General features: G+C 47.0%; 55 protein-coding genes (1 of these 55 running past the window's edge). 31 read left to right on the forward strand and 24 right to left on the reverse strand.

Annotated elements, in window-relative coordinates; all coding sequences use genetic code 11:
• Nucleotides 1-136 precede the first annotated feature (136 nt).
• From JNN12_11595 to JNN12_11605, 3 genes are all read right to left on the reverse strand, one after another.
• Nucleotides 137-433: a flavodoxin family protein gene (locus JNN12_11595; GenBank protein MBL7978973.1), complete on the reverse strand. Its 297-nt coding sequence runs from the start codon at nt 431-433 to the stop codon at nt 137-139.
• A 336-nt stretch (nt 434-769) separates the two neighbouring features.
• Nucleotides 770-1279: an N-acetyltransferase gene (locus JNN12_11600; GenBank protein MBL7978974.1), complete on the reverse strand. Its 510-nt coding sequence runs from the start codon at nt 1277-1279 to the stop codon at nt 770-772.
• Nucleotides 1280-1285: 6 nt separating this feature from the next.
• Complete coding sequence (locus JNN12_11605) at nt 1286-2188, reverse strand: nuclear transport factor 2 family protein (GenBank protein ID MBL7978975.1); 903 nt, start codon at nt 2186-2188, stop codon at nt 1286-1288.
• A gap of 81 nt (nt 2189-2269) precedes the next feature.
• Between JNN12_11605 and JNN12_11610 the strand changes: the two genes are divergently transcribed.
• Nucleotides 2270-5050, forward strand: a complete 2781-nt coding sequence (locus tag JNN12_11610) for a PD40 domain-containing protein (protein ID MBL7978976.1) — start codon at nt 2270-2272, stop codon at nt 5048-5050.
• A gap of 59 nt (nt 5051-5109) precedes the next feature.
• Nucleotides 5110-6225 carry a hypothetical protein gene (locus tag JNN12_11615; protein MBL7978977.1) on the forward strand — a complete coding sequence of 372 codons (1116 nt, stop codon included), beginning with the start codon at nt 5110-5112 and terminating at the stop codon, nt 6223-6225.
• Here JNN12_11615 and JNN12_11620 read toward each other — a convergent pair.
• A complete protein-coding gene (locus JNN12_11620; protein MBL7978978.1) occupies nt 6197-8731 on the reverse strand; it encodes a T9SS type A sorting domain-containing protein in 2535 nt (844 codons plus the stop codon). The two genes, JNN12_11615 and JNN12_11620, sit on opposite strands and share 29 nt — an antisense overlap.
• A gap of 174 nt (nt 8732-8905) precedes the next feature.
• On the opposite strand from JNN12_11620, the gene nadD reads away from it, so the two are divergent.
• A complete protein-coding gene (gene nadD, locus JNN12_11625; GenBank protein ID MBL7978979.1) occupies nt 8906-9493 on the forward strand; it encodes a nicotinate (nicotinamide) nucleotide adenylyltransferase in 588 nt (195 codons plus the stop codon).
• 57 nt (nt 9494-9550) lie between these two features.
• Here nadD and nhaC read toward each other — a convergent pair whose 3' ends face one another.
• The 4 genes from nhaC to JNN12_11645 form a co-directional block, all read right to left on the reverse strand.
• Complete coding sequence (gene nhaC, locus JNN12_11630; GenBank protein MBL7978980.1) at nt 9551-11014, reverse strand: Na+/H+ antiporter NhaC; 1464 nt, start codon at nt 11012-11014, stop codon at nt 9551-9553.
• Between the two features lie 205 nt (nt 11015-11219).
• Complete coding sequence (locus tag JNN12_11635; protein MBL7978981.1) at nt 11220-11861, reverse strand: hemolysin III family protein; 642 nt, start codon at nt 11859-11861, stop codon at nt 11220-11222.
• A 42-nt stretch (nt 11862-11903) separates the two neighbouring features.
• Complete coding sequence (locus tag JNN12_11640) at nt 11904-12737, reverse strand: ROK family protein (protein ID MBL7978982.1); 834 nt, start codon at nt 12735-12737, stop codon at nt 11904-11906.
• A gap of 66 nt (nt 12738-12803) precedes the next feature.
• The gene (locus JNN12_11645; GenBank protein ID MBL7978983.1) at nt 12804-13241 is read right to left on the reverse strand and encodes a hypothetical protein; all 438 of its coding nucleotides are present in this window, start codon (nt 13239-13241) and stop codon (nt 12804-12806) included.
• A 79-nt stretch (nt 13242-13320) separates the two neighbouring features.
• Between JNN12_11645 and JNN12_11650 the strand changes: the two genes are divergently transcribed.
• Both JNN12_11650 and JNN12_11655 read left to right on the forward strand, forming a co-directional pair.
• The gene (locus tag JNN12_11650) at nt 13321-13728 is read left to right on the forward strand and encodes a TerB family tellurite resistance protein (GenBank protein MBL7978984.1); all 408 of its coding nucleotides are present in this window, start codon (nt 13321-13323) and stop codon (nt 13726-13728) included.
• Nucleotides 13729-14001: 273 nt separating this feature from the next.
• Nucleotides 14002-14775 (forward strand): hypothetical protein, encoded by a 774-nt coding sequence (locus JNN12_11655; protein MBL7978985.1) that lies wholly within the window; start codon nt 14002-14004, stop codon nt 14773-14775.
• Nucleotides 14776-14855: 80 nt separating this feature from the next.
• Here JNN12_11655 and JNN12_11660 read toward each other — a convergent pair whose 3' ends face one another.
• The 3 genes from JNN12_11660 to gap all read right to left on the reverse strand — a co-directional run bounded on the left by JNN12_11660 (nt 14856) and on the right by gap (nt 18310).
• The gene (locus tag JNN12_11660; protein MBL7978986.1) at nt 14856-16028 is read right to left on the reverse strand and encodes an MFS transporter; all 1173 of its coding nucleotides are present in this window, start codon (nt 16026-16028) and stop codon (nt 14856-14858) included.
• Complete coding sequence (locus JNN12_11665) at nt 16028-17212, reverse strand: phosphoglycerate kinase (GenBank protein ID MBL7978987.1); 1185 nt, start codon at nt 17210-17212, stop codon at nt 16028-16030. The genes JNN12_11660 and JNN12_11665 overlap by 1 nt, the downstream gene beginning before the upstream one ends.
• Before the next feature lie 96 nt (nt 17213-17308).
• Nucleotides 17309-18310, reverse strand: a complete 1002-nt coding sequence (gene gap / locus JNN12_11670; protein MBL7978988.1) for a type I glyceraldehyde-3-phosphate dehydrogenase — start codon at nt 18308-18310, stop codon at nt 17309-17311.
• Between the two features lie 256 nt (nt 18311-18566).
• Here gap and JNN12_11675 point away from each other — a divergent pair, with 256 nt between their 5' ends.
• From JNN12_11675 to JNN12_11700, 6 genes are all read left to right on the forward strand, one after another.
• On the forward strand, nt 18567-19256 hold the full coding sequence (locus JNN12_11675) for a tetratricopeptide repeat protein (protein MBL7978989.1): 690 nt from the start codon (nt 18567-18569) through the stop codon (nt 19254-19256).
• A 101-nt stretch (nt 19257-19357) separates the two neighbouring features.
• Nucleotides 19358-20743: a sigma-54-dependent Fis family transcriptional regulator gene (locus JNN12_11680; protein MBL7978990.1), complete on the forward strand. Its 1386-nt coding sequence runs from the start codon at nt 19358-19360 to the stop codon at nt 20741-20743.
• A gap of 11 nt (nt 20744-20754) precedes the next feature.
• Nucleotides 20755-21459 (forward strand): ABC transporter ATP-binding protein, encoded by a 705-nt coding sequence (locus tag JNN12_11685; GenBank protein MBL7978991.1) that lies wholly within the window; start codon nt 20755-20757, stop codon nt 21457-21459.
• The gene (locus JNN12_11690) at nt 21443-21691 is read left to right on the forward strand and encodes a hypothetical protein (protein MBL7978992.1); all 249 of its coding nucleotides are present in this window, start codon (nt 21443-21445) and stop codon (nt 21689-21691) included. Before JNN12_11685 ends, JNN12_11690 begins: the two co-directional genes overlap by 17 nt.
• A 74-nt stretch (nt 21692-21765) precedes the next feature.
• Entirely contained in the window at nt 21766-22758 is a 993-nt protein-coding gene (gene nadA / locus JNN12_11695) for a quinolinate synthase NadA (protein ID MBL7978993.1), read from the forward strand.
• Between the two features lie 175 nt (nt 22759-22933).
• Nucleotides 22934-25141, forward strand: coding sequence for a hypothetical protein (locus JNN12_11700; GenBank protein MBL7978994.1), 2208 nt, complete (start codon nt 22934-22936; stop codon nt 25139-25141).
• A gap of 35 nt (nt 25142-25176) precedes the next feature.
• On the opposite strand, the gene JNN12_11705 is transcribed toward JNN12_11700, so the two are convergent.
• The gene (locus JNN12_11705) at nt 25177-26442 is read right to left on the reverse strand and encodes a hypothetical protein (protein MBL7978995.1); all 1266 of its coding nucleotides are present in this window, start codon (nt 26440-26442) and stop codon (nt 25177-25179) included.
• A gap of 204 nt (nt 26443-26646) precedes the next feature.
• Between JNN12_11705 and panB the strand changes: the two genes are divergently transcribed.
• From panB to JNN12_11725, 4 genes are read left to right on the forward strand one after another with little or no spacing between them, the layout of a single operon-like run.
• Nucleotides 26647-27480 carry a 3-methyl-2-oxobutanoate hydroxymethyltransferase gene (panB, locus tag JNN12_11710; protein ID MBL7978996.1) on the forward strand — a complete coding sequence of 278 codons (834 nt, stop codon included), beginning with the start codon at nt 26647-26649 and terminating at the stop codon, nt 27478-27480.
• A gap of 12 nt (nt 27481-27492) precedes the next feature.
• On the forward strand, nt 27493-28260 hold the full coding sequence (gene surE / locus JNN12_11715) for a 5'/3'-nucleotidase SurE (protein ID MBL7978997.1): 768 nt from the start codon (nt 27493-27495) through the stop codon (nt 28258-28260).
• Between the two features lie 25 nt (nt 28261-28285).
• Entirely contained in the window at nt 28286-29092 is an 807-nt protein-coding gene (locus tag JNN12_11720; GenBank protein MBL7978998.1) for a DUF547 domain-containing protein, read from the forward strand.
• 1 nt (nt 29093) lies between these two features.
• Nucleotides 29094-29567 carry a peroxiredoxin gene (locus tag JNN12_11725; GenBank protein ID MBL7978999.1) on the forward strand — a complete coding sequence of 158 codons (474 nt, stop codon included), beginning with the start codon at nt 29094-29096 and terminating at the stop codon, nt 29565-29567.
• A gap of 78 nt (nt 29568-29645) precedes the next feature.
• Here JNN12_11725 and JNN12_11730 read toward each other — a convergent pair whose 3' ends face one another.
• Nucleotides 29646-29819 carry a hypothetical protein gene (locus JNN12_11730; protein ID MBL7979000.1) on the reverse strand — a complete coding sequence of 58 codons (174 nt, stop codon included), beginning with the start codon at nt 29817-29819 and terminating at the stop codon, nt 29646-29648.
• Between the two features lie 342 nt (nt 29820-30161).
• Here JNN12_11730 and JNN12_11735 point away from each other — a divergent pair, with 342 nt between their 5' ends.
• The 4 genes from JNN12_11735 (at nt 30162) to JNN12_11750 (ending at nt 33479) form a co-directional block, all read left to right on the forward strand.
• Complete coding sequence (locus JNN12_11735) at nt 30162-31496, forward strand: HAMP domain-containing histidine kinase (GenBank protein ID MBL7979001.1); 1335 nt, start codon at nt 30162-30164, stop codon at nt 31494-31496.
• A 112-nt stretch (nt 31497-31608) separates the two neighbouring features.
• Nucleotides 31609-32166: a hypothetical protein gene (locus JNN12_11740; protein ID MBL7979002.1), complete on the forward strand. Its 558-nt coding sequence runs from the start codon at nt 31609-31611 to the stop codon at nt 32164-32166.
• Between the two features lie 173 nt (nt 32167-32339).
• Complete coding sequence (locus tag JNN12_11745) at nt 32340-33248, forward strand: TIR domain-containing protein (protein ID MBL7979003.1); 909 nt, start codon at nt 32340-32342, stop codon at nt 33246-33248.
• Nucleotides 33249-33266: 18 nt separating this feature from the next.
• Nucleotides 33267-33479 (forward strand): hypothetical protein, encoded by a 213-nt coding sequence (locus tag JNN12_11750; GenBank protein MBL7979004.1) that lies wholly within the window; start codon nt 33267-33269, stop codon nt 33477-33479.
• Between the two features lie 106 nt (nt 33480-33585).
• Here JNN12_11750 and JNN12_11755 read toward each other — a convergent pair whose 3' ends face one another.
• The 10 genes from JNN12_11755 to JNN12_11800 all read right to left on the reverse strand — a co-directional run bounded on the left by JNN12_11755 (nt 33586) and on the right by JNN12_11800 (nt 45130).
• Nucleotides 33586-34536 (reverse strand): hypothetical protein, encoded by a 951-nt coding sequence (locus JNN12_11755; protein MBL7979005.1) that lies wholly within the window; start codon nt 34534-34536, stop codon nt 33586-33588.
• Nucleotides 34536-35366, reverse strand: a complete 831-nt coding sequence (locus JNN12_11760) for an SAM-dependent chlorinase/fluorinase (protein MBL7979006.1) — start codon at nt 35364-35366, stop codon at nt 34536-34538. The genes JNN12_11755 and JNN12_11760 overlap by 1 nt, the downstream gene beginning before the upstream one ends.
• A 219-nt stretch (nt 35367-35585) precedes the next feature.
• Nucleotides 35586-36125 (reverse strand): hypothetical protein, encoded by a 540-nt coding sequence (locus JNN12_11765; protein ID MBL7979007.1) that lies wholly within the window; start codon nt 36123-36125, stop codon nt 35586-35588.
• Nucleotides 36126-36222: 97 nt separating this feature from the next.
• Entirely contained in the window at nt 36223-37452 is a 1230-nt protein-coding gene (gene lysA / locus JNN12_11770) for a diaminopimelate decarboxylase (protein MBL7979008.1), read from the reverse strand.
• 143 nt (nt 37453-37595) lie between these two features.
• The gene (locus JNN12_11775; protein ID MBL7979009.1) at nt 37596-38624 is read right to left on the reverse strand and encodes an aminotransferase class I/II-fold pyridoxal phosphate-dependent enzyme; all 1029 of its coding nucleotides are present in this window, start codon (nt 38622-38624) and stop codon (nt 37596-37598) included.
• Between the two features lie 57 nt (nt 38625-38681).
• Nucleotides 38682-40073: a hypothetical protein gene (locus JNN12_11780; GenBank protein MBL7979010.1), complete on the reverse strand. Its 1392-nt coding sequence runs from the start codon at nt 40071-40073 to the stop codon at nt 38682-38684.
• 44 nt (nt 40074-40117) lie between these two features.
• Nucleotides 40118-40474 (reverse strand): DUF59 domain-containing protein, encoded by a 357-nt coding sequence (locus JNN12_11785; GenBank protein ID MBL7979011.1) that lies wholly within the window; start codon nt 40472-40474, stop codon nt 40118-40120.
• Between the two features lie 35 nt (nt 40475-40509).
• Nucleotides 40510-40947, reverse strand: coding sequence for a SufE family protein (locus JNN12_11790; protein ID MBL7979012.1), 438 nt, complete (start codon nt 40945-40947; stop codon nt 40510-40512).
• A 13-nt stretch (nt 40948-40960) separates the two neighbouring features.
• On the reverse strand, nt 40961-42196 hold the full coding sequence (locus JNN12_11795) for a cysteine desulfurase (GenBank protein ID MBL7979013.1): 1236 nt from the start codon (nt 42194-42196) through the stop codon (nt 40961-40963).
• Between the two features lie 99 nt (nt 42197-42295).
• Entirely contained in the window at nt 42296-45130 is a 2835-nt protein-coding gene (locus JNN12_11800; protein MBL7979014.1) for a glycosyl hydrolase, read from the reverse strand.
• A 185-nt stretch (nt 45131-45315) separates the two neighbouring features.
• Between JNN12_11800 and JNN12_11805 the strand changes: the two genes are divergently transcribed.
• The 9 genes from JNN12_11805 (at nt 45316) to JNN12_11845 (ending at nt 53231) form a co-directional block, all read left to right on the forward strand.
• Nucleotides 45316-46017, forward strand: a complete 702-nt coding sequence (locus tag JNN12_11805; GenBank protein MBL7979015.1) for a TIGR00730 family Rossman fold protein — start codon at nt 45316-45318, stop codon at nt 46015-46017.
• Nucleotides 46018-46081: 64 nt separating this feature from the next.
• Nucleotides 46082-47632: a D-alanyl-D-alanine carboxypeptidase/D-alanyl-D-alanine-endopeptidase gene (gene dacB, locus JNN12_11810; GenBank protein MBL7979016.1), complete on the forward strand. Its 1551-nt coding sequence runs from the start codon at nt 46082-46084 to the stop codon at nt 47630-47632.
• Nucleotides 47633-47649: 17 nt separating this feature from the next.
• Nucleotides 47650-48186 carry an ATP-dependent protease subunit HslV gene (hslV, locus tag JNN12_11815; protein MBL7979017.1) on the forward strand — a complete coding sequence of 179 codons (537 nt, stop codon included), beginning with the start codon at nt 47650-47652 and terminating at the stop codon, nt 48184-48186.
• A gap of 33 nt (nt 48187-48219) precedes the next feature.
• Nucleotides 48220-49647 (forward strand): ATP-dependent protease ATPase subunit HslU, encoded by a 1428-nt coding sequence (gene hslU, locus JNN12_11820; protein MBL7979018.1) that lies wholly within the window; start codon nt 48220-48222, stop codon nt 49645-49647.
• A 175-nt stretch (nt 49648-49822) separates the two neighbouring features.
• A complete protein-coding gene (locus JNN12_11825) occupies nt 49823-51109 on the forward strand; it encodes an aminotransferase class V-fold PLP-dependent enzyme (GenBank protein MBL7979019.1) in 1287 nt (428 codons plus the stop codon).
• Between the two features lie 31 nt (nt 51110-51140).
• Nucleotides 51141-51566 (forward strand): RidA family protein, encoded by a 426-nt coding sequence (locus tag JNN12_11830; protein MBL7979020.1) that lies wholly within the window; start codon nt 51141-51143, stop codon nt 51564-51566.
• A gap of 5 nt (nt 51567-51571) precedes the next feature.
• Nucleotides 51572-51970, forward strand: coding sequence for a VOC family protein (locus tag JNN12_11835; GenBank protein ID MBL7979021.1), 399 nt, complete (start codon nt 51572-51574; stop codon nt 51968-51970).
• A 299-nt stretch (nt 51971-52269) separates the two neighbouring features.
• Nucleotides 52270-52905, forward strand: a complete 636-nt coding sequence (locus JNN12_11840; GenBank protein ID MBL7979022.1) for a hypothetical protein — start codon at nt 52270-52272, stop codon at nt 52903-52905.
• A 32-nt stretch (nt 52906-52937) separates the two neighbouring features.
• Entirely contained in the window at nt 52938-53231 is a 294-nt protein-coding gene (locus JNN12_11845) for a transcriptional regulator (protein ID MBL7979023.1), read from the forward strand.
• Nucleotides 53232-53238: 7 nt separating this feature from the next.
• Here the strand turns inward: JNN12_11845 and ispE are convergent, their stop codons facing one another.
• A complete protein-coding gene (gene ispE, locus JNN12_11850) occupies nt 53239-54081 on the reverse strand; it encodes a 4-(cytidine 5'-diphospho)-2-C-methyl-D-erythritol kinase (GenBank protein MBL7979024.1) in 843 nt (280 codons plus the stop codon).
• Nucleotides 54082-54270: 189 nt separating this feature from the next.
• On the opposite strand from ispE, the gene JNN12_11855 reads away from it, so the two are divergent.
• From JNN12_11855 to JNN12_11865, 3 genes are all read left to right on the forward strand, one after another.
• Nucleotides 54271-56040, forward strand: coding sequence for an SLBB domain-containing protein (locus tag JNN12_11855; GenBank protein MBL7979025.1), 1770 nt, complete (start codon nt 54271-54273; stop codon nt 56038-56040).
• Between the two features lie 7 nt (nt 56041-56047).
• The gene (locus JNN12_11860) at nt 56048-57253 is read left to right on the forward strand and encodes a lipopolysaccharide biosynthesis protein (protein MBL7979026.1); all 1206 of its coding nucleotides are present in this window, start codon (nt 56048-56050) and stop codon (nt 57251-57253) included.
• 244 nt (nt 57254-57497) lie between these two features.
• Nucleotides 57498-57671 carry the 5' portion of an O-antigen ligase family protein gene (locus tag JNN12_11865; GenBank protein MBL7979027.1) on the forward strand. It continues 993 nt past the right edge of the window, so only the first 174 of its 1167 coding nucleotides appear in the window; its start codon is at nt 57498-57500; its stop codon lies off the right edge, out of view.

The raw sequence follows: 57671 nt of genomic DNA on the forward strand, positions 1-57671 counted from the left end.
ACGGAAATCTTCAATTACATAGCGTGCTACTACAACCCGAAAAGGAGGCATTCGGCACTGGGCTATCTTTGCCCCGACAACTTTGAGGAACGCTACTTTTCTAACTTAACGCTGTGTCCGTGAAAATGGGACCATGTCACTTTTCTATTTTAATACAATCAGTAAGTCTGTCAAAGAAAATTTTCATGATCCCGCTCATGGTGTACCAATAAATAGGGGTTGCAAAGATTAAAACCTCATATTTGTTAACTATTTCTTTTATCAGTGGCATAAAGTCATCGTTTTTATTCTTGAACTCATAATCAAAATGCCCAATTGATTTTGAATTTAGGTCAATTATTTGATAATTGGTTTTTTTGGAAATGTATTTCGATACCGTAAACGTATTTCCATTGCTATTTGAACTTCCTAAAATAATTATTCCTGTTTTCATGTGTGTTTGTCGTTTTTTAAGGTTTTGAAATAATCGCATCTTAGTACATTGATCTTTTAATCTTTTGATTCAATTTGCTATGCTTTGGTGTGTTAAAGGTGATTGCGAAAAGTGACAGCAGCAATTGAAATACATATGCGGAATTTAATATATGTCAGGATCATCACTTGCACTGATCCACTGTTAGAGCACACACAAGGACTTGTATCAGCGCTAAAACATATAATGATATAAAAGTACAAGGTCAGGAAAATCGCATGTATATTACTGTATATTGGTTGTTTATTTGGGATTTAGAAACCATTAAAAATATGATTATAGGTAAAAGATTTGGAATTAATCATTAGTTAGGATACACTGGAGGATGGCTACATCTTGCCATGAACCATTCATGAAACCGACCTGTTCCTGAATCCCAATAATCCGATAACCAAAGCGTTCGTGGAAGCGGATGCTACCCTCGTTGGTGCGCCAGATGCGCGCAATTAGGTGGTGATATCCCAACTGGCGACAAGTGTGAATGGTTTTTTCCTGCAAAAAATGCCCGATTCCTTTTCCTGTTACGGAGAAGTCCAAATAAATAGAAGTTTCTGCTGTAAAGCGATAGCCTACTTTGGGACTCCATAGCTTAATAGCGGACCATCCAAGGATTTCTTCGCGATTAGAGACCACGAAATAATCCTCTCGTTCTTGAAGGTTAGCCATCAAATTAGCAAAATAATCCATTGGCTTGGGCGCATCGTCCATTGTGGCATTTTGCGCGGCAATGGCTTGGTTATAAATTTCCACCATGCGCAAGGCATCATCTGGGATCGCCGCCCGAAAATGCGGTGGTTTTGAAGGCATATTTCCTTATTTACGCTTTTGTTTTTTTCCTGTAACGAGTTCTATAAAGCCATTTATTTTGTCGTTTGGGACGGTTACGGCCAAGTTGTAATGTTGGATTTTCCAGCCGTTGGAGGTGAGGACCAGCACACCAGAGCCTCGGCAAACACCCATCCACGTGTCCAATAACTCATCCCACCATGCCATGCGGCCATCCTGACTAATCATGATATGGCGATTTTTGGGTTTAAAATCCCACGCCGTTTCGCCCTGAAAATACTTCATTCCCCACGCCTCAAATTCCGGTCGGGTCCAGCGTTCGGTTTCATCGGTTCCCAGATACACGCCATCGGCGTTCATGCTGCCAAAAAATACATTTTCATCTGCGGTAGCTGCGGCGCGGTGCCAAGCATCAATAAAGGTATTCAGCGAGGCTTCCAACGTAGGAAGAAGGTTTTTGGGGTCGTCGCAGTTGTTTCGGGTACGTGTATCCAACAAGAAGAGGATTTTCCAGCCGCTTTCGGTTTCTACGAATTGCATAGAATTATGGCCGCAGTGGCTTAGTTTGTCGCCGATATAAAAGGTATAGGGCATCCAGGCCGTGGCAAGAGATCCATCCACGCGAATATCCACAACGCCAATGCGTTCATCCCAGATTTGTGGGTGTGGTTTCCCTACGGCCTCCAGGAAATTGCGCGGCGAATCCTCGATTTGGGCTTGTGGCTTGCCATTCCGATCCAAAAAAGTAGTTCCCATTTTTATTTTAGGGTGGAAGGCAGAACGCACCATCGTGCTATCCCCTTTCCTCATGCCATCAAAAAGGGTTTGCACGACCTGCATTACTGCGTCTTTCGCAGGTTTTTGTGCATGAAGATTAGGAGCAAAGCCCGTCGTAATAAGGAGAATGACAAAAAAATAAAAGGTACGCATAAGCTATGGGTTACTTGGGTTATCTTAGAAGGCTTTATTCGATTGTTATTGGTTCGCTCCTTCAAATTAAACGTTAGATTCATGATTGCCAAAACCTTGCGCTACTTTTTTCTCTTTCGTCCCTTTTGGGTATGGGTTTTATTGCTTCCGGTAGCGGTTCAGGCCCAATTCGGTGAACTGCTGTACCGCCCTGCAGGGCTTAAATACAAGGTGCTTAAAACAGATCATTTTGACCTCATCCATTATGAAGGTCAGGAGGAAACGGCACGCCAAGCGGCGACCATTCTCGAAAACAACCTTTCGGAAACCCAAAAATTGATTGGTAACCATGAACCGTTTCGACTTTCAGTGGTCTTAAATGGTTACAATGATGCCTCGAACGGGTTTGTAACGGTCTTTCCGTTCCGCTCGGAGATCGAAGTACCTGCTATACGTGGAAAGTACCTACATCCTGGTGCCGAAAATTGGCTGGAAGCAGTTTTGCCTCACGAGTTGGTTCATGCGGTAGAGATTGATCATTATAAACGCAATACGCTGACAAGGCTTTTTCCGGAATGGGCCCGTTTTACCAATGCTTTTCGTCCTTCTGGATTTTTGGAAGGGGTTGCCGTTTATCAAGAAAGCAAATTGCACGATGGCGAAGTAGGTAGGCTAAATCATCCATTTTTTACGATGCAGTATCGTGCGTCCATGGGCAGTCCATTCGGTTGGACATTGAGCCAGGCCATTACTCCCAATTATTACGGTATGCCCTCCGGAAGACACTATTTGGGCGGGTCATATCTGGTTCAGTTCTTGGCAGACGAATTTGGGGATGGGACGTACCAGCGATACAGCAAAGCCTTTGCCAAAAGACCTTATCTGGGAACCGCTTTTGCACTGTATAAAGCTACTGGAAAATGGCCCTATGAGCTGAACAAATTGTTTCGCGAGCAAGAAATTCAAGCCGAACGCCGACGGGTCGGAAAATTGGGTGCTATTACCAAGCCACAACTTTTGGGGAACCGTATCGGGGCTTTTCATAACAACCCTATCTGGACAGACGACAAAACGGTGCTTACATATGGTACAGGCTATCATGATCGTCCGGGATTTTATTTGACGGACGTTGAGTCTGGAACGACACGGATATTGGCACACGAACAAATCAACGAGGATCATGCATTCTCATTCGATCCGAACAACGGTGAAGTGTTGTGGGGAGACTACAATGATGTATTGAATACCCCTACACAGTTCATTTCGGACATCAATAAGTTGGCGTTAGACACCGGAAAAAAGGAAGAGTTGACCAATGGGAAGCGGGTATTTACACCAATCCGGAATGAAAATGGGACGCTTTGGGCAACCCAAAATCGAGGTGAATCTTCGGATTGGGTGGAGATACTGCCGAACGGGGAGACCAAAACCGTATGTGCATCGGGCTATGGCCGTCTTTTAGAAATTGCACCACGTCCGGGCACAGAAGAAGTTTATGTATTGCTCAACGTAAGAGGAGAACAAGGGATTTTTAAGGCGAAAATAGCCGATACGTGTACTTTTGAGCCTGTAGCACTGACTGGAAAAGGGTCTGTTTTTGATCCTTCTTGGAGCCGTGATGGTCGTTGGATGTTGTTCACCGCCGATTCGACAGGTGTTCCCAATGTTTATGCTTGGGATACAAAAACCAATCAGCACTTCCGCTTGACGAATGCGCCTTATGGTGCATACGAGGCTGCTTTCTCGCCCGATGGCAGCCAAGTGGCTGTTGTTTGGTATGGCCGCGAACAGGAAAGCATTGGGATTTTACCCTTCATTCCAGAAAAACTGAAAAAGGTGCCAGGATTTGCACAAAGCGGAAAAGACAAAAACTGGGCTGAAATGCTCACACAAGTACCCATTGCGCCATACGAAGGTGGGCTTTTGGCGCCATATAAACCCCTTGATCACTTGAAAAACTGGGTGGTCCCCGTATCTGCTCGGTTGGTAGATGAGGAAAAATCTGGCTTAGGACTGCAAATTATCATGATAGATGTCCTTCGGCGGTTTAAAACAACGGCTTCTGCGTTTTGGCTGGGAAAAAGGCCCTGGGGTGAAGTTTCTGTTGGGACGGCGCAGCTTCCTCTTAGGCCCACGTTTTCGGTCTTTAATCGTCCTACGTATAGATTGGGCGATATGGAAGAATTGGGAATGGGGCTGGCACTTACCAAACCACTCATTCGTCAAAGCGGTGTTTTTCCGATACAAGCCGATATTTCTCTTGCTGGCTTTCAGCGACGGATACGTCCGTATGATTTAGGAGGGGGATTTACGGCGAATACTGGTGTTTCTGGTGGATTTTTACTTTATCACAAAGCACAGGCCAATGTTCGCGATTTACGTCCTAATACCGGAACAATTCTTTCGGCAAATGGAAGTTGGGACAAATCAAAAGGGGAAGAAAAGGGCTTGTTGTCTTTTGATGTGGCCGCCGATCGCTACATAGGATATGGCAAAGCCCGCAACCGTAGTGGAAAGGTTTCGGTGGCCTATGCTACCTTTAATGAAGCCGACGAACATTTTTTATCTTCGCTTCGTATTCCGGGCTACCCCACAACCCCGCCTGGCCGTCATTTTCTACGGATTGGGGCGGATTACCTCACACCCGTTTGGTACATTGATCGCGGCATTATGACCCTGCCCGTTCATGCGGATGTGCTCTATGCCACGGTTTTTGGCAATTCGGTCATCAATACCACCCAAATAGAAAGTAGGCATACGGCTTTTGGCCTAGGCTTGGGGCTTCGTTTCCGTGTCTTCAGAAATATCGCATTGGATGTGCAGTACAACTTGGCCTATAAGGTACAGGATCAAAATTTTATGTCGGAGTTTTATAGCAACTAAGACCTGCCAGATTGATAATTGGTCAGGATTATGGCCTTGCATTTAAATTAGCTGCATGTATGGAAAATGACCCATCATCCATTCCAAAAGTTGAAGAAAAAACTTTTGAAGAACCTCACTGGATGGACTACCTTTTTGTTTACCTGTTGCCAGTGATTTGTTTTTTTATGTGGGAAGTCTATATAGACCCCACCTGGCAATCTGGTGATAAAACCTTTATAGGTCTTTTGATAGCGCCTACTTGGTCGTGGTATTTTTGGCCTTTACTCCTTTTTTCGGCTATTGCATTGACAATGGTTGGCAGAAAAATGGCGAACGTGCGTTATGGTGTCGTCCGGATTGGGCTTTATACCGGTATTTTATTGGGAATTCACTATAGTGTTTTAATGTCTTTATCCTTGTTCGATAGCCTTAATTTATTCTGGGTAGTTGGACTTGTATTGCAGTATGCGTTGTCTGCACTCTTGTATGGGTTGCTGATAAAGCGTCCAGTAGTTTTGGGATGGATGATTGTGGGGTATCTGTTGATTGGGGGATTGGTGGTCATAGGAGGATATTTTTTTAATAAAATGAACTCCTTGGGCAGTATTTTTGTACCCTTATTGTTTTTTCCGATTTTAGGTCCAGGGCTATACACCCTTGTGTTTATACGTAATTCAATCGAAGTTTGGAAACTACAACATCCCAATCAAGAGCTTTTGGTTTGGGCTTTAGGTTGGACGGGTTTATATGGCACCGCATGGTACTGTACTTGGCAAGCGGCGGTGAAATTTTATGCCCAATTGCCCGTTGAGCCACCCGATGATTGCTATGTTGCTTCTGCCGCTGCCAAAGGACATGGTAAATGGGTGAAGCAAAAAGTAGTTGTCCTGTCGAATGGGAAGCGATTTGCACTAAACCACCAACTTCAAGTCCTGAAAGTTGCTGAATTGGGCATAAAAGCCCTTTGTCCAGAGGTACATCTTGCCATGAGAAGGGTTTATGACCAATGGGGGCCGTTTTTGGTACGTAACTGGGTATGCCGTTCCAAATGGCATGCAGATTTGGCGTATCTTTTCCTCAAGCCCGTGGAATGGACTGCAAATGCCCTCATGAGGTTCATTTGCCCGGAAATGCGCATTTCAGACGTTTACTTGGGAAGCAGATCTACCGCTGAATCATCATCTTTCTCGTGACAATCTTTTGTGGAGTTGCTAAGCGGATTACATAAGTACCATTTGGTAGATCATTAACTGAAAAGGCAAAACGATGTATTCCGGTAGCAAGCGGTGTATCCGAAATAGACCGAATGCGTCGTCCCTGCACATCAAAGATATCTAAACGCACCAATTGTGGGAATGGATTTCTCACCTCAATGGTGCCTTGTTGTCTTAGTGGATTCGGGAAAAGGGTGAGGAGGGTCATTTTATCTGGATGAGTCTCCTGTTCTCGTGCAGCAGGAGAGTTGGAAAGAGGCAATTTATACATCCCACGTCCATGCGTCCCAGCAATCAGGAAGGAACGATCGGGCGTGATCTTAAAATCATAAACTGGCATTGCGGGCATCCCCAATCCAAGTGGCTGCCAAGTTGCACCGTAATTTCCTGTCACAAATGCCCCTGCATCGGTTCCGACAAAGATGTTAGAAGGGAATAAGGGGTCTATAGCCAAGGCATTAACAGGTAGGTCCGGTAAATTGGATGAAATATTTTGCCAATTAACCCCGGAATTTAGTGTTCTGAATACATGAGGCTGCGGGTCATAAAACTTCAGGCCAGAAAAGGTGACCACGGCCGCAGTGGCATCTCCAGGATCTACGGCAATGCGAGTCACCCAACGGTTGGGCAATCCCGCCGAAATATTGGTCCAAGTTTCTGCATAATTATTGGTTACCCAAACCTGCCCATCATCGGTCCCTACATAGATCACATTCCGATCGGTGGGTGAAACGGCAATGGTAGTAATTGCACCCATTCGGGAGGCAGCCGATGAACGGGGCAACACAGGAGAAACGGCAGTCCAATTACTCGCGCCATTTTCAGTGCGGTAAATCCGGTTTGTGCCTAAATACAAAACTTCTGGATTGTGTGGATCCATAATTACAGGCATAGACCAGTCGCGCTTGTCGCTGCTGTTTACTCCTGTAAGGGCACTTCTGAAAGAGGAGCCGCCATTAATAGATTTACCAAGACCCCCATTCTGAGATTCTGCATAGATGATATTAGGATTGGTAGGGTGTACAATCACATAAAAGCCATCCCCGCCATAAATCGAACCCCAGTCTGATGTCCCACCGGTGGTGGTGCGGATGGTTCCGTTGTCTTGTGTGCCACCGAATAACCGAAGGGGATTGGATGGATCATAGTTGATTTCATAAAACTGCGTTATTGGTAAATCGCCACCGGGGGCCCAGTTAAGTCCATTATTGGAAGAGACGTCAATGCCTCCATCATTGCCTGTGAGGATTTGATGGGGATTTTGTGGATGAAAGGCCATAGAATGAAAATCTACGTGCATGTTCCCTGTGACATTGGTAAAGGTTTGGCCGGCATCTGCCGATCGCATACATTGCACCTGCATCACAAAAACCACATTGGGGTCCGTTGGATGAATGCGAATTTGTCCAAAATACCAGGAAAAGCCCCCATCAACACCGCTCAGCGTACTCATTCCACCGGTTGATGCCCACGTATCGCCCCCATTTTCTGTTTTGTAAAGGCCGCTTAATGAAGAACCGTCACTATACAGGGCCATCAGCACATTGGGTGAACTGGCCGAGATCGCCAACCCAATACGTCCAACATTTACTTGCTTCGAGTCGGGGAGGCCATTACCAAGACGTTGCCACGAGTCTCCGCCGTCGGTGCTTCGGTAAATCCCGCTCGAAGGTCCAAAGAGGTGGGTGTTAAAATCGGGTCGCCGAACACGTTCCCAAGTGGATGCGTAAAGGATGTTGGGATTGGTGGGATGTTGCACCAAGTCCACCACGCCTGTAGAATCCGAGACAAACAATATTTTTTCCCATGAATCTCCTCCATTCTTAGAGCGGTACACGCCCCTGTCTGGATTGGGGTGGAAGTACGAACCCACCGCCGCCACAAAAATCCGTTGTGGATTTTGGTGATCTACTATAACCCGACCTATGGAAGCCGTTTGACCAAGCCCCTTAAATACCCAAGAAGTTCCGCCGTCTATGGATTTATACAAACCTCCACCAGCAAAATTATTGTGCCCACCATTGGCTTCTCCAGTTCCCAGATACAAATTTTCCGGATTTTTGGGGTCCACCCCCAAGTCGCCAATGGTTTGAATAGGCAATTGATCGGTAATGGCCTGCCAATTATTGCCGCCATTGGTGCTTTTAAAAAGTCCGCCCGTAGCAGAAGCCGCATAGACAATGTTTGGGTTCTGTGGGTTGTATTCCAAGTCCACTACTCGACCGCCAATATTCGTAGGCCCTGCAAAACTCCATGTAAGGTTAGACCAGATGCTGCGCTTTTGGAGGGTTTGTGCTTGCATCAAAGCAATGTGTTTAAGGGCTTTCTGATAGACCTCTGGGTCTGCTTGCCCGAAGGGATACAGGCGCTGGAGGTAGGCGCGTTCGGTAGGGCGAAGGTCTTTGCCTTCTTCTTGAGCATTACGCTCGTTGCAACCTCCAAGGAGAATGACCACTAAGGAGAGATAAAACAGTTTGGTGAACATGTTGGATTACATTAGGAATTGGGGAAAAAGAAGATACGAATAGCTGAAGGGGTTGATCACACAAGGCTGGATTTTTTACGATGGCGTGAGTGATGAATTGCGGTTTGGTGGATGCTTATAAATACAACTTGCCGCAACATGGGTTATCTTCCTTGAAAACAATAACCTCATTCCATGAAAAAACAAATCGGAATATTTGGTGGCTCATTTAATCCACCACACATTGGGCATTTAATGCTGGCCGAGTGGCTGGGAGAGGCGGCAAACTTGGACGAAGTTTGGTGGATGCCCGTCGCCACACCACCGCATAAAGTGTTGGCAGGAAGTGTGTCTGGAGAAATTCGGTTAAACATGGTGGCGGCGGCCATTGCGGATAATCCACGCTTCAGAAGTTGTGACTTCGAGGTACGCAAAGGAGAGGTTTCCTATACCGTCGAGACCTTACGGGCCTTCAATGAACGTTACCCCGACGTTTGGTTCTCGCTTATTATTGGGGGGGATAGCCTACAACAATTCCATACATGGCGATTATATCCGGAAATTCTCCAGCGTGCCCATTTATTGGTCTATAACCGCGTTGGAACGGATTTTTCGGAAGTCCATCCGGAGATTATGGCCAATGCCACCCTGTTTCCTGCACCCCTGATTGAACTTTCCAGTACCGCCATTCGGGAAAGAATCCAGCAAGGGTTGTCCATTCGATATCAAGTTCCGGAAGGGGTTCACGAGATTATTTCCTCCGAGTGCTTGTATCAGAAGTAATCACAAACAAAAAAAGCCGCCTCTTGCGAGACGGCCCATTGGCAAATGAACGAAGCCTTAAGCAGTCGTGGCCTCTTCCTCTAATTTCTCAATGGTAAATCCCGTGTAGCCATAAATAGAGGAAATAACTGGATTTAACAAGTTAAAGAAACAATAAGGCAGATAAGCAAACGTGGCTACCCCAAGCGTAGTGGCCATAAATGCACCGCAGGTATTCCATGGTACAAGCGGAGAGGTAAGCGTGCCAGCATCTTCAAGGGCACGAGAAAGATTCTTCGGATGCAGCTTTCTGCGTGCAAATTCTGCACGATACATACGCCCTGGCAAAACAATGGCGATATATTGGTCCGAAGCTACAATATTCATGCCCAAAGACGTGATCAACGTGGCCGTGATTAAGCCTCCAGTACTTTTGGCCATGCTCAGAATTTTATTTGCTATCACTTCTAACATCTCCGTCTTTTCCATGACTGCGCCAAAAATCATCGCAGATAAAATAAGCCAAATGGTATTGAGCATACTCGACATCCCGCCACGGGACAATAAGTTGTCTAGCGCCTCGTTCCCCGAATCTATGGTGAAGGGGGAAAACAGGGACTTCCACACCCCTTTAAACAGAACAGTAATGCCGCCTAATTCTGGGCTGTCAGCAAACTTTTGGACAACCGTAGGCTGGAAAATCATGGCCATTACCCCGCCAGCCAATGCGCCGATCAACAAAGCAGGGAAGGCTGGCATTTTTTTGTAAATGAGAAAAAAGACCAGTGCAGGGCCAAGAAATAAGTGTGGGCCAATGCTGAAATTTTGCTCTAAAGCCGATAGCATGGCATTGAGGTCGCCACCAGAAGCAGCATGTGGGGCCATGAGACCCATTACGGCAAAAATGATCAATGCAATCGCTAAACTTGGAATGGTCGTCCACAACATATGTCGAACGTGCGTAAATAAGTCGGTACCAGCCATCGCAGGGGCCAAATTGGTCGTGTCAGAAAGTGGGGAGAGTTTATCTCCAAAATAGGCACCAGAAATAATGGCCCCAGCCGTCACAGCAGGAGAGAGCTGTAAGGCACCTGAAATTCCAACCAAAGCAATTCCTACTGTACTTGCAGTTGTCCATGAACTTCCCGTTGCAAGCGATGTCATCGAACAAATGATGACGGTTGCCGCATAAAAGTAGCTTGGGTCTAAGACTTTCAAGCCATAATAAATCATACTGGGCACAATGCCGGACAAAATCCAAGTGCCGATTAAGGCGCCAACAATAAGCAAGATAAAGATCGCACCCATTGCCAACGAAACGCCGTGTACCATCCCTTCTTGCAATTCATTCCAAGTATGCCCGGAACGTAATCCAATTATAGCGGCCACCATAGCAGATAAGATCAATGCAATTTGGTTCGGGCCAGACGATGAGCCATCACCAAATAATAAAACGGAAGAGGATAAAAGGCCGATTAAAACAAAAATGGGAATTAAGGAATGCCAAAGACTTGGTGTGGAGGTTTTTTTTGTTTCTGACATATTTTAAGAAAACTATAGGAATGAAAAATGATGAATGCCTTGTGAAGCAATCTGGGAAGATACGGTGAACAACGTCCTTGTGCAAGTTTTTTGGGTGGGAGGGTTTGAGAAATGGAAACTCACGGCAGTCGGAATCGCAAAATTTTTAGGATCATGCCGTCATGGATCAAGGATCTGCATGGGTGCGGTAAAGCGAGAAACGACTTTAGAATAAAATCATGACTGCAATAAAATGGGTAATGGTTCCGGCCAATACAAAAACATGCCAGATGGCGTGAAAATAGGGCCGGTTTTTTTGGGTATAAAACCACGTCCCGACGGTATAACTAAGACCGCCCAAAATGATAAAAATGATGCTTGAAGTGGGAACCGTTTCTATAAAGGGTTTACCAATCAAAACCGCGAGCCAGCCCATCCCCAAATACAAAGCCAGAGATAGCTTTTCGAACCGATGCCGGAAAAACAACTTGTATAAAACGCCAAGAACGGCAATGATCCAAATGAGGACAAAACTCACCCAGCCAAGGGTTCCCTGTATTTGCATCAATAAAAATGGAGAATAGGTTCCGGCAATGAGTAAGTAGATGCCCATATGATCTAATAATTTCAAAACAGGTTTTACAGTCTCGTGTTGAATGCTATGATATAATGTAGAAAAGAGGTAGAGCAATAACATGGAGCCGCCAAAAAGGGCACAACTTAACACGGCCACCCAAGAGCCTTTCAGAACGGCATTCGGGAGCAAAAGGGCAATTCCTATAATACTCAAAACCACGCCAATGCCATGTGTAATACTGTTGGCCAACTCTTCTTTTACAGGATCTAAAAGGGTGTTTTTGGTTTGCATAATAAATGGAATTTGGGGCAGAAGAAACAATGGTTGATGCTTTTAGGCATAAGATGTGGGATGGAGGGCAAAAAAGTGTGCGCCTTTGGCCGCCCAACTTGCGGCATCTTGTGGAGTGTAAATAGAACATGAGGTTAAAACGGGAGGTAACGTAAATTTCCTGAGCGTTGCCAATGCTGCCGAAGTATAACCCCGGAACGCAAGGGTTCCACCACCCAATACCAAGACATCCGGATTAAGCAGATGCAGTACCGTGGAAAGCCCCATTCCCAACGCAACGCCGGCATCGTGTACCAGCGCCACCGCTTCTGTTTCCTCTTGCGCCAAACGATCGTGCAAAAAGCGGGGCGTTTGACGCACATGCTCCAATAATGCCTTGCCTCCGGCCAATTCGTCTAAGGTTTTAGTACCACCAGCAGTTGGGAAAACTAAACTCCCCAATTCGCCCGCCCAGCCATTCCCTCCCATAAAGAGGTTGCCTTGAATGGCGATCCCCATGCCAATGCCCGTACCTACCATCACCATTGCCAATGTATGAGAATGATACTGGGTTTTGGCATATAGGGTAGCCGCATTTACATCGTTGATGAACCGTACAGGAATCTGTGGCAGGCGTAAATCATCGGTCTTGAGGCCATTTAGGCCGGGTACGTCGTTGCACACAACCACTTCCGAGGCATTCCGAACCAATCCAGGGAAGGCAATGCCAATAGATTCGGGTTTTTCGGGGCAAGTGGTAAGGTATTCGTTGATTCGGGCACGCAGGTTGTGGAGATTAAAATCTGGGCCAGTGGGAAATCGGATTCCATCAGGATAGCGATTGTCCCAAAAAATCATTTTGGTTCCACCAATATCTATGCCGAGAGAAAAGGCCATAAAGGTACCGTTTTGGCTTTTTGCGTGTAGGGTATGGAATAGAAGGGATCAATTGTAAAGCAGCCCTTAAAAGTATTTTTCTAACCGTGCGGGGGAGGGATCGTGATCCGTTTTGGGAATCCAAAAAGTAGCGGCGTTCTCCAGTGGTTTAATGTCTAACAAGTCTTTTCTAAAAAGCCGCATTATCACACCAATGGGCGTCACCAGCAGGAAAAAAACCAAGGTCAAAATAATTCTACTCATGAAGGCGCCCATGACAAACGCCAACCCCATCCAAATACGATACAGAAAGGAAAGGCTTGTGGAAAAAAACGTGCCCGCAAAAAGCAGGAATACACCACCTCCCAAAATGATATACCAAAATCCGGTGTGTACGGAATGGCTCCTGAATAGAAACCAGCTTGCAGAGATCGTTAAGATTCCACCAATGAGCCAGCCAAACTTCTGAAGCGCTTTTCGAGAAACGTCTAAATGACGGAGTTCCAGAATTATTTCATGTAACATATAGACGAATTGCTTATTTTTAATCTCATCGTGCCCCTGTGGTGCGGTTTTCCTTAAACCAAAGTTACGACCAATCACCATGGATCAACAACCAACCGAACTATTTCTCCACTTTATTTTGGACGAGACATGGACCGATGCCCAACAGGAAGCCCTTGTGGAACTGATGGTTTGGGCCATGTATGTGGATAAGTCTATCCAGGCGGAAGAAAACGAACTCATTGACCAAATTTTGGATCAGATGTCTGTTGGAGATTCTACCCCAATTGCCCAGTACCTAAACCCTGCCATTGCTAAGGTGCGCGACGCTTTCCACCACGAACAAAAGTCAGCATTTTTGTTGGAGGACATCTGTCTGTATTTAGATGATGCCGATGTGCGGGCCCAAGCGCTTGACCTTTGTTTACAAATTCTGGAAGCCGATGGACATCTTCACAATGACGAGGCGGCCTTTCTGGAACGTATTAAAACACGATTTTTGCAATAATCCATCGTTGGATCATGCCCAAGAGTAAAATGTCTAAACTTAACATACAAAGAAGTATCCGAGATAGGCATTTTGCAGGGCGTTTTGTACTTATGGGTTACTTGTCAGTTGTTGATCAAAAGCATTTACCAAGTCGTTTATGGCAACTGAAAGACGACTGACAATGCCCCCTTTGGAGTTAAAGCAGATAACCTCGTTAAACCATTTTTATCCAACTAAAACCAATCGTTGGCAATTTGAAAATACATTTATAATTTTGTTAAAGTTGAAAACATGAAACGAAAAATTATAAAATGGATATTACGCATTACGATAACAGGATTAGTCCTTGTAGGGATTTTATTGGTCATTATTCTTCAGCCGATTGTTACCTATGCGAATAAAACGAATCATAATAACTTTGTGATATTTCACAATAAACCGCTTGATCCACTATTAAAGGCCAAACTTGATGAGGCGGTTGTGCTATTGAAGAAAAGTGAATTTTATGATCCAAGTTTAAAGTTTGACATTTGTTTAAATGATGGTTCAACGTATCCTCAGATTATAAAAATATTACGAGGGCAAGCATTTGGGTGGGGTTTCTATAACAAGGTAGTGCTTCAAGGAGTGGCTAACTATGAAAGCAATTACGTTGAACTGAATGGCTACAAATGGAACTTGACCCAGTTGTTAGTCCATGAATTGGTACATTGTTTACAGTTTCAGCGTTTAGGGCTATGGAAATCAAAACCAATTGCTGATATTCCAGATTGGAAATGGGAGGGATATGCAGAATATATTTCCAGACAAGGTATTGAGCAGAAAGATTTTTTAAAAAATATGATACGGCTAACCAAGGCAGATAGAAATAAATGGGGAATTAATTTTGAGGATAGTACCATTTCACCAAAAGATTATTACGAAAATTGGATATTGGTGCAGTTTTGTATAGACATAAAAAAGATGAATTACCAACAACTGATCTCAGACCTAACAAGTGAAGAAGCACTTAAAAAAGAAATGATGCTTTGGTTTAATAAACAGGATAATAAAGAAAATGAGTAATTATATTTTTTCTTATGTGGGATGTTGTCTTGAATTAACGTATTCGATTATAGAAGATTTTACCAGAATGAACATAATGGTCAGTCGGTTTGCGAATTTGTTTGGTTATCTGAATTTTGATGCGGAAAAAAGCGGTGTAGCAAGAGAATCGAACCGCTCATAAAAAATGGAATGAGCATGGCATTCCGAAGCCCAACCACTTCGCTCGCAAACCCGATTACAGGAGAACCCATCATTATGCCAGAAATTCCGGCAGAAAGAATCACGGCAATGGCTGTTTCTGGTGTGGGTTGAACGAACTTGGTGGCTTCGGAGAATAAAAGGGGAACCAATGCCGATGCACCCGCGCCAACCAATGCAAAGGCCAAAATGGCAGGAATGTATTGATATACCAGCCATAACAACAAAAATCCGCCCATCACCAATGTGCTACCACCCACCATCACTTGTCGTACGGAAAAGCGGGTAAAAAAGCGATTTCCGGACCAGCGACCGAGGGTCATGGTGGCGGAAAAGGCCAGAAATCCCAGACTTAAGAGACTAAGCGGGGTAGCGGTTTCCGTTTTAAGAAATAAGGCACTCCAGTTTAGGATCATCCCTTCGATGGCCATGTAAATAAAGGATGTTACGGCCAATAGAAGTAAATATCCAGAAATGCCTTTGGGCGGTAAGGAGGAAGTTCCCGTGGAATTATCAGGAATTTTAACTGTGAATAGGTACAAATTGAATAGCAATAAGGCGGTGGCCAGCACACCAAAAAAGAAGGTACGGCTCCACAATAGGCTCCCAGCCAAAACACCCAATCCTGCGCCAAGCATTCCGCCAAAACTGTACATCCCATGCGAAGCCGCCATGATGGGTGCTCCGGTTTGATGCTCATAAGCCCCTGCGGCTGCATTCATGGCTAAATTAAGCATGCCACTGGAAAAGCCATATAACACCAAAATCCCAACAAATAGTTCGACCTGTTTGGTATGCGGGATTAAGGCAAACGTACCAAGAGATAAGAGGGAGGCAAGTCGGAGGGTTGTGGTGAGGGAAAAGCGGCGGATAAACCGGCTTGTTGGGAAACTAGCCACCAACGAAAATAGGGGAATAGTGAGCAAAACCATTCCCCAAAGGCCATTCTCGGTTTGAAAATAGGTCTTAAATTCTGGAATACGAGACGACCATGCCCCGATCAGAATGCTATTTGTTAAAAAGGCGAGCCAGACGTAAAAAGGTTTTTCCGTGTGGCGTTTTCCGGTTTGCATCAGGCTTTTTCACTTAAGGCTGCAACGCCGGGAAGCACCATTCCTTCGAGAAACTCCAACATGGCACCGCCTCCAGTCGAGACATGGCTAACATCGTCGTCTAAGCGTGCTTGAGAAATGGCGGCCACCGAGTCGCCACCACCGACAACAGTAAGCCCACCATTTCGAGTGGATTCTGCCAAGGCTTCGGCAACGGCAATGGTTCCTCTGGCAAATTTCGGCATTTCAAAAACACCCATTGGACCGTTCCAAACAACCGTTTTGGCCGACTTTAAAATGGCTTGGTACTTAATAATGGTGTCCGGACCAATGTCTAATCCCATCCAATCATCGGGGACACCGGGTGCAGAAATTTGTGTCTGGGCTTCGCTGGCGAACGCATCAGCCGAAAGATGGTCGTCTGGCAGTACCAACTTTTCTCCTGCTTTTTCCATCAGTGCCAACGCAAGTTCCAATTTGTCGTCTTCACAGAGGGATTTTCCGATGGCGACGCTTTTTGCCTTGAGGAACGTGAAGGTCATACCGCCACCAATAAGCAAGTGATCCACTTTGGGCAGCAGGGCCTCAATAACCCCAATTTTATCCGAAACCTTTGCCCCACCAATAACAGCCACGAAGGGCCTTTCGGGCGCTTCCAGTACCTTGGAGAGGTATTCTACTTCTTTTTTGAGCAGGTAGCCCATTGCCGATTGGGTGATAAAGTGGGTAACGCCTTCCGTCGAGCTGTGGGCGCGGTGAGCCGATCCAAAAGCATCGTTGATGTACACATCTCCCAATCGGGCTATTTTTGCCGCCAATTCGGAGTCGTTTTTAGACTCACCTGCATAGAACCGCGTATTTTCCAGCAAAACCACACTACCCGCCTCTGCTGATGTAATGAGGGCTTCTACGTCTGGACCAACGGTATCCGTTGCCATATGAACGGTTGCACCGATCAGTTCGGCCAATTTTCCCGCAGCAGGTTTTAGGCTGAATTGTGGGTCTGGGCCATTTTTCGGGCGTCCGGCATGGCTCATCAGAATGGGTAATCCACCTTCGGCAAGCACTTTGCGGATGGTGGGCAAGGCTTCCCGAATACGGGTATCGTCTGTCACTACGCCATTTTTAAGGGGAACGTTAAAATCTACACGAATCAAAACTTTTTTGCCTGCCAGTTCGAGGTCATCTATGGTTAACTTTGTCATGGTCTTAATCTAGAAAAGGGTTAATCAAGAAAAAGGCGTCTGCTTTCCGGTCTAATAAGTCGGATAACAAACGCCAGAACAAGAGATAGACCAGCCTTACGCCATCATTTTCTGGGCCAAGTCCACCACGCGGTTAGAGTAACCCCATTCGTTGTCGTACCATCCAACCACTTTCACAAAGGCGCCTTGCGAGTTGGTCAGTGCGGGATCAAAGACGCATGAAGCGGGATCGTGGATTACATCGCAAGAAACAATAGGATCTTCTTGGTAGAACAGAATGCCTTTGAGCGGACCATCAGCGGCGGTTTTAAAAGCAGCGTTTATTTCATCCTTAGTGGCTGGTTTACTTAAAATAGCGGTCAGATCCGTCATCGAGACATCAGGGGTAGGAACCCGAACAGCGAAACCATCTAATTTTCCTTTTAAGTGTGGCAATACCAAGCCAACAGCTTTGGCGGCGCCGGTGGAGGTCGGAACCATCGAAACGGCAGCAGCACGGGCACGGCGCAGGTCTTTATGGGGCGCATCTTGCAAGCGTTGGTCGGCGGTATAAGCATGTACTGTGGACATGTATCCCTGAACCACACCAAAATGTTCGTCGAGGATTTTGACCATGGGCGCCAAGCAGTTGGTGGTACAAGAGGCATTAGACACGATTTTTTCGTTACCGGTCAAAATCTCGTCGTTTACGCCCATCACAATGGTGGCATCCACTTCGCCACTTGCGGGAGCGGTAATTAATACTTTTTTGGCGCCTGCCTGAAGGTGAAGCCCGGCTTTTTCGGCAGAAGTGAAGATGCCAGTGGCTTCAATCACCAAGTCCACCCCCAAATCACCCCAAGGCAATTGAGCAGGATCTTTTTGTGCATAAATCTGAAAACGATCCCCATTCACAATGAGGGCACTTTCTTCAGCGGTAACTGGGAAAGGAAGGCGACCGTGAACCGAGTCGTACTTAAGTAGGTGTGCAAGGGTTTTTGCATCGGTCAGGTCATTCACCCCAACCACATCAAATTCTTTGGTGCCGCGTTCCAGAATTGCCCGGAAAACCAAGCGTCCGATACGACCAAAGCCATTGATTGCAATTTTGATGGCCATTTTTTTACTCCTTATGTGCTTTGAATGAGTTGTTTGCGCGTTTAGGCTTTTTAAACCCACACAACCTACATCATTCGGGAGCCAATATCAAATCCGAAAGCGCTTCATTAATATGATCTTTGAATGAGTTTATTCAAAACCACCGATTCTCCCCCGAAGATTTATGACTTCTTATTTTGCAGATCGGTCATTCATTTTCTTATCTTCATTAGCTAAAGCAAAATCAGGCTTACCAACAAAAGACACCCAATTTGTCATGGCAACAAAAACCATAACCAAAGAAGAACTAAACGAAGATGTGGTGGTGAATGCCGCGTCGCATCTCGAAGGCTTCTATCGTAAATACCAAAAACCCCTTATTATTGGCCTTACGGCTGTTGTACTGCTGGTCGCGGCATACTTTCTATGGGGTTGGTATAAAGATTCGCAAAACACGGTTGCGGCCCAAAAAATCGGATTTGCGGTTCAGCAATTCGAGTTGGGTGAATTTAATAAAGCCTTGAACGGCCTCGGCTCCAATCCAGGCTTGTTGAAAATAGCCAGTGAATACGGTTCTACCGAAACCGGCAATCTGGCCCATTATTATGCCGCTGTGGCCTATGATAACCTCAATAACCGCAAAAAAGCGCTTGAGCACTATGAATCTTTCGATAAAGGGAAGAACCTCATCGGAGCCTCGGCTTATGCAGGCGAAGCGGCCATTCATGAGGATACACACAAAAATTATGCAAAGGCTGCCGAGTTATATCAAAAAGCGGCAAGTACTTATCCAGACGAGTCTTCTGCGCCCGATTATTTGCGCAAAGCCGCCCGAAATTACGAAAAGGCCAAGGATTTTAAAGCAGCAAAAGCGGCTTACGAACAAATTAAGGAAAAATACCCTCAATCTTCGGTCGTTTCTGAACTGGATTATTACCTTGGCAGAATCGAAGCACTCGCCCGTTAAAAAATACGGGAAGCAACAGAAGAACAGTTGTCGTTATGGGTCGGTGGTTCTATATTGTACCACCGACTTTTTTATATGGTTAACCCAAGTTTTACATGGCAATGCCCAAACATTTATTGATTGTGGACGACGAGCGGGCCATCCGTCGCACGTTGCGGGAAATCCTTGAGTTTGAAGGCTATACTGTGGATGAAGCCGAGGATGGTATGGCGGCGTTGGATAAAATGCGCAAGGGTCGCTATGATTTGGCGCTTTTAGACATAAAAATGCCCAAAATGGATGGGCTTGAAGTACTCAAAACCATTGCCGGTGAATTGCCCGAATTGCCCATTGTGATGATTTCCGGGCATGGTAATGTGGAAACAGCCGTCGAATCTACCCGATTAGGAGCGGTGGATTTTTTAGAAAAACCGCCTGATCTGAACCGTCTTCTCGTCACCATCCGAAATGCCTTGGTGCGCGGAAAGTTGGTGGTGGAGAACAAGCGGATGAAGCAAACGCTGGTAGAACACCAACATGCGGGCGTAACCCCCATTATAGGTGAAAGCAAGCCGATCCAATTTATCAAAAAAACCATTGAAAGAGTGGCCCCAACGGAGGCACGGGTTTTGGTTACCGGGGAACCCGGAACGGGAAAAGAACTGGTTGCCCGCTGGTTACACAAACTTTCGAGGCGTGCCGAGGCTCCGCTGATCGAGGTGAATTGTGCCGCCATTCCAAGTGAATTGATCGAAAGTGAGCTGTTTGGGCATGAAAAAGGGTCTTTTACGGGAGCACACGACCGAAAATTGGGTAAATTTGAACAAGCCAATGGGGGAACCCTTTTCTTAGATGAAGTGGGCGATATGAGTTTGCCGGCGCAGGCGAAAATGTTGCGTGCGCTTCAGGAAGGGATTATAACGCGCGTCGGCGGAGACCGTGCCATTTCGGTGGATGTTCGCGTGGTGGCGGCCACGAATAAAGACCTGAACGAGGCCATTCGTGAAAAAAGTTTTCGACAAGACCTTTTTGACCGCCTCAATGTGATACCCGTGCATGTCCCACCGCTCCGCGAGCGACGAGAAGACATTCCGGCCATTGCCGAGTACGTCTTGGAAAAGCAATCGGCACGCAACCGCATGACCAACAAAAGTTTCTCGCCGAAGGCAATGACGTTGTTACGGCAATACGACTGGCGCGGCAATATCCGAGAGTTGTATAATGTGGTAGAACGTCTGCTCATCTTGTCTAATGCCGACCGGATAGAGGCCGAGGATGTGGAGCATTTTGTAACGCCCTACTCTACCCAAAAAGATCCGGTGGCCGGACTTTTGGAACGCTATGATGACTTCGCTGAATTTCGAGATGCCGCAGAAAAACTTTTTATTGAACGGAAACTGGGTCAATTTGATTGGAATATTTCCAAAACAGCCGAAGAAATTGGAATTCAACGCTCTCATCTGTATAATAAAATCAGTAAATATGGGATTGAACGCGCCCACGACTAAACTTGAAAATGATGAACCTGATAACCGTTGACCAAATAACGCGGCATTACCAAACCCAAAGTGGGGATCTGGCCGTGCTCAAGGGCGTTTCGTTTTCGGTAAATCGCGGCGAAGTGGTGGCTGTGGTTGGACAAAGTGGAGCAGGGAAGAGTACTTTACTACATATTTTGGGGACATTAGACCGGCCTACTTCCGGAAAAGTCTTGTTTAATGGCGAAGATGTTTTTGCCAAAAAAGAAGAAGACCTTGCCCTGTTTCGTAATCGGAATATTGGGTTTGTGTTTCAATTTCATCATCTGTTGCCGGAATTTTCTGCTTTAGAAAATGTTGCAATGCCTGCATTAATTCAGAATAAATCGCTGACACAGGTGGAAGTGCGGGCAAAGGAACTCATGGCGTTGTTGGGGCTTAAATATCGAAATACACACCGTCCGGGCCAACTTTCCGGGGGAGAACAACAACGGGTTGCAATGGCCCGTGCATTAATGAATGAGCCAGATTTGGTTTTGGCCGATGAACCGACCGGGAACTTGGACATCCGGACAGCGGCAACCCTGCATGAGGAAATTATACGCCTGAGCCGGGAAATGAACCAGACCTTCATTATTGTAACCCATAACCCAGCCTTAGCCCAAATGGCAGATCGGGTACTGCGAATGGAAGATGGCCTTATTTTTGAACAATTTAGCTATCGGGAAAATGGGGAAACTACTTAACTTTATTTCTTCCGCCTCGGCATTGGGCGCTTTTCTGGCTTATGTCCTTTTGAAATTTGATGTGCCTTTTATGCAAGCAGAGGCAAGGCTTTTTTTGCCCCTGTTGATTGTAGTGGCCATCGTATCGGGGATTGTGGGTTTTTTTGTTAAAGCTGTTTGGCGTTTGGCCACCATTGCAGCTTTGCTTGTGGGCCTCTTTTTGGCGTATCAATATTTTCAAAAACTGCTTTAAGCAATGTCGTTTTGTTACATGGCTTAGGCACTATTTTTCTCAAAAGCATTCCTTCTTCTATCATAATGGATGAAATGATCGCGTTAGACCTTGTGGATGTTTCCGGCGGCTATGTGGATGCCCCGATAGATCCCACCTTAGACCTTTTTGCCGAGATAGATCGGTTGAAAAAGGAAAAAAATGCCGTAATTCTGGCGCATTATTATCAAGAGCCAGACATTCAAGATTTAGCGGACTATGTGGGTGATTCGCTGGGGTTGGCACGCCAGGCTGCTGGCACCAATGCAGACATTATTTTGTTTGCAGGGGTTCATTTTATGGCTGAAACGGCCAAAATTCTTTCGCCACAAAAGAAAGTCATTCTACCAGACCTGAATGCAGGTTGTTCGCTTGCCGATTCTTGCCCACCGGACGAGTTTGCTGCTTTCCGGGCACAATATCCCGATCACTTGGTGATTTCATATATCAATTGCTCGGCGGCCATCAAAGCGCAAACGGACATTATTGTCACCTCTTCGAACGCAGAGCACATCATTCGGCAACTGCCTGCGGATCAGCCCGTTATTTTTGCACCCGATAAAAACTTAGGACGGTATATCTCGAAAGTCACCGGACGCGAGATGGTGCTCTGGGATGGCTCTTGTATTGTGCATGAAGTATTTAGCGAACAACAACTTGTCCGGCTAAAAGTCCAATTTCCGGAAGCCCTTGTTCTTGCACATCCAGAGTGCGAAGAAGTGGTATTGCGCCATGCAGACTACATCGGTTCCACCACCGGAATCCTGAAATACGCCCAAAACAGCCCTGAAAAGCAATTCATCGTAGCGACCGAAGCGGGTATTCTGCATCAAATGGAAAAAAGTTGCCCGGATAAAACCTTTGTTGCAGCCCCGCCGAACAATGGGTGTAGTTGCAATGAATGCCCGCATATGAAGCTAAATACTTTGGAAAAAGTTTATTTATGTCTTAAATACGAATTACCTGCGTTGGAGATGGAAGAATCGGTGCGCATTCGTGCTCTTGCCCCCATTCAAAGGATGTTGGAAATGAGCCGGGCCATCGGTTAACAAAGCCCCTGTTTGGTGGAGCGGTATAGGGTACATAAAAATTTCCCTATCGAGGGGAAAAATTAGTAAAGGGGGGGGCTTTTAGGAACAGCTAAGGGCGCAACACCCAGGGCAATTTTTTTGGTATGCGCCGTATCTATTCCCTCCCCTTCTTTTCGGAAATGCGAGAAACAAAATGAGAATATTTCGGACCCGCGAGGTCTGGTTATACAGTTTAATGACGGTTGGGTTGTGGCCGTTTCCATTGGTAGGCGTCCTTCATGTCGAGTCGTGTGCCGTTATTGCATTAGCGGGGTTTTATATTGCGGGTTGGGCCGGAATTCGAGATTTTCAAGCCCACAAGTCCTTTGGTGCGGTCTTGTTGCGTCAATGGACGTTACTACTTATTCCTTTATTGGGCGGACTCTTGAGCCAGTTGTGGCGCACAAATTGTGGCTGGTGGGATGGTGTGCAGTTTTTTGTTCTGTTTCCAGTGCTCACCATCGTCTTGGCCGTTTCGTTGGCATGGGCAATTACGGGCCATGCCTTCAGAAAACCCTTCCGGCTTTATGGGTTGCTATCTTTGATTCCACTACTGGGTGGTGTGTTCTTCGACTTGGGTTTCCATCCACAATTTTACACCTATAACCATGTGTTTGGGGGCGTTTTAGGGCCGATTTATGACGAGGAATTGGCCATACGACCGGGGTTGTTTTGGTTTCGACTACTTACACTTTGGTGGGCAATGGGGTTGTGGTTCTGGGGAGCGTTTAAGCGAAACACGTATAACGTACACCCCATTTGGGGGGGCGTGTGGTTATTGGTTGTGGGTTTGGCCTATTTATTTAGGGCCGAGTTTGGCATCAATACCACACACGAAGCAATTGCAAAAGACCTCAAAGGAGTACACCACACCCCACATTTTGAAATCTACTATGATCCTAACGTTATTTCGGAAGCGCGAATCCGGATTGTGGGTAAAGAGCATGAATTTCGGTACCAGCAATTCTTAGACGCGATTCAGGTGCGGGTTCCGAACAAAATCCGGAGCTATTTATACCCCGATCCTGCCCGAAAAGCCTTATTGACTGGTGCGCGGTACACCAACGTGGCGCCAGTTTGGTTGATGCAGCCACAAATACATGTTTTATGGTCATCCTATGATCGGGTGATGCCACACGAACTTGCCCATGTCTTCTCTCGGGAGTTTGCGCTTCCTGCTGTGCGGGCAACCTTTTCGGTAGGACTCATTGAAGGATTTGCCGTTGCTGTAGAGCCACCTGAAGGGACGCCTGACCCTCATGAGCAGGTTGCGGCCATTCTACGTGACCCTAAAACCGCCGAATGGTTGGGCAAAGACCTTGCGTCTTCGGTAGCGGATAAACTGAGTCCAGTGGGCTTTTGGAGTGGACGCAGTGCGGTTTCTTATACCACAATGGGTTCTTTTGTCCGGTTCTTAATTGATCGTTACGGCATTTCAAAGCTGAAACAAGTATATCCATGGGGCAATTTTGAGCGCGTGTACCAGAAAAATGTGTATGTACTTACAGCAGAATGGGTGGCGTTTATCCGTCAATTACCGTCCGATGGTGCCCAATTGTCCTATGCCCGTACTCGATTTTCGCGCCCTTCGCTTTTTGAGCAGGATTGCCCGCATTTTGTGCCAGTTTATATCCGTCAGGCACAGGCCGCACAAGCAGCCGTTGTGCATAGGCAATGGCGCAAGGCCGAGCAACTTGGTGAGGAAGTCATTCGCCTCCGTCCTGATTTTGAACCCGCCTACCAGATTTGGGCGAGCGCTGTTTTACATCGAACGCCCGAAAAAGTGATTCCCAAACTAAAATCTTTAAAATATGCAACTTGGCTAACTTATCGGCAGCGCGGGGATGCTTATGCGTTGACGGGCGATACACTTCTTGCCCGTCAAATGTGGGATGAAGCCCGTCTTCGGGTTCCGGCGTTTTCTTACGCCATACAAGAACGATTGGCCCGACGCCCTGATTTTCTTGCCCATCCAACGTTGTTTCGCATGATGCTAACGCCCCACATGAACGCTAAAGCGTTTGCTGCTCGGCTCGAAATGGAAAAAAACGCCCCCGTTTGGTTCAGGGTTTATCTGGCAGACCGCTTTGCGGAATCGGAAAACTGGAAAGCAGCAGCTTTGGCACTTGAACTTGTCGTACAAACTTCGCGTCCTGGCATGTTTCGTGATTTGGTGGTGATGGACTTTGCTCGATGGCTGCTGTGGTCTGGACAAGCGGAAAAAGCAGCGGCCATATTGGAAGACTGTGTAGAACTACCCAATCCTAATTCTGTCCAAAAGCGTTGTATAGACCTGAAGCATCAGGTCGAATGGTGGCGTAAAAAGGTGGAATCCAGGGCTGTTCTTTCTCTCGCATCTTGATGCAGGCCGTTGTGTAATCGTAGGCCCATCAGGTCTTAAATGCCCAATACCCAGCGCGTGACGGTGAGCGTCCAGCCGGCAACCAAAAGACTGCCTACAAGGTTCATACAAAAACCCGAAAATAAGAGCATTCGCAACGACGCGCCGCGCATTTCGCCAAACGCAAGGCTGTTTACACCCGTTGAAAGTGGACTCATAAATGCAGAACTGGAAGCCAATGTCGCCACAATCATCCCTACAAGAATCGGGAAATCCACTAAAGTTGCCAAGGACGGCATGAGTGCAAAAAGGGCGTATTGGATGACGGTATTGCTGAGTAATTCCGTAGTGAAAGTGCCAAAAATGGCGACAATAAGCATCAAGGTAAGAATGGATGTTTGGTCATCTACAACCAATGCGATGGTCCCCGTCAGCGCATCGCGGAAATAATGAATACCCAATCCTAACAAGAACGCGATGACCATCGTTATGGCGACCAAGGCCAAGCCACGCTTAGGAAGGTTGCTCACACAGTCGGACAGGGTAAGAAGTGGAACTTTATGGCCGTCTTTTGGAATTTTGAGAAAGAACAATAACGCGATAATGGTCAGAAAAAAAATGGCGGTCGCTATGGTGAGGGGAAGAATTTGTGAGGCCCATACATTGGAAGCCATCGAGAACAAGAAAGCCGCGCCAAAGGTGAGGACGGCAAACACAACCGCAGGGCGACGAAACACGTTTTCGATAGGTTCTGTAGGTTCAAATTTTATGTATTCTTTAAAGTGCTTAAACGGCTGAAAAAACAAGACGATAACCGCCCACGCCAATAACGTATAGACGAGAACAAGCGGAACGCCCCATAACATCCAGAGAAAAAAAGTGAGTTTTTCTGCGCCCGGAACGGCGCCTCCTAAACCAGGTAAAATCCCATTGGCTCCTGCAATCAATATCCCATTGGCTGCGGAACTGGTGATCGCGCCAATGCCCCCAATATTGGCCCCATACATCAAACAAGCAGCCAGCATGGTGGGGACGAAACGGTCGTATTGGGGATTTTCTTTGCTCAGGACTTCCTGCATCAGATGGGCTAATGGAATCAAGGTTAAGACCACAATTGCATGGTGGATGAAGATGCCCAAAATGGCGTTAATCGCCAATAAGTACAAAATTAGTTTGGATACCGAAAGGTGTTTTCGGCCAATCATCCAAAATACCAATGATTCCGGTAATTGTGACTTAATCATCAATCGGGAGACCAAATAGCCACCCGTTAGAAAGAAAGCCAATTGTATATTGTTCAGGGATTCGATAGACAAGCTCATATATGAAAGTCAATGGGTCAGAGGTAGCGGAATATACGAGTACTTTTGCCGCAATCGCATGATCGTTCTGTATCCGATACCTTTTTTAGGCATTGGCGTTTCGTTTGGGCTTGGATTCTGTATTTTATTCTCCATTCATTAATGAAAACCTTTTGCCGCGTCCGTAGTTTAGCGGGCTAACCGTAACAAAACGATCATAAACAAATGAGTACCGAAACGGTAAAACCTGAAAATAAACCAGTCCGGCGGGTCACCACCCAGAGCCTTCGTAACATGAAAGCAGCCGGAACCCCTATCTCGATGTTAACGGCCTACGACTATACCAGTGCGCAGTTGTTAGACCGGGCTGGGGTAGATGTTTTACTGGTCGGAGACTCGGCGTCGAACGTTATCGCAGGACACGAAACCACCTTACCCATCACCCTCGATCATATGATCTATCACGCGCAGTGTGTTGTCCGAGGAACCCAACGTGCTTTTGTGGTGGTGGATTTACCGTTCGGGAGTTATCAGGGGAATTCCAAAAAAGCATTGGCTTCGGCCATTCGCATCATGAAAGAAACGGGCGCCCATGCGGTGAAGTTGGAAGGCGGGAAAATTGAGGAAGACACCATCAAACGGATTCTTTCCGCAGGCATTCCAGTCATGGGGCATTTAGGACTGACGCCCCAAAGCATCAATCAGTTTGGTTCGTACAAAGTGCGGGCACAAGACGCCGAAGAGGCCGAGCAACTCCGAGAAGATGCCCTTCGTTTAGAACGGATTGGGTGTTTTGCGATGGTACTCGAGAAAATCCCAGGGGTGCTTGCCCGCGAAATTTCTGCCAAAGCCTTTATCCCGATCATTGGCATCGGGGCGGGCAATGGATGCGATGGCCAAGTATTGGTGATGCACGATATGTTGGGCCTAAACAATGATTTTAATCCACGTTTTGTCCGAAAATATGCCAATCTCGAAGAAATGATCCAAACGGCTGTTCGTCAGTTTATCGCCGATGTGCGAAGTCGAGATTTCCCTAACAAAAATGAAAGTTATTGAACGTTGCTATAAATGATGTCTAAACCAACCATTCTGATTACAAACGACGATGGCATCGAGGCCGACGGCCTGTTGGTCTTGGCCCATGCCATGAAAGAAGTGGGCGAGGTGTTTGTTGTAGCACCTCGTACCGAGCAAAGCGCGGTGAGCTATATGGTCACGATCCGAGACCCCCTTCGTTTTTTTAACTGGGATTTGGGAGAAGGGATAACCGCGTGTGCTCTGACCGGCACCCCGGCAGATTGCGTTAAGTTTGGGGTGGGTACTTGGTTGGGACGAAAACCCGATCTGGTAGTCTCTGGTATTAATCAAGGGCCTAATACTGCGGTAAATGTGCTGCATTCCGGAACCGTAGGGGGCGCGATGGAGGGTTGTGTGGAGGGCATCCCATCGGTTGCCTTTTCGTTGGATAGTTTTGATAAACAGGCAGACTATACAACTGCCGGAAAGGTGGCCCAAAGAGTGGCGCATCAGGTACTGAACGTGGGATTACCAGACGGCATTATGCTGAATGTTAATATCCCCTATGTGCCCGAAAAAGACCTTAAAGGCTTTCGGATTGCAAGGCAAGCCCGCAGCCGCTGGGACGAAGCCTTTACGGAACGAAAAGACCCGATAGGGCGTCCATATTATTGGCTGGCTGGTTATCATATAAATTTAGACGAAGGCCCGGATACCGATTTGGCCGCTGTAGAAGCCGGATACGTTTCCGTGACCCCTTTACAATTAGACCGGACCGACCACGTTTTTGCTCGTACCATGAAAGAATGGACATGGTAATTTGATCATCCGAATAAAGTATTTCATGCCTTCTACAAAAATTTCCACGTTGTTGCTTGGACTGATGACCTGGGCGGGGTGTGCCAATGTGCCCCAGACTCCGATCCGTCAGCCCATTCAAAAACCCATGCACTTTGAACATGGCGATTTTACGGAAGTCCTGCAAAAATATGTGGATGAAGAGGGAATGGTGGATTATGCAGCCCTGAAAACCGACCGAGGAAGATTGGATGCCTATCTCATTCGTTTGGCACAAAATGACCCCGATCGCCTGCCAGAACTCGAACGTTTGGCCTATTGGATCAATGTGTACAATGCGTTCACGCTTAAATTGGTACTCGAAAATTATCCCGTCAGAAGTATTTTACGAATTACCCCGTTACCGATTCCGGGTAAAACGAGTGCTTGGGACTTGGAGAGTGTGACGGTAGGTGGTAAGCGGTTTACCTTGACCGCTGTGGAACATGAGATTATCCGGAAGGAATTTAAAGAGCCACGCATCCATTTTGCCTTGGTTTGTGCTGCCATGAGTTGTCCTAAACTCCGGCGAGAAGCCTATGAAGGTATTCGTTTGGACGAGCAACTTACGGATCAGGCTGTGGTTTTTCTCGCAGAAAAGCATAAAAATGACCTGAATCCAACCGCCGACACCATCCGACTCTCCAAAATATTCTCGTGGTTTGCCTCCGATTTTGAACAGGGTGGCCAGACCGTCCAACAATACTTAAGCCGATTTTTTCCCTATGAGGACTTATTGCGCACCAAGTTGGAAAAAAACGCCTTCAAAATACGGTACACCGATTATAATTGGGGGCTAAACCGGAAAAAATAAAATGAGTATTATTACCCTGAAAGTAGGCGACCCTGCCCCGCTTTTTTCTGCAACCACATTTGATGGCCAAACCATTTCCCTTGAAAAACTGCGCGGAAAAAAAGTCGTGCTGTATTTTTATCCCGAAGACGATACCGATGTTTGTACCCGGCAAGCCTGTAATCTGCGGGACAACCATGCCCTTTTACAGGACAAAGGTATGGTGGTTATTGGGGTTTCTCCTGATGAAAACCCCTCTCATGGGGCATTCACCCAGAAATTTGGTTTGCCTTTTGCCCTACTCCCAGATCCCGATCATGTTATTTTAGATGCTTATGGTACGTTTGGTGAGAAAAACATGTATGGCAATATTGTACAGGGTGTTTTACGCTATACTTTTCTGATAGACGAAGCAGGCATCATCCGTCATATTTTCCGGAAACCCCGTGTGAACCAACATGCCGAGGAAATCCTGAAAAAATTTGGACTGGCCTAAAAATGGCTACAGGTAAGGGTCTTATCCGAACACCTAAGACAGGTGCTCTGCAAATATAGTCGCCGTTCTCGCCGTTTTTTAGGAAGGCAACAAAACCCGTAAGTCAGGGTAAATTTTAGCACCCCGTTTCAGGGCTTCCCAAATACATTCTGGATCGGTTTCGGTTTCTACGTGGTCGAGTGCCAGCAAATCTCGGCAAAGGATTGCTCCTGTGGGTGTAATCGCCCAGAGGTAATCTGCATGAAAGTGCAAAGGAAGCGCATTATATTCATGTTTAAACGAATACGTCGGTCAAGAAGTGTGTTTACTGGTTCCAATGCATGGATTTCGTGCTGGATAAAAGCAGCCACCTCCGGTTGAACGTTCAATAAAGTCATGATGATGTGGTTTATAGATGGATGGAAGCCCGTTTGTAGAGTAAAATGAATAATTTTACATTTTGTGGTATTCCTCTTGACGGAAAGATAAAAATGGCGTGCTGTGTATGATGAAAAATGGCGTTTAATCTTCATGCACCGGAATTATTGGTGCAACGCTTTTTATGGCCTTCGTCCTGCGTATCTTAACCCCATTTCTTAACAAGACCATAAAACGGTGAAAACCTATTCCTTCTCGGTAAAGTTACGGGCGGTATTGATTGTACTGGCGCTCTTAATTGCCGTTGCATCGCTTTATTACACCAATCGCCTTGCCAACCAGCTACAAGAGCGGGAAGTCCGGAACTTAGAACTGGGCGCGGAGGCATTGGCACAAACCGCACAGCCATATTTCAACCCACACCTTGAGCAATACGAAGCACTCAAATTGTATATCGCCGCTCAGAAAGACCTTCCGGCAGACCAGAAAGCGGCCTTTGAAGCGGCCTTAGCGTGGGGAATAACGATGCCCCCCGGCGAACCATTGGCCTATATGCGACGCGTCTGGGAGCAAAGCAGCAAAACCGTTCCCGCCATTGTCTCAGATGCGTCCATGCAATCTATCAGCCATTATGCCAATGTGGCGTTAGACTCTACAGGGCTTTCGGAGTCGCAAATTCAAGAACGGCTACGGAACGAAATCCAAAAATTGGACGGGCGCTTTAAGCCCATCGAGGTGAATATCTCGGTTGCAGGATTTGGAACCCTGAAGCAATTTATTCATTACGGTGAATCAGAGGTAATCAGCGATTTACGATGGTTTCCGTTTGTGCAATTGGCCTTTGTGCTGTTGTTTTTCTTGGTCGGTTACATCGGGCTTTCGCACCTCCGCCGAAGCGAACAAAGCAAAATGTGGGTGGGGATGGCCAAAGAAGCTGCCCACCAGTTGGGAACGCCCACCACAAGCCTGATGGGTTGGGTGGAATTGATGAAAGCGGGCGAACTATCGCCGGAAACAGAACGCGAACTGGCCGATGAACTGGAAAAGGATATTCATCGTCTGGAACGGGTGGCCAACCGTTTCTCCAAAATTGGTTCTACGGTACAACTGATTCCAATAAACTTAGACACCGCCATACAAGGCGTTACGGACTATATGCGGCGGCGTATTCCTCAGCAGGGCAAACGCCAGATTCGATTAGAAGTGGCGGTTCCGCCGGATTTACAAGCACCTTTAGCCCCAGAGTTGTTTGAATGGGTTTTGGAAAACCTGATTAAAAATGCAATGGATGCCATGGACAAAGACAAGGGCTGGATTCGGGTGGTGGCAACAGAAAAGGAGCGGAGCATCGAAATTGAGGTACAAGACAATGGCAAGGGCATGGACCGGAAAACACAACGAAGGGTTTTTGAACCCGGGTTTAGCACCAAAAAACGTGGATGGGGGCTTGGTCTGAGCTTGGCACGCCGTATTATTACCGAAAACCACCGAGGGAAAATTTGGGTACATGCCTCGAAGCCGGGTGAAGGAACCACCTTCCGGATTCTTTTGCCAAAACCAAAGAGGGCGTGAAACCAAAAGATTAAGGTTGCAACAATACGTTTTTTAGCATCTTGTTAGGGTGGTTTTGATGGTGTAGTGGCCTTATAAACGCCTTATCTTGCTTTTTTACCAATACACATTCATGCTGTTTCCCCAAAACCCCCAAAACGGCGACCTATTTACGCTTGACCTGAATGGCACACCGCTGCCCCTGATCTATGTAGCAGGGGGGGTGTTTGAAATGGGCAGTACCGAATACAGGGACGAAACGCCCCACGAAGTCGAAGTGTCTTCTTTTTGGATGGGGCTTAGCCCGGGGAGTGCCTTTGTGGGGGTACAAAAGAAAAAAGATGAATACAAAAGATCCTACGCCAAAATTCGGGACAATGTAGAGGAAGAAGACATCCCCTTCCATTTTGTAAGTGCCCGAACGGGTCAAGACATCTCCGGCCTACAACTTGAACTCAGCAAAGCCGCAAAGAAATTGCCGGATTATGGAATGCCGATGCCGCCTTCTTGGATTGCGGTCACCAAATGGCTACATCAAAACCTACAGTTGGGCGAAAAAAGAATCAGGATCTTCGCCAAAAAGGACTTTGTGGAAAAGGTTTTTGTGGTGAATGGGGTGCCTGCGGACGCATGGGATCTCTTATTTGCGTACTTGTTTCACAATGGGTTTATTTATACCACGAAAAATTAGGGGATAACGTTGTATTGGATCAACGCTGGGCTTTGGAGGCGATTTATAAGCCATTGAAGCGGGGTTCAACGCCTTATGCCGAATTACGACAGGATTATAAAGGCATCGTACCCGTTCGTAAGTTGTTTGGCTGGTTTGGTACTGGCTATAGTAACGAGGATAAGTGATTGTTTTTGCAGTTCATGGAAAGTTGTGGGTTGTGTTTTAAACTCAATGACGATGCGGCCAATAGAGACTTAGAAAGCCGTTATGTATTTCCGGAATTTTTGCAACATGAAAAACCGGAACACCTAACGCAGCGCTGGCAAGAACGCACAAAGGACGTTCAGGTTTTGCGCTACCCACTCAAATGGCTGAATTATTACCGTATTCAGGCATTTATTGCCGCTTTAGGACGGAAAACGAAACGCCCTGATATTTGGCGGAATGGAATTCATATCGAAACATCTGAGGGCTGGTTTTTGGTTGAGTTGGATGTGGTGCAAAAAGAGATTGTGCTTTCCATTGAAAAGAAAGCGATGCACTTGTGGTTATCCAGTATTTTGGAAGCGTTAGAAGAAACAGGTCAACGTCATGAAAACTGGTATTGGGAGGCCCCAGAAGGTTTGAGGGTCTTTGCCATAGAAGAATGGAAAAAGGATCAACAACCAGAGCGCCTACATGCAAGACCAGATTCGTTTGAAATGAAGCAAACGCTTTCTGAAAAAATGCTGGATGTTGAACAAAAGTCCATTTTCTTTTCCTATGCTTGGAACGATCATGGGCAGACAGTTGGTGGGCGCGAGGAGGTGGTAAATCAACTCTATGATGCCCTTAAAAAAGATGGCTTTGATGCTCGTCGGGATAAAAACAACCTCTCTTATGCGGGGCTTATTACTGAGTTTATGAAGCAAATTGGGAAAGGGGATTTGGTGGTGGTGTTTATGAGCCATAAATATTTAAAATCGCCTTTTTGCATGTGGGAACTTTATGAGGTGTATCGGAACAGTCGCGCGGAGAAGGATTTATTTATCCAACGCATTTTGCCTATAAGAGTGGAGAACGTTAATCTGAATAGCTTATTACTCTTGGATGAAATATGAGACCATTGGAAAAACCAAATGAATGAGTATGAAGTATTTATTACAAAACACCTTTCGTCTTTGGATGATGCCTTATTTGCTGATTTTAAGCGGGTTCGGGATATAAGCAGTAGCTGTGCAAACTTATTGGGGTATTTTAATGACATGAATGCCGAGACCATAGAATTATTGCAGCAAGAGGAGTTTGCATGCATCAAAGAACGCATCATCAGCCGAACAAATGGAAGCTAAGCCGCATTCCACCTTCTTCCTCCAGACCCCCCTTCCAACTCCGTAGAGGCGGGATCAAACCTTGGTGTTGTCGTTAGATAAGCAATGTAAAGTTGTGGGTATCTACTCAAAAACGGCTTAGTTGTCCAATAAAGGTCTTCACCTGATTGGGTGGTAGAAAGGCAAAATACAAATCGTCGCGCCACCGCCAGATCACACATCCTTGTTGGTTCCATTGGCGGTCCAAGAGCATGGGGCGGCCTTCCTTTTCGGCCAGTCCGGAGAGCACATTGCTGCTCAAGCCGTTTTCGGTCACTTTGTCTAAGTACTGATAGCCAATGGCAACAATTCGGATACGAGAAAGCCCCGTTCTACCCAAGAGAAAGGTAGCAAGAGGCGGTAGGCCGTCCACAGTGGTGCGCCCCAGTCCGATGTTCGCCTCGCCCGCCAGGGTCGGCACATCGGCAGAAAAGCCCAATTCCGATTTTAATTTTTCGGCCACTTCTTCTCGCGTACCATTTTCGAGCAAGATGCGTGGCTCTTGGGTGGCAATCTGATGAATGAGGCTGTTTTGAACGGTTGATTTCCCAAAAAAGACTTGAAACACCACCGCCAACAACGTGGCGATGCAGACCAGCAAAAGCCCCATCATCGCTTTTCTAAACCCTGTTCGGGTTGGTTTTTCGGCAATGGGTTTTCCATTCCAAGTAAAAGAAAGGGGGGCATCCTTTGTTGTGGCTTGGTGGGATGCACCTTCGAACCTGTCTAAAGGAGGATTTTGTTCAATGTATCGTTCCACGGTTACGGTTCCCACGCCCAGGCAAGTCGCTATTTCGTGGGTAGAGAACTTCATGTAATGCAACAGAAATCCTATCAGGGTTGGATCCCAAAAGCGGTTAGATTCGGAACGATCAGCGGGATGAAACAAAAACCATGTCCTGAGCAGTTGTTTACAGGCACTCGTCCGATCTTTTCCCCATTCTTTCTCGTGTAGGTGGGTCAAAAACCGTTGGGCCGTTGTTGGATCTGGCGCCATCAATTCGGCAAAAGTGCTTTTTTCTGCATTGGTAATTGGCATTATGACTCCACGGCTTCAAGTTCCGGAACATGCTTTTTTTGTTCCACAAAAACCAATGATAGGGGTGTTCCTTTAACGATTCCCAATAATTCGGCTGCACGGCCCTCGTTGATGGCAATTTCCAAAAAACCATGACTCCCAAAGAGCATAACGATTTCGCCGGAATCTACGTGTCCATAGGTTTGGTGGAGTCCGTTAATAATGGCAGAACCCACATAGCACTTGGGTTTTCGGCTCTGATGATGTTGCAGAAACAGGTTTTGGTGAATGTTGCTAATGCAATTGCCAAACCGATCTATATGGGTGATCCAGCCGCGAATGCCTTGTGGATCCGCAATAGGAAGCGCCCAATACAAGGGTTTTAGGGAATCTATGGGCGATCCGAGTTGGTGTAACGGAACACCTTGCGCAAGTGCAGCGGCAATGGGGGCAAAAATATCTCGTCCGTGGAAGGTGTCGCAAGGCTGGGGCGTCCGCCAAAAAGCTGGGATATTCAATTCTACCAGCTCATCTACCGGATCTCCATCAAGCATCAGCGAAAATACCCCATTATCCGGACCTACAAAAAAATGTCCGTTGGCGCGTAGTGCAACGGCCCTGCGTGCGGTTCCAACACCCGGATCCACTACCACTATATGGATGGTATCTTTGGGATAATAAAGATAGGTATTTCTTAGGAAAAAAGCGGCTTCCATCAGGTCTTGTGGAGCAATCTCGTGCGATAAATCCATAACAGATACCGACGGAGCCATTGTAATGAGGACTCCTTTAAGGGCGGCAACATACGGATCGCGGGTGCCATAATCGGTAGTTAGGGTTATGATCGGCATGTTAGATTGCGGAAGCGGATAAAGTTGGGAGAAAGATACAGCAAATGTATCTCAGAAAAAAGAAGCTGAAAAAAATAGCATGTTTCAAATGTTATAGATGTGTTGTCAAAGCAATGGTTGTTAACGTCTCTGAAAAGGCAGTACGTCACCGTTTAATCTGTTATCTGGATAATTTAGGACATCGTAAGGTGGATTTCTGGATTCAGACTTATAGAGAAATCAGGAAATGTGCAATGGTTTTTCGGGTTCATTCACCGACGGATAAAACTGATGGCGGTGCCGCGAGGTCCAATGGTTGCCCGTACAATATACCGGAATGTCGTAGAAAGCGGCCATATCCAATAATGTTTCGCTAAGGGCTTCGAACTCGGTAAAATATCGGGAGATGAAAATGGTTTTTTGGTGGGGGCCTTGAACAAAAATACCTACATCCTGAAGTTCAAAATAAACCAATTTGATGTAGTCAAAAACATCTGTTTTGCCTGAAAGGTTTGTAGAAACCAAATGTCGGTCTGAAACCTTTAATTGACCTACCTGATGCGAATAAACTAACAATCGGTGATAATAATACCGGATTGCAAGCACAAGGCTAATCACCAAGGCTGCAAGTGCCACATAGGGTGGAAAGCCCAAAAAAGGAATACCCCAGGCAGTGAGAGGGGCTATCAGAAGGTAACAAAGCATGGTGGCCCGATGTGCAATCCAAAAGGCATGGGTTGCAGCCGTTTTATCGAGCTGATATACTTTGAATATGTCCATTAAAAATAGTTTACGGCTTAAACGGTTTTTATGATTTTGGTTTCTGTTTTATTTGCCGAGTCGTCGAAAAAGTGGTTCAAGGTGTCAAAGATGGCTTTTAATCGGTTGTTTCCGATAATAATTGATCAATCAAGGCCGTCGGTGAAACCCGTTTCCGCACCACCTCCACCTCTCCCGTTTTCCGCACCAACACCTCTTCTGGAAAAGGCCGTAGGTTATACAACGAAGACATCGCATATCCATATGCGCCTGCATCTAAAATAGCCAGAATGTCGTTCACCCGTATTTCCTGAATGGGGCGATCTTTGGCAAATCGGTCGCCGGATTCACAAATATTTCCGGTCACATCATAATTGTATAAAATGCCTGTGGGGTTGGAAAGGTTGAAAATTTCGTGATAGGCATTATAAAACATGGGACGGATCAGGTGATTTTGTCCGGAATTGGTGCCCGCAAAGGTACGGGAGCCGATCCCGTTTTGTTTGAGCATGGTTACTTCGGTCAGTAAGATTCCTGATTCGGCAACAAAATACCTTCCTGGTTCGAACCAAAAAGCAAGTTGTTGGGGCAACGTCTCCGACCATTCCTTGATTCGTGGGATTAAGACCTGCTGGAATCCATCGTAATCGAAACTAGCTTCTCCGATGCGGTATGGGATCCCAAGGCCGCCGCCAAAATTGATGAACGTGAGGTCTGGGAAATTCGGAGCAGCCTCCAGCAATACTTCTACTGCCGACCATAAATCGGCGATATCTAAAATACCACTCCCAATATGTTGGTGTATGCCAATGATCTTAAGTCCATATTTTGCAGCAATTTCCAACGCTTGGGGCAAGTGCTCCATGGGGATGCCAAATTTGGACTTTTCTCCTGCTGTCACCACATATTCATGGTGACCAGCACCAACCCTTGGGTTCAGTCGGATGCACACGTCTGCGCCTGGATATGCCTCTCCAAATCGCGTTAGGCGGTAAAGCTCACCAATATTGAATAAACTGCCATAAGACGCTGCTGTGTGCATTTCTTCATCGGTAATGCTGTTGGCCGAATAGAGCACATCTTGCGGAGCAAATCCTACCCGTTTGGCCAGTTCCAATTCGCCGATAGAAACGGCGTCAATGCCGATGCCTTCCTCACAAATGATTTTAAGAATGGCTGGGTTGTAGTTGGCCTTCATGGCATAGAGCAATTTATGCGGCAGCAAAGAAACCTTGTCTTTGAGTTTCCGGCAGCGGTCCCGGATGGTTTCTTCAAAATACACATAAGTGGGGGTTCCATGTGTACTTGCAATTTGGCGTAAGGTCTTTGGTTGAAAAGGAACTTTCATGGGGTTTGATCTAGTGCAACGGGGGCTTTATAGCGATTGTTGTGCGCTACCATTGATGAACACTGCAAAAAATACTGGAATTACCTTGGATGCTAAGAACACATTTGGGGTGTTATTGGTATGATGCCCTAAAATACTTTGGATTAAGTGAAAAGCCGCTTCATTATTGTTAGTGTTTTGTCAATTTGGTCTTCGGAAACGTCTATGTGGGTGGTTGCGCGAATGGTAAATGGGCCAAAGGCCACCATGTTGATTCCTTCCTGTGATAAACGCTCCAGAATTTCTTTTGCGGGCTTGCTTTGGGTACCAAACATGACAATATTGGTTTCTGTTTTTTCGGGATCAATATCAAATATTCCCATTTCACCCAAACCCATAGCCAATTTTTTTGCAAGCCGATGATCTTCGGCCAACCGTTCTCGATGATGTTCGAGGGCATATAAGCCTGCTGCGGCGAGGAAACCAACTTGCCTCATGCCCCCTCCCCACATTTTTCGGTAGCGGCGTGCTTTGTTAATCAATTCTTTGCTACCCGCCAATACAGAGCCAACAGGGGCACCGAGGCCCTTTGATAAACAGACACATACCGTATCAAATGGGGCGGCATACGATGCCTCCGATACCCCAGTGGCCACGCATGCATTCCAAAGTCGCGCACCATCCAAATGAAATGCCAAGCCGTGTTTTTGGACAATGTGCGCAATTTCGTGGATTTTTTCCAACGGATACACCACGCCACCCGCTTTATTGTGGGTATTTTCCAGTGCAACAATCCGTGTTTGGGGTTCCCAGTAGGCGCCAGACCTGATGGCGGTTTCTATTTGAGCGGCTTTCAGAATACCTCGATGGCCCGGAAGGGTTTGGAATTGTAAGCCAGACAAAACAGCTCCGGCCCCCGACTCGTAGTTGAAAAGGTGGCAGCCGGATTCACAAATAACCTCATCTCCGGATTGACTATGAAGTTTAATTGCCAATTGGTTTCCCATTACACCACTTGATACAAAGAGGGCGGCTTCTTTTTCGAGCAGGGCTGCAACGGTGGCTTGGAGTCGGTTGACCGTAGGATCTTCCCCAAAGACATCGTCTCCAACGGGGGCCTCCATCATGGCTTGGCGCATGGCGGGTGTGGGCTGCGTAACGGTATCGCTCCTAAGGTCAACAGTGGTATTCATGAGGTATGAAAAATAAAAAGGGCTATAATATAGCCCTTGTCACAGGAAAACAAAATATTAGTACATGATAGTACCACCAGGGCTGATGGTCTGATTTGCGCCTTGTGGTTTTTTGTAGAGGTCGTTGCTACCACTTCCCAAAGGATCTACTTTTCCACCAGGTGAAATCACCACGCTAGAGTCGGGAAGGGTAGAGGTGCTCTTTCCAGTGTTAAGCGAAGCTTGCATGGCCTGCCACTGATTTAGGTTTTTGATACATTCCGGACAACCACATCGGGCCCAGTCGGAAGGCGTCCAATCTTGTGCGCGGGTTGGAAATCGGCCACCACTCCCACCGACATAACGAGCAGATTCTGTGGAAGACTCCACTTGAAACCCCGTATCTTTTCCGTAAAGGCTTAGTTTCATTTGTTGCCAGTTAATAGGGGTGAAATCTGGTTGAGAAAACCGATATAGCCCGATGATCCCAAAGAAGAACAGAAAGCCACCCATCAAAACTGCCGAGAAGTGTAAGGGTTTTTCATGCCATTTTTTGAGCCGTTCTAATTCCTTTTCGGAAGCAACGGTCGTCGTAATAGGGATTGCTGTGATGATTTTGGGCAAAGCAGTACCTTTGAACGCTGGTGTCGCAGGTGGAATACGCCTTCCAAAACCAGAGGTCTTGCTCGAAGTTGGTTTTTCTGGTTTGATTTCACCTTCCGAAAAACGATGCGGGTGAAGGCCGCTTCGCTGTATGGCTACAGGTTCTAAAGTAGGCAAGGGAGTGACAGCGTCTTCCGTTAGGGGCGTTTCGGAAAAATGGGCTATTTCTGAAATAAAAACGGAAGGCCCTGCTGTAATCACTAAAACAGGGGTGATTCCCGTTTTAAATTTAAACTGCCCTGTTTTGCCGTGCAGAATTTTCGATACTTCGGGGAACATCGTTTCTTCTGTATCATCTTCCTCTATGGGGGAGGGAGTAGAACGATTCACTACTTCCTTTCCTATGATCAGACCAGATGTGTCCGACACATCATTGGGGGCTGATTGTGCGATGTTTGGATCAGCAGTATTGATCGGATCGTAGGCTATGAGTTCCTCGAAAGCATCGTTTCCTCCCATAGGAAGCGAGGTTCGGATGGTGAAAACATTTTCCACGTTTGGTTCCGCTTCCGTCTCGTTCAGTGGAAAATGTGTCAAATGTCCATACCCCGATTCATTGGAAGTTTGTACTTGTGCTACTGGGTTGTTTGGTGCTTCAGGGTCGAGAGTATGGTGGGCAGTGGTTCCTTTTTCTGAATCTGTACTGCCAGAAGTGTCCATGAGCCTAGGTGATTCCGGTGTTTGTAACGGTTCCGGTGTTTGTTTCACGGGTTTATTCGCTGAATTGTCTTGTTGTAAGTCTTCAAAAATACCCATACTTTCCCAAAAGGAGCGGGCTTCATCGGTTGGAGGTTGCTGATCGGGCATATTTTGCTATGGGCTAAGTTTGCTTTAAACTAATCAAAAAAAGATCAATACATCAAGCCCATTTCCAATTTTGCTGCATCGGTCATCATATCCATGGTATAGGGCGGGTCGAAAGTCACTTCAAGGGTACATTTTCCTACCTCTGGAAGCGAACAAACCATTGTTTCTACCTCTCCCGGAAGCGTGAGAGCAGATGGGCAATTGGGCGTTGTGAGGGTCATCACGATGTGTACCCCATCGGGTGGTGTAATGTTGATTTCATAGATCAGGCCCAGATCATATACATTCACGGGTAATTCTGGATCATAGACCATTCGGATGGCATCAATGACCCGTTCTTTTGTAACCGGATAGTTATCGGAAACTGGGTTGGTATGTTGATTGGGATTGTTTTCGTCCATCATATCGGAACGTTCAGTTTGGGTTGGGTAAGGAATTATAGAGAAGCGGTATATCGGCTTGCGACTGCCTTAATTTTTTTGACCATCGCGGCCAATCCACCTTGTCGTTGGGAGGTCAGCAGGTGTTTTAGGCCAATTTCCTCTATAAAACGAAATTCAGTTTGGGCGATATCGGCTGGTTTTTGGAAATTCAACACCCGTATCAATAAGGCAATGATGCCTTTGGTGAGGTGCGAGTCGGAGTCTGCCCAAAGGTGCATTCTGCCTTCCTCCAGTGTTGCATGTAGCCATACCTGAGAGACGCAGCCATGTACCCGTGTAGCCTCGGTTTTAAGGGCAGGATCCATCGGTTCGAGTAAATTTCCTTGGTCTATCAGCAATTCAGTTTCTAGTTCCCAATCGCCGTCTGCCAATTGAAATTCGGCAATTACCTCGGCTTCGCGGTCTGCAATACTGGGGATCATTGGGTTCATAGGGGGCACATTGTTAAAAAAAGCGGCGTGCTTTCTGAATGCCTTGCACCAGAGCGTCCACTTCTTCGAGGGTATTGTAAAACGTAAAAGAAGCACGGACCGATCCTGAAAGTCCAAAACGGTGGTGCAAAGGTTGCGTGCAATGGTGGCCTGTTCGGACAGCAATGCCTTGTTTGTCCAAGAGGGTTCCCAAATCAAACGGATGAATATCTTGGACGATGAACGAAAAAACGGGAGCCTTATCGGTGGCGGGTCCATATAAAACCAGGCCGTCTATTGCGCGTAGTTGTTCATCTGCATAAGCAAATAATTGCTGTTCGTGCGCCTCAATTCCTTCAAAACCGAGTGTCATCACATAGTTTAGTGCGGCGTTTAAGCCTAAAAAGCCTGCAATATTGGGGGTTCCTGCCTCAAATTTGTGGGGTAGGACATTAAACGATGTTTCGTCAAAAGAAACCGTCCGGATCATGTCGCCACCGCCAAAAAACGGGGGCATTTGTTCCAGAAGGTGTTTTTTTCCAAACAAAACCCCTGTTCCGGTAGGGCCAAAAACCTTATGACCGGAAAAAGTAAAAAAGTCTGCATCTAATGCTTGAATATCTATGGGCAGATGCGGCGCCGATTGTGCACCATCCACCATCACCGGAATGCCTTGTTCATGGGCCATTTGAATCATTTCATGGATAGGATTGATCGTTCCTAGCATATTGGATACGTGAATCAGCGAAACCAAGCGGACGTTTTCGGTGAGTAGGGAACGATAAACGTCTAGGTCTATGGTCCCGCTATCTGTTACAGGAATGGCTTTGACCGTAGCGCCTTTTCGGCGGGCAACCAATTGCCAAGGTACGATATTGGCATGGTGTTCCATTTCCGAGACCAAGACCACATCCCCGGCTTTTAAGAAGGCTTCACCAAAAGAATGGGCCACCAAATTACAAGACATCGTGGTTCCAGAAGTGAGGATAATTTCTTCTTCGGAGGGGGCATTCAGAAAATGGCGTATCGTTTTTCGTGCGGCTTCGTAGGCGTCGGTGGCCTGTTGGCTTAATGTATGAATGCCTCGATGTACGTTTGCATTGCCTTGTGCATAAAACTGGTTGGTTGCGTCTAATACAGAATGGGGCTTGTGGGCCGTTGCCCCATTATCTAAATATACCAATGGTTTTTGGTTAATAGATTGGTGCAAGGCCGGAAAATCCGCACGAACGCGGTTTACATCAAACGCAATAGCGGTATTTAAAAGCATTGGGTACGGATTCTTATTTAGATTGAATACAAACAGAACGCCGTACCCTTCAAAAGGTTTGCCAGATTGTTCTCTTTAAACGCTCTTCATGAAACAGTATCAGCGCCTTGGTTCGGGTTTAACAACTTTGAGCGTGGTCTCGGTGTTGGCTTTTCCGACAGCTACAGAGAAGGTATAGTCGCCTTCGGTTAGGTAGAGCACGCCATTTTCACCCGGTTTTTGGTTGCCCAAGCTACCAGGTTGAGCAGAAAGGTTGTAGGAGACCTCGTTCAGGCCCATTCTTAAGGAGTGGGTAAAGGTTTTGAGGGTTTTGCCGGATTTGTCTTTTACCACAATTGTTGCATTCCCAGCAGTTTTTGCAAAAACGTACAAGGTTGTTTTAGGCTCAAAGGCGTCGCGCCATGTGGCTCCTTTTGTTCCCCATCTTTCATTAAACGTTACTTTTTCGGGTGTGAATAGGTGTAAATCTTTGGCTAATGTAGCCTCATCCAATTGTCGGAGTTGGGAGAGGTTGGCTATATAGATGGATCGCCCATGTGTGCCGACAATGAGATCTCCTGCCTTTGGATGAATGGCCAAGTCATGAACAGGTGTATGTGGAAAGCCATTGTCGAGCTGGTGAAAGCTCATGCCTCCATCCAACGAAGCATAGACGCCCAAATCTGTCCCCACAAAGAGCAATTTGGGGTTTGTGATGTCTTCAACAATCGCGTTGACAGGTTCGTGGGGCAGGTCTTTTCCGATGCGGGTCCAGTTTTGTCCATAGTCTTTAGAAACATAGACATAAGCATCGAAGTGGTCCCAACGATAGCCATTCAGGGTTACATAGACCGTGGCTTTGTCAAAGCGACTGGCTTTTACACGGCTCACCCAAAGGTTTGCGGGTAGATTGTCTGAGATGCGTTGCCAAGAAATCCCGCCATCTTTAGAAACATGTACCAAGCCGTCGTCGGATCCGGTGTAGAGCAAACCAAATTGCAATGGGGATTCGTCTATGGTGGCAAGTGTGCCAAAGGGAACATCTCCGGGCTTGCCGCCAAGGGTCAGGTCGCCAGAGATGGCCGTAAAGGTGTCGCCTTTGTCCATCGAGCGGTAGAGGCGATTGGCGCCAAAGTACAAAATATCTTGGTTGTGTCGCGATAAATGAATAGGCGTTTGCCAGTTGAAGCGGAGAGGCCGCTCGCCTAATTTATGGCGTGGCCGTACCGGGCGTGATTGCCGTGTGGCGCGGTTCATGCGGGAATAAAACCCAAATTGTGAGCCAAAATACACCGTATTGTTGTCTCGAAAGTCCACCTGTACCTGCATTCCATCGCCACCACCCAAACGTTGGTATGGGTAACGCCCATCGTCGGTCCATTCAAATGGGGACTGTTGGTAGGTGCTGGGGCCAACCCAGACACCGTTGTCTTGTAAGCCTCCATAGACATTGTACGGCTCTGCCATATCGAAGGTAACAGTGTAGAATTGGCCTACCGATGGGGTATTGATTTTAAACCACGAAGCACCGTCGTCATAGGAAATGTTAACGCCGCCGTCGTTTCCATTGATGAGATGGCCGGGCCGATTGGGGTTTATCCAAAGGGCATGGTGATCAGCGTGGACATTGTCGCCATTGATGTTTTGGAAGGTTTTACCCCCATCATCCGAGCGCAAGATCGGGACCCCCGCCACAAAAACCTTTTCCGGATTTTTTGGATGTGCCCAAACGGTTCCGAAATAATAGCCATAGGTATAATACACCTGATCTAAATACCCGTCATGGGTTTTTTTCCAAGATTTCCCGCCATCGGTAGAGCGGTACAGTTCTGCGCCAATCACATCGGTGTCAAATAGTTGCTGGTTGGCATCCTCTAGATATTCCACCAAAGCGATGGGTTTCACCTCGTCTCGGCGCACCATTTCGGTTACACTTTCGGGGGTGTATTCACGCGGGAAGCCAAAATTTTCGAGATATTGTTTTAAGTCCTCTTTTTTGAGCGCCAGAAAGGTTTCTTTGCTCATCGTCCGAAGGTCGTCTTTGGAAAGCCCTATTTCTGATTTTTGGGCGGACTTCGGCTTGGTGAATTGGTTGTCTAAGAAAGCATATAGGCTATTTCCGGAGATGCTCAGGCCAATCCGTCCAATCCCTTTTCCGGTGGGGAAACCCGCATTTTTGGTGGAAACCAGCGTCCAAGAGTCTCCGCCATTGGTGCTTTTATAAATGCCAGAGGTTTCGCCCGCCTCCTCAAAATTCCATGCACGGCGTGTGCGATACCACGCAGCCGCATACAATACATTGGGGTTGGCGGGGTCCACTACCAAATCTATCACTCCCGTATTTTCGTCAATAAATAAGGTTTTTTTCCACGTTTTGCCTCCATCGGTGGTTTTAAACACGCCCCGTTCGGGATTGGACGAGTAGAGGTGGCCAATGGCTGCTACCCATGCAATATTGGGATTGGTTGGGTGTAAGACCATTCGTCCGATGTGGTGCGTTTCGGCAAGCCCCAGATGTTGCCAAGATTTCCCCCCATCGGCTGATTTATAGACCCCTGTTCCGGCATATGACGAGCGGCTGGAGTTGCTTTCGCCTGTTCCCACCCAAATGGTATTGCGGCCCCAGTCAACAGCAAGGTCCCCGATTGTGGGGCTTGCTTCTTGGTCAAAAATAGGCGTAAAAGTAGCGCCATTGTTGTGGGTAAAAAAAACAGAACCAGACGCATACGCCACATAATATTGGGTAGGGTCCGATGGGTTAACATCGAGGTCGGTCACGCGGCCACTCATAATGGTAGGTCCAATATTCCTTAAAGGCAAACCGGCCACCCAAGACTGGGCTTTGGCCATCTTTCGGGTGTTAAATGCGCCCAATCGGGCGCTTTCGGAGGTAGGGACTACTTGGCTTTCGACAATGGAGGGCAAGGCAATCAGCCCGATTAGCCACAACGCCATGATAGAAAAAGTACGAAGACAACGCATACATTTGGAGGTTCAGATAGATGGAAACGTGAGGTAAATTTTTTTCGTCGGGAACTCTTTAGGAAAGAAAATACTACATAAACTTCCCGATTTAGACAAAGGTGGAACGCCGTATTCGGTTTCCGGACGGATATCTTGTACAAAATAAGCATAAAAAGATGACAGACTTTTCCTTAATGGACAAAAAAGCAATTGATGAATGGCAAACCAAGTCCATCCAAGATACATGGCGTATTTTTCGCATCATGAGCGAATTTGTGGAAGGATTTCAGACACTCAGTAGTCTTGGCCCTTGTGTGACTATTTTTGGATCTGCACGTCTAAAAGAAGATCATCCGTATTACCACAAAACCGTGGAAATTGGACAGAAACTGGTGGAACGTGGCTTTGGCGTTATTACGGGAGGCGGCCCAGGGTTGATGGAAGCGGCCAACCGAGGCGCTTCTCAAGGCAAGGGCGTATCGGTTGGGCTGAATATTACCCTGCCGCACGAACAGTTTTCCAATCCCTATGTTGATCCGGATAAACTCATTACCTTCGATTTCTTTTTCGCGCGTAAGGTGATGTTTGTTAAATATGCAATGGGATTTATTGCCATGCCGGGTGGATTTGGGACATTGGACGAGCTTTTTGAATCACTAACCCTCGTTCAAACCGGAAAAGCACGCATCTTTCCAATAGTTCTTGTAGGAAAGTCGTTTTGGGAGCCGTTGGTCACATGGATCAAAAGTACTTTAAAAGAAGGGGGATTCATCTCTCCGGAAGACCTTGAACTGATTCACGTTACCGATGATTCGGAGGAAGTGGTGAACATCATCACCGATTTTTATAAAAAGCACCGAATCAAACCGAACTTCTAACCCCTATTTTGTTCAAATTGTTTTTAACTACCTCTGCCACCCCCTATTTCTGCCAAAACCCATCATGAAGTTGTATCGTTTGTCGTTGTCCATCTTTTTGGTTCTGAGTATCGCCTTTTTTCAGGAAGCCCGTGCACAGGAGGAGCCGGATTCTACGGAAGTGGACATTCCAGAACCGCCCGAAACCAAGTCCCCTAAATCGCTGGGAGAACAAATTTCAGATTATCTTTCCCGCTATAATGCGGGTGCCATCTGGGGTATTAAAGTCATGGACCTGACGAATGGGGAGGTGCTGTATGAACGGAATCCCGAAAGACCCTTAACCCCAGCGTCTAACATGAAACTTTATACAACTGCGGCGGCCTTGGATTTACTTGGGGCGGACTTTCGCTACGAGACCGATCTCTACTATAAAGGTAAAATTGAAGGCGAAACACTACGGGGCGACTTATACATCCGAGGATCGGGTGACCCAAGTTTGGGTGGCTTATTTGATGACGAACAGAACGACTTGTTACGGGTCTTCCATGAATGGTCGGAGGCGCTGAAAAGAATGGGCATCCGGAATGTTGAGGGCAATGTGATTGGCGATGACGACGTCTTTGATGATTTTGCGCGTGGGGAAGAATGGGAATCGCGGGATTTTAACAATTGTTATGCCGCCGAAGTAAGCGGATTGTCCTTTACCGAGAACTGTGTGGAATTTACGGTCGAGGGTAATCGCCCCGGACAAAAAGCAACGGTAACACTACGTCCCGGAAATACGGAATATGTACAATTGGTGAACAAGACTTCCACTACTTCCGGTCGCGGGGTCAGTGGAGGTGTGGGGAGGCCCTACCATACCAATAATATGACGTTTACCGTAAAAGTGGGTTCTGGACGTTCTTATACCAACACCATGCCCATAACAAATCCGACGCTTTTTACGGCACAGGTATTTAAAGAAACCTTGCAAAATAGCGGTATTCAAATTTGGGGTCGTGCGGTGGATGTGGATAGTCTTGCGGAAAAACCTTTGTATCGTGGCTATGAAATGCGACGGGTGGGCACTGCTGTTTCGCCGCCGATGTCCGAAATTGCTGCCGTAATCAATAAACGAAGCCACAATATGTATGCCGAGCATGTACTCAAAACCCTCGGAACGACCACTTCGTGGGATGGCGTACCCCGGCCTGGTTCTGCCGTGCGCGGAGGACGCGCTATTCGGGATTTTCTGCGGAAAATTGGCACGCGGACGGATGACATTATCCTGACGGATGGATCGGGCCTCTCGCGGGGGAATAAAATTACCGCTGCTGCTACGGTTCGGTTATTGGAGTATATGTACCATCATCCCAATACCCAGACCAGACAGGCATTTTATAACTCTTTATCGGTTGCTGGGGTGGATGGAACCCTCAGAAAGCGCATGAAAGAATACCCAACCATCGGGAATGTCCGGGCGAAAACCGGATACATCAATGGGGTTCGGTCCTTGAGTGGGTATGTGACAACGGTGATGGGAACCCCTATTGCGTTCTCGCTCATTGCCAACCAATACAATACTTCTACGGGATATGTGACCCGCGTACAAGACAGTATTGTTAAGTTGATTGCCCGGTATCAGCATTAATTTCAAACAAGGGATACATGACCAAATTAAAAGCAACAACCGTTATTGCAATAAAAAAAGACGGCAAAGTAGCGATCGGATCGGATGGACAGGCCACCTTTGGCGATACCGTAATGAAGCATAAAGTACAAAAAGTACGGGTCTTGAACGAAGGGAAATTACTCGTTGGTTTTGCAGGTGGGACGGCAGATGCCTTCACCCTGATGGAGCGATTCGAGGAGAAATTGCGAGAGCGAAGAGGGAATGTATTGCGTGCAGCGGTAGAATTGGCCAAAGATTGGCGAACAGACCGTTACCTACGTCGTTTGGAGGCATTGATGGCGGTGGCCTCGCCGGATCATCTTTTGCTGATTAGCGGCACGGGCGATGTGATAGAACCGGATGACGACATTGTGGCCATTGGCTCCGGTGGTTCCTATGCCCTCGCTGCTGCACGCGCCATGCTCAAACACAGCCCCCAACTATCGGCCAAGGAAATTGTGACCGAAGCCCTGCACATTGCCGCCGACATTTGTATTTACACCAACCACGAGATCAACGTCCAAGAAATCTGATTTGGACGGCTTTTTTCTGAATAACCGAACTACATGAGTACCTCTTTAACCCCCCGCGAGATTGTTGCGGAGTTAGATAAATATATTATTGGCCAGCAAGAGGCCAAAAAAAGCGTGGCCATTGCTTTGCGGAACCGTTGGCGGAGGCTTAATGCCGCTCCCGAAATCCGTGACGAGATCATGCCCAACAATATCATTATGATTGGACCAACAGGGGTGGGAAAAACCGAGATCGCCCGAAGATTAGCGAAATTGGCCCATGCCCCGTTTCTGAAGGTGGAAGCAACCAAATTTACCGAAGTAGGTTATGTGGGACGGGATGTGGACAGCATCATCCGCGAGTTGACGGACCTTGCCGTGAATATGGTAAAAGCCGAGCAGAAGGCGAAGGTGCGTGTTCGGGCCACCGAAATGGCGCATGAACGAATTTTGGATATCTTGTTGCCCGCGCCTTCTGCTGCAAAAGAGAGTGGCCGTAGTTTATTACCTGCCGGATTTAACCTCTTTGGGGCGGAACAACGGCAACCGGGTGGAGCCGAGGAGCCAAAATCGGAGCATAAGCACGAAGAAGAACTTTATGGCCGCACCCGCGAGAAGTTTAAGAAGAAGTTGGAAGAGGGCGAAATGGATGATCGCGAGGTGGAAATTGAGGTGGCGGCCAATGGCAGCTCGATGATGCAGGTGTTTTCGCCGATGGGTATGGAGGAATTTGGCATGAACTTGCAAGAAATGCTGGGGCAAGGAAATCGTAAACGCAAAAAACGCCGGATGCCGATTCGGGAAGCCCGACAATTTCTGATAGACGAGGAAGCCCAAAAACTCATAGATATGGATGCCGTCCTTGCTGAAGCCATCGAGAAAGTGGAGCAATCTGGTATTGTATTCTTGGACGAGGTGGATAAAATTGCGGCCCGTGCAAACAAAGGCGGCGGAGCAGACGTTTCCCGCGAGGGCGTTCAACGAGACCTCTTGCCGATTGTGGAGGGTTCTTCCGTAACCACCAAACATGGCGTGGTGAAAACCGATCATATCTTGTTTATTGCAAGCGGGGCTTTTCATGTCTCGAAACCTAGCGACCTGATTCCGGAGTTGCAAGGGCGTTTCCCCATTCGTGTTGAACTGCACAGCCTAACCGAGGAAGATTTTTATCAAATCCTGAAGCAACCGAAGAATGCCCTGCTAAAGCAATACGAAGCGCTTTTGGCAACCGAAAACATGAAGATCACCTTCACGGAGGAGGCCATTCGCGAAATTGCCCGTATTGCAACACAGGTAAACGAGGAAGTGGAAAATATTGGCGCACGCCGTTTGCATACAATCCTGACTACGTTGCTCGAAGACACGCTGTTCGATGTCCCCGATGCCATGCCGGAAGACCATATCTTGGTGGATGCGGAGCGGGTACGCCTGCGCTTAGAAGGGATTTCCCAAGATAAAGACCTCAGTCAGTTTATTCTCTAAATAACCCTTCGGCGTAGCGCAACTTCGCGAAGGAGTTTATTCGTGGTAAACGGTCGGTGGCGGAATCCTTCGCCGTACTGCCGTTGCCGTAGGAGGTTTTAAGGGGAATAAAAACTTTGAAGTTTCGGCGAATGTCCTTAACTTGCTGTTTTCCTTCACCCAAAACCGCCTTTCAATGAAAAGAAGAGCCTTTCTAAACACACTCGGGACGGTAGGCGCCGCCACAGCCTTTTCCCCAGAAGCCTTTGCTGAAACCTTGCACGCGCTCTCTGCCCGCAAGGGATCGGTTGGCGAAATGGCCGCTGATGAATCCTACTGGTTGGAAGTACAGCAGGCTTATACCGTCAATCGCAGCATGGTCAACCTGAACAATGGGGGCGTTTCGCCAGCGCCGAACATTGTACAGCAGGCCATGAAGCGGTATTTAGACGTCTCGAACGAATCAACCGCCTATACCATGTGGCGGTGGTTAGAACCTCAGCGCGAAGCCGTCCGCCAACAGTTAGGACGGTTGTTCCAGTGCGACCCCGAAGAAGTGGCTGTTGTTCGGAATGCTTCCGAGGGGCTGCAAATTGCCCAATGTGGTTTCGACCTAAAACCCGGCGATGAAATCCTAACCACCACCCAAGATTATCCGCGTATGATCACGACGTATCAGCAGCGGGAACGGCGAGATGGCGTAAAATTGGTACAAATTCAACTTCCGGTTCCGGCAGAAAACGACGACGAAGTGGTACGCCGTTTTGAACAAGCCATTACCCCACGCACCAAAATCATTCACATCAGCCATATGATTAACCTTACGGGGCAGGTTCTTCCGGTGAAAAAAGTGGTACAAATGGCGCGTCATCGTGGGATACCCGTTATTGTTGATGGGGCGCATTCTTTTGCCCACTTCCCCTTCAAACAAGCCGATCTGGACTGCGACTACTTTGCAACCAGCCTACATAAATGGCTATGTGCGCCGCATGGAACGGGCTTGATGTATGTTAAAAAAGACAAAATCAAGGACTTGTGGCCACTTCAGGCGGCGCCAGCCTCGATGGACGAGAACATCCGAAAGTACGAGGAAATCGGAACGCATCCCGCCGCCAATATTTTGGCCATCTCCGAAGCGATTATGTTCCACAATGGCATTGGGCCAGAGCGGAAGGCGGCTCGCTTGGTCTATCTGCGGGAGCATTGGATGAAGCAATTGGAAGGATCGGATCGGGTGAAATTCCATACGAGTCGGAAGACGGGCTTGGCTTATGGCTTGGCGAACGTGCAAATTTTGGGGGTGGATTCGGTCGCATTAAGCGATTATTTGCTCCATAAATACAATATTTTTACCGTTGCCATCAAACATCCAGAGTTCGAGGGAATCCGTGTAACGCCACAGGTTTATACGACGATCGAGGAAATAGACCGTTTTGCCGATGCCATGAACGGCGTCATTAAAAACGGTATTCCCAAAGCATAGCGACATGAAAAAGCTGTTTTTGTTGGCGTTAATGGGCTTATCCGCATGTTCCGTCCCTCCGGATGCTGTCCGAAGAATCATCGCCACCGACCAAGCGCCCAAAGCCATTGGCCCATATAGCCAAGCCGTAAAAGTGGGAGACTCGGTGTGGCTTGCCGGACAATTGGGATTAACACCCGATGGACAGTTGATTTCCGGTGGCATAGAGGCCGAGACCAAACAAGCGATGGAGAACATCGCGGCGGTCTTGCGTGCTGCGGGTATGAACTTCTCGCAGGTGGTGCAGGTGAATGTGTTCTTGGCGGACTTATCCGAGTTCCAAAAATTCAATACGGTCTATGGAAGTTATTTTCCATCCGATCCGCCTGCCCGCTCAACCGTACAAGTGTCTGCATTGCCCCGAAATGCACGGGTACAAATTGCCGTAACGGCGGTTATTCACACCGTTAGAAAATAACCAAGATGGCAAAACCAGATTTAGTGGGGCTGGTGGTGCAAGATATGGCCCAAGCCCTGAAGTTTTATCGTCTGATCGGGCTGGAAATTCCGCCGGAAATGGATACTGAAGACCACGTGGAATTCCGTACCGAAGGTGGATTTCGGCTTGCATGGGATACCGTGGACTTGGTGAGGCAATTTCATCCTCATTGGAAGCCCGCTGACGGGCATCGGATGGGTTTGGCCTTTCTTTGTGAAGACCCCGAAGAGGTGGATCGCTTATATAATCGCCTTACAGAGGCTGGATACGTAGGCGTAAAGCGTCCTTGGGCCGCTTTCTGGGGTCAACGGTATGCAGTGGTGCAAGATGCCGACGGTAACTTGGTAGATTTATTTGCATGGATGAACGTTCCGGAGCCTTGAAAACGGTCGTTTTGGTTCTGAGCTACGCAGCCATCTCCCCAACGTGAATTATGCTGGGGAGATGGTTTCTCTTTCCATTGGCAGCCACATAAGCGCAAGGATTGACCGTCTGCACTTGGTAGCGATGGTGTCGTTTTAACTTTTTAGGCGCCCAAAGCATTTTTTCCTGTGGTTTTATGTGTCGGGAACCATCATGTGTCCTATTTTGAAGAGACGATAGGCTTCTTTAAGGGTTAATTTGCCATTGAGGGTCTTTTGTATTAACTTTGCATTTCAAAGTACACAGCCACGAATCCAAGATGGAACACCAATCGTCAGAATTTTCCGTAGAAGAACAACTCAAGGTCATCCGCGAGACCATGACCCGTTCTACCGCTTTCACCGAGGTACCTGGCTATGCGATGATGGGCATTGGGGTCTTGGCAGTGGTGGTGGCAGGTGTGTTGGAATACACGGGGATTTCATACATCACCTGGGTGGAGGCTTGGGTGTTTACGGCCTTGATTGCCATTTTTTTGGGCGCATGGGGGATTCACCTGAAAGCGAGAAAAGCGGAAAAGCCTCACCTTTCACAAACCGCTCGTAAATTTTGGCTCGGACTCGCACCGGCGTTTGTGGTAACGGCTTTTCTAACCATGATGGTTTTGGGGGTGACGCCGCATAATTATCAGGAAAAATTAAGCACATACTGGTTTATCCCATTAGGCGCACTCCGAATCTTACCCGCTCTTTGGATGCTGATGTACGGGCTGGCCATTACGGCTGCGGGTGCTTATTCCATCAAAGCGGTCACACAGATGGGCTTGTCCTTCTTGGGACTTGGTGTGCTGACGTTTTTGATCCCACAAATGAACATCAACCTCATGATGCTGATCGGTTTTGGTGGACTTCACCTCGCTTTTGGTTGGATTATTGCCAAAAAACACGGTGGTTAATTGGTGTATTTATCAAACCGTTGGGTGAAGGCATGTACAATTTAGACCCGCTGCTCATGGATCGTGTTCGACTGGGGATCATCAGTGCTTTGGCGGTGAATGAGGAGTTGTCTTTTGTGGTCTTACGGGAATTGCTGGCGGTGACCGATGGAAACCTGAGTGTACACGCCCGAAAGCTAGAAGATGCGGGCTATGTGGTCATTCAAAAACAATTTGAAGGCCGGAAGCCCAAATCAAGTTATAGCCTAACGGAAATGGGGCGAAAGGCTTTTGAACAGTATTTGGATCAGATGGAGCAGATGATCCGTGAAGTGCGTGGTGGATGAAAAGCCGTTATGGTGCATCGGTCCATACCTTTATATGATGATCCTGAAAAAGTTTGGTTGCTGAATGCGCCTCTTCTGCACGTTCAAAAACGCCAAAAAACGCCGCTCCTGAGCCAGAAAGCGAAGTATAAACAGCATTGGTTTCTTCAAAAAGGGTTGCCACGTGGCTGATTGCTGGAAAATGCGCCAAAATGGGGATTTGGAAATCGTTCACCAATGCTTTCCGCCAGTATTTCGGGTCGTTCGTGCATACGACCTCGCGCAAATCGGGACGGAGGTGGTTGTTGGGCGTTATCAACTGGTAGGCCAATGGGGTCGGAACAGCCACTTGCGGCATGGCCACCACCAAATGAAATGGAAAGGTATAGGGCGTTTGGTCTGCATTCAATAAGGGAGCCAAGATTTCTCCGCGACCAGTTGCAAACATGGGTTGCTCATGGAGAAAAAACGGAACATCAGAACCTAATGAAGCGGCTATTTCGGATAATTCCGTCATGGACACAGGCAAACGCCAACTTTCTGCAAGTTGCCGGAGTACCGTAGCCGCATCGCTAGAGCCGCCACCCAAGCCTGCACCAAAAGGGATGTTCTTTTGTAAGTGCATCCGGCAGCCCCGATCAACCTGGAATCGTTCTTGCAAGGCAAGGGCTGCCTTCATACATAAATTGGTGTGATCCGTAGAAAGGCGAGCATCCGAACAAACCAAAGAAAGGGTGTCGCTGGGTGAAAAAGTAAGTTCATCCACCCATTTAAGGGCCAGAAATACGGTCTCTATTGCGTGAAATCCATCGTTTCGTTTATGGAGGACATGAAGTCCGAGATTGATTTTGGCGGGGGCTTGTTTTTTCATGGAAAACCGAGGTTGAAGGCTTCGTATTTAAAAAGCGTGGTAAATTAACGGTTCCTCATTGCGGAACCTACTTGGGCGAGAGTAGTTTATCCGAAATTATCAAAATAACCCCACCACATAAAGATGAACCGTTGAGACCGTTCCCAAAATAAATTCTTACTTACCCAAAAATATCTGTCAACAACGGTTATGTTCATATTTAGAATGCCCTTTCTCTTCTCTCTCCGAGCGATCTTTCCATTTTTGTTGATCTTTGGCTTCGTTTCTGCCGCTTTAGGCCAAACACCGTCAACCACGCCGCCCACAACGCTTGATCAACTACTCAAAACCCAAACCCCGTCCGAAAGGAGTAGTTCTGTTGTTGCACGATATTTTTATCCCGTTAATCCAGACTTACCGCTCGAAGGGCCAGTGGATGAAAATGAGTATATTTGTGGCCCCAACGACCTTTTTACGGTTTCTATTGGCGGCCCCGCGCCACAGCAACAAGTGATCTCTGTTTCTTCAGATGGCAATCTTCTTATTCCGGGTATTGACCCTATCCGTGTTACGGGAAAAACTTTGTATGCAATTAAGCGTGAAGCCGAAGGATTGCTTAGAAAAATCGTTGGTAATCATCCCATAGAATTGGCACTCAGCCAGCCACGGAGCTTTTTAATTCCTGTGATTGGTGGAACGCCCGCTCCCGGAATGCAAGTGATTTCGCCCGTCTTGGCCACCACACGTGTGGCCTCGGTGGTGTCAAAAGCGATTCTGGGAGAAAATGAATTGCAAAAAAAGCTGAATTATGGCTTTAGACCCTCCATTCGCACCATCGAAGTCCGGCGAAAAAATGGCACCATTTTGTATCCAGACTTGGCGCGCTTTTTTGCAACGGGCGATTTTAAATACAATCCCGTACTTCAGGAAGGGGACATGGTCTTTGTTCCTTCTTTTGATTTTGTGAATGAAGTCATTAATGTACAAGGATATGTACCCTATCCTGGAACATATCCCGTAAGACCTGATGATACACTCTTAGATTTACTCACGATTGCAAGTGGAGCCAATGGCCTTGGGAAATTAGAAGAAGTACGACTGACTCGCTTTGGTGAAAATAGCGTAGCCGAGCATCAAATGATTCGTGTGCCGGATTTGTTGGCGCGGAAGGTCGCCAATCCAAAACTGAAAGCACGCGACCTCATTTTTGTACCTCATCGTTTTCGTGATAATGGTTCGGTTTATGTGGAGGGCGAGGTGACATATCCGGGGCCTTACCCCATGTCCACAGAAAGAACCACCTTGCGCGATTTGATTAAGAATGCGGGCGGGCTACGAGAAGGCGCTTTTCCAAAGTCGGCGTTTATTGAACGAAGCAAAAATACATTTGAGGTAAATTCGCCGTTTCTCATTCCGAATTACATGAATCCCCTCACAAAAGAAAACATCGCTTTGGCCGGAGAACGAGGACGGTTGGCGGATTTAGACTATGCAGGACGTGTGTTTTTGGAACGTGAACTCTTGCTCAACCATTCGCGTCTTGCCATCAACTTAGAACAAGCCCTAAGTCCGGATGCGCCAGATGTGTATCTCCATGATGGCGACCGATTGTTCATTGCGCGAGACCAACGAAAGGTATTGGTGATTGGGGAAGTGGTCAATCGGGGCTTGGTGGACTGGCAGCCCGGTCAAGGGATAGATGCCTATATCGCAGCAGCCGGTGGGAAAGGAACCACTGCTACTTTTGCTTATGTCATTAAGGCGGGAAGTGGCCAATTATTGGATGGTTATAAAGCAACCATCGAGTCTGGAGATATTGTATTTATAAATCGGAAAGACAGTATTGTAGATGCACCCGATTTGCAAGCACTTCAATTTCAGCGAAAATCAGCACAATTACAACGAATTGGGACGTTGGTCTCTACGGTAACAGCAGCTGTTTCTATCGTAGCCACCATCATTGCCTTAACCAGTAAATAATTTTTCCATGACTAACACAACTCCGCAAGACAATCGGTTTTGGCAGACTTTGGCCGTGTTGTATTTATGGCGATGGTTTATCACGGGAATCACGGTATTGGTTGCTATCATAGCAGTTATTATTGCCTTATTTCTACCCAATGTCTTTACTTCCTCTACTTCTTTATTACTCCCACCATCATCTGGGGCTGGTGGTTTGGCACAAGCCCTTACCGGACGCGGTCTGAGTTCAGTGGCATCCTCCTTATTGGGCGGGGCTGGTGGAGATTATACGCGGTATATGGGGATTCTGGGCAGCCGGCGGGTCTTGGAAGCCGTGGTACAAAAGTATGGACTCATCAAGAGTTATGAAATAGATTATCCAGAGCCGGGTCGGAACTTAGAGGAAGCCATTAAGGCTTTCCAAGATAACCTGAAAATTGAAGTGGACGAGAAGTTGGAGTATCTGGTGGTATCCGTGACGGATGAAGACCCCAAAAAAGCGGCAGAGATGGCCAATTTTATGGTCGCGGAACTCAATCGGATTAGTTCGGAAATGTTTTCGGCGAATGCCCGAAATTACCGAATGTACATGGAAAGGCGGTACAACAAAGCCACACTGGCACTTGATTCGCTGCAAAATGAACTGGAAGCCTTTCAATCGCGCAATGGAGTCATTGAATTGCCAAGTCAAATAGAAGCTTTTTACACCAATATGGCGCAATATCGGATGGAAGTGGCGAAGGCCGAGATTGCTACAGAAGCGCTGGCCGGCCAGTTGGGGCCGGAAAATCCGCAAGTGATTGCCGCACAACAAATGTATGAACGCTCCAAACAGCAATTGAACGATTTTATGAATGGCAACGATAAAATGATGCAGGTCTCGTTCGATCAATTACCGGGTGTTGGGCGCGAATATGCAAAATTGTATCAAGGTATTCTGGCACAAGGAAAAATTTTGGAAGCCCTTACGCCACTTTATGAACAAGCCAATTTCGACGAAAAACGCACCATTATTGCGGTTCAGACCTTGGATAAAGCGGTCCCTGCCGCTAAAAAATCATGGCCCCCACGCGCTATTATTGTCGTTATATCTGCCTTTTCTGCTTTAATGCTGTGCATATTTTTCGTGCTTGCATGGGATTATTTATCCCGCCATAAAAATACTATTTCCACCAAATTGGCAGAGGCCGTCCAACAAATCCGTTCAACATCCTCACAGCAAGAGGCCTAATCGAATGATCCAAGCCCAAACCTTTTCCGCATGGATTGATTGGAGCCGAAGGTTTTTGGCGGTTGGATTTGGTGTTGGCTTAATCCTAATTTTGCTATTGACATGGAAAGCACCTTTTATTCTGTTTTTTGTACCCCCGATATTGATCGGAGCCGTAATCGTTTGGCAACTTCTAAAGTACCCAACCCTTAATCTAATTGTTTTACTTGCGGGCTTTTCTATTGTGAGCAATACACAAGAGGGCTTGCAAGTTACAGAAGCCTTATACGGTGTTTATTATTTATTATCTATGACCTATTGGTCATTGTTTCATTGGTTAAAAAAAGAAAAAATCATTGAAACACCGATTGATTTTGTTTTTACCTTTTTTTTGATATGGATTGTTGTCTCGATTTTTCAAACATTACTTTTTGGTGGC

Source organism: Bacteroidetes Order II. bacterium, assembly GCA_016788705.1.
Lineage (GTDB): Bacteria > Bacteroidota > Rhodothermia > Rhodothermales > UBA2364 > UBA2364.

Excerpts from the sequence above, each read along its gene's own strand:
- JNN12_11635 (MBL7978981.1), bottom strand. The coding sequence starts at position 11,861 with ATGCAAACCAAAAACACCCTTTTAGATCCTGTAAAAGAAGAGTTGGCC.
- JNN12_11835 (MBL7979021.1), top strand. The coding sequence starts at position 51,572 with ATGGCAAAACCAGATTTAGTGGGGCTGGTGGTGCAAGATATGGCCCAA.
- JNN12_11610 (MBL7978976.1), top strand. The coding sequence starts at position 2,270 with ATGATTGCCAAAACCTTGCGCTACTTTTTTCTCTTTCGTCCCTTTTGG.
- JNN12_11860 (MBL7979026.1), top strand. The coding sequence starts at position 56,048 with ATGACTAACACAACTCCGCAAGACAATCGGTTTTGGCAGACTTTGGCC.
- JNN12_11645 (MBL7978983.1), bottom strand. The coding sequence starts at position 13,241 with ATGTTACATGAAATAATTCTGGAACTCCGTCATTTAGACGTTTCTCGA.
- JNN12_11720 (MBL7978998.1), top strand. The coding sequence starts at position 28,286 with ATGCCTTCTACAAAAATTTCCACGTTGTTGCTTGGACTGATGACCTGG.
- JNN12_11640 (MBL7978982.1), bottom strand. The coding sequence starts at position 12,737 with ATGGCCTTTTCTCTCGGCATAGATATTGGTGGAACCAAAATGATTTTT.
- JNN12_11780 (MBL7979010.1), bottom strand. The coding sequence starts at position 40,073 with ATGCCCGATCAGCAACCTCCAACCGATGAAGCCCGCTCCTTTTGGGAA.
- JNN12_11755 (MBL7979005.1), bottom strand. The coding sequence starts at position 34,536 with ATGCCAATTACCAATGCAGAAAAAAGCACTTTTGCCGAATTGATGGCG.
- JNN12_11620 (MBL7978978.1), bottom strand. The coding sequence starts at position 8,731 with ATGTTCACCAAACTGTTTTATCTCTCCTTAGTGGTCATTCTCCTTGGA.
- ispE (MBL7979024.1), bottom strand. The coding sequence starts at position 54,081 with ATGAAAAAACAAGCCCCCGCCAAAATCAATCTCGGACTTCATGTCCTC.
- JNN12_11680 (MBL7978990.1), top strand. The coding sequence starts at position 19,358 with ATGCCCAAACATTTATTGATTGTGGACGACGAGCGGGCCATCCGTCGC.
- hslV (MBL7979017.1), top strand. The coding sequence starts at position 47,650 with ATGACCAAATTAAAAGCAACAACCGTTATTGCAATAAAAAAAGACGGC.
- JNN12_11855 (MBL7979025.1), top strand. The coding sequence starts at position 54,271 with ATGTTCATATTTAGAATGCCCTTTCTCTTCTCTCTCCGAGCGATCTTT.
- JNN12_11785 (MBL7979011.1), bottom strand. The coding sequence starts at position 40,474 with ATGGACGAAAACAATCCCAATCAACATACCAACCCAGTTTCCGATAAC.
- JNN12_11830 (MBL7979020.1), top strand. The coding sequence starts at position 51,141 with ATGGGCTTATCCGCATGTTCCGTCCCTCCGGATGCTGTCCGAAGAATC.
- nadD (MBL7978979.1), top strand. The coding sequence starts at position 8,906 with ATGAAAAAACAAATCGGAATATTTGGTGGCTCATTTAATCCACCACAC.
- JNN12_11760 (MBL7979006.1), bottom strand. The coding sequence starts at position 35,366 with ATGCCGATCATAACCCTAACTACCGATTATGGCACCCGCGATCCGTAT.
- nhaC (MBL7978980.1), bottom strand. The coding sequence starts at position 11,014 with ATGTCAGAAACAAAAAAAACCTCCACACCAAGTCTTTGGCATTCCTTA.
- surE (MBL7978997.1), top strand. The coding sequence starts at position 27,493 with ATGATGTCTAAACCAACCATTCTGATTACAAACGACGATGGCATCGAG.
- JNN12_11685 (MBL7978991.1), top strand. The coding sequence starts at position 20,755 with ATGAACCTGATAACCGTTGACCAAATAACGCGGCATTACCAAACCCAA.
- JNN12_11805 (MBL7979015.1), top strand. The coding sequence starts at position 45,316 with ATGACAGACTTTTCCTTAATGGACAAAAAAGCAATTGATGAATGGCAA.
- JNN12_11790 (MBL7979012.1), bottom strand. The coding sequence starts at position 40,947 with ATGAACCCAATGATCCCCAGTATTGCAGACCGCGAAGCCGAGGTAATT.
- JNN12_11800 (MBL7979014.1), bottom strand. The coding sequence starts at position 45,130 with ATGGCGTTGTGGCTAATCGGGCTGATTGCCTTGCCCTCCATTGTCGAA.
- JNN12_11600 (MBL7978974.1), bottom strand. The coding sequence starts at position 1,279 with ATGCCTTCAAAACCACCGCATTTTCGGGCGGCGATCCCAGATGATGCC.
- gap (MBL7978988.1), bottom strand. The coding sequence starts at position 18,310 with ATGGCCATCAAAATTGCAATCAATGGCTTTGGTCGTATCGGACGCTTG.
- JNN12_11675 (MBL7978989.1), top strand. The coding sequence starts at position 18,567 with ATGGCAACAAAAACCATAACCAAAGAAGAACTAAACGAAGATGTGGTG.
- JNN12_11650 (MBL7978984.1), top strand. The coding sequence starts at position 13,321 with ATGGATCAACAACCAACCGAACTATTTCTCCACTTTATTTTGGACGAG.
- JNN12_11615 (MBL7978977.1), top strand. The coding sequence starts at position 5,110 with ATGGAAAATGACCCATCATCCATTCCAAAAGTTGAAGAAAAAACTTTT.
- panB (MBL7978996.1), top strand. The coding sequence starts at position 26,647 with ATGAGTACCGAAACGGTAAAACCTGAAAATAAACCAGTCCGGCGGGTC.
- JNN12_11775 (MBL7979009.1), bottom strand. The coding sequence starts at position 38,624 with ATGAATACCACTGTTGACCTTAGGAGCGATACCGTTACGCAGCCCACA.
- JNN12_11765 (MBL7979007.1), bottom strand. The coding sequence starts at position 36,125 with ATGGACATATTCAAAGTATATCAGCTCGATAAAACGGCTGCAACCCAT.
- JNN12_11605 (MBL7978975.1), bottom strand. The coding sequence starts at position 2,188 with ATGCGTACCTTTTATTTTTTTGTCATTCTCCTTATTACGACGGGCTTT.
- JNN12_11740 (MBL7979002.1), top strand. The coding sequence starts at position 31,609 with ATGCTGTTTCCCCAAAACCCCCAAAACGGCGACCTATTTACGCTTGAC.
- JNN12_11840 (MBL7979022.1), top strand. The coding sequence starts at position 52,270 with ATGGAACACCAATCGTCAGAATTTTCCGTAGAAGAACAACTCAAGGTC.
- JNN12_11725 (MBL7978999.1), top strand. The coding sequence starts at position 29,094 with ATGAGTATTATTACCCTGAAAGTAGGCGACCCTGCCCCGCTTTTTTCT.
- hslU (MBL7979018.1), top strand. The coding sequence starts at position 48,220 with ATGAGTACCTCTTTAACCCCCCGCGAGATTGTTGCGGAGTTAGATAAA.
- JNN12_11705 (MBL7978995.1), bottom strand. The coding sequence starts at position 26,442 with ATGAGCTTGTCTATCGAATCCCTGAACAATATACAATTGGCTTTCTTT.
- JNN12_11750 (MBL7979004.1), top strand. The coding sequence starts at position 33,267 with ATGAATGAGTATGAAGTATTTATTACAAAACACCTTTCGTCTTTGGAT.
- JNN12_11845 (MBL7979023.1), top strand. The coding sequence starts at position 52,938 with ATGTACAATTTAGACCCGCTGCTCATGGATCGTGTTCGACTGGGGATC.
- JNN12_11795 (MBL7979013.1), bottom strand. The coding sequence starts at position 42,196 with ATGCTTTTAAATACCGCTATTGCGTTTGATGTAAACCGCGTTCGTGCG.
- JNN12_11690 (MBL7978992.1), top strand. The coding sequence starts at position 21,443 with ATGGGGAAACTACTTAACTTTATTTCTTCCGCCTCGGCATTGGGCGCT.
- JNN12_11655 (MBL7978985.1), top strand. The coding sequence starts at position 14,002 with ATGAAACGAAAAATTATAAAATGGATATTACGCATTACGATAACAGGA.
- JNN12_11825 (MBL7979019.1), top strand. The coding sequence starts at position 49,823 with ATGAAAAGAAGAGCCTTTCTAAACACACTCGGGACGGTAGGCGCCGCC.
- lysA (MBL7979008.1), bottom strand. The coding sequence starts at position 37,452 with ATGAAAGTTCCTTTTCAACCAAAGACCTTACGCCAAATTGCAAGTACA.
- JNN12_11665 (MBL7978987.1), bottom strand. The coding sequence starts at position 17,212 with ATGACAAAGTTAACCATAGATGACCTCGAACTGGCAGGCAAAAAAGTT.
- nadA (MBL7978993.1), top strand. The coding sequence starts at position 21,766 with ATGATCGCGTTAGACCTTGTGGATGTTTCCGGCGGCTATGTGGATGCC.
- dacB (MBL7979016.1), top strand. The coding sequence starts at position 46,082 with ATGAAGTTGTATCGTTTGTCGTTGTCCATCTTTTTGGTTCTGAGTATC.
- JNN12_11595 (MBL7978973.1), bottom strand. The coding sequence starts at position 433 with ATGAAAACAGGAATAATTATTTTAGGAAGTTCAAATAGCAATGGAAAT.
- JNN12_11660 (MBL7978986.1), bottom strand. The coding sequence starts at position 16,028 with ATGCAAACCGGAAAACGCCACACGGAAAAACCTTTTTACGTCTGGCTC.
- JNN12_11700 (MBL7978994.1), top strand. The coding sequence starts at position 22,934 with ATGAGAATATTTCGGACCCGCGAGGTCTGGTTATACAGTTTAATGACG.